At 59.5% G+C, this 56790-nt stretch carries 52 protein-coding genes, 1 tRNA gene and 1 pseudogene (2 of these 54 cut by a window edge); 33 read left to right on the top strand and 21 right to left on the bottom strand.

Translation table 11 applies throughout. The features are described 5' to 3' along the window. The 3 genes in view from NNA36_RS15455 to NNA36_RS15445 are tightly spaced (each overlapping or abutting the next) and all read right to left on the bottom strand, a layout consistent with a single transcriptional unit that may run on beyond the window. Positions 1-399: the 5' portion of an L-serine ammonia-lyase gene (locus NNA36_RS15455; protein WP_255108637.1), read on the bottom strand. Its footprint begins 975 nt before the window's first position; only the first 399 of its 1374 coding nucleotides appear in the window; it begins with the start codon at positions 397-399; its stop codon lies beyond the left edge, outside the window. Beyond that, positions 399-1223, bottom strand: coding sequence for a glutathione S-transferase family protein (locus NNA36_RS15450; RefSeq protein ID WP_369681675.1), 825 nt, complete (start codon positions 1221-1223; stop codon positions 399-401). The genes NNA36_RS15455 and NNA36_RS15450 overlap by 1 nt, the downstream gene beginning before the upstream one ends. After that, a complete protein-coding gene (locus tag NNA36_RS15445) occupies positions 1220-1663 on the bottom strand; it encodes a hypothetical protein (protein WP_255108635.1) in 444 nt (147 codons plus the stop codon). Before NNA36_RS15445 ends, NNA36_RS15450 begins: the two co-directional genes overlap by 4 nt. 75 nt (positions 1664-1738) lie before the next feature. Here NNA36_RS15445 and NNA36_RS15440 point away from each other — a divergent pair, with 75 nt between their 5' ends. The 7 genes from NNA36_RS15440 (at position 1739) to NNA36_RS15410 (ending at position 8315) form a co-directional block, all read left to right on the top strand. Continuing rightward, on the top strand, positions 1739-2170 hold the full coding sequence (locus tag NNA36_RS15440) for a MarR family winged helix-turn-helix transcriptional regulator (RefSeq protein WP_255108633.1): 432 nt from the start codon (positions 1739-1741) through the stop codon (positions 2168-2170). Between the two features lie 84 nt (positions 2171-2254). Further along, positions 2255-3043: a ribose-5-phosphate isomerase RpiA gene (gene rpiA / locus NNA36_RS15435; RefSeq protein WP_255108631.1), complete on the top strand. Its 789-nt coding sequence runs from the start codon at positions 2255-2257 to the stop codon at positions 3041-3043. A 9-nt stretch (positions 3044-3052) separates the two neighbouring features. Continuing rightward, positions 3053-4408, top strand: coding sequence for a glutathione-disulfide reductase (gene gor / locus NNA36_RS15430; protein WP_255108629.1), 1356 nt, complete (start codon positions 3053-3055; stop codon positions 4406-4408). A 66-nt stretch (positions 4409-4474) separates the two neighbouring features. Further along, on the top strand, positions 4475-5611 hold the full coding sequence (hflK, locus tag NNA36_RS15425; protein WP_255108619.1) for an FtsH protease activity modulator HflK: 1137 nt from the start codon (positions 4475-4477) through the stop codon (positions 5609-5611). Beyond that, entirely contained in the window at positions 5611-6492 is an 882-nt protein-coding gene (gene hflC, locus NNA36_RS15420; protein ID WP_255108617.1) for a protease modulator HflC, read from the top strand. The genes hflK and hflC overlap by 1 nt, the downstream gene beginning before the upstream one ends. Then, positions 6489-6686: a DUF2065 domain-containing protein gene (locus tag NNA36_RS15415; protein ID WP_255108615.1), complete on the top strand. Its 198-nt coding sequence runs from the start codon at positions 6489-6491 to the stop codon at positions 6684-6686. The genes hflC and NNA36_RS15415 overlap by 4 nt, the downstream gene beginning before the upstream one ends. 210 nt (positions 6687-6896) lie before the next feature. After that, the gene (locus NNA36_RS15410) at positions 6897-8315 is read left to right on the top strand and encodes a Do family serine endopeptidase (protein ID WP_255108650.1); all 1419 of its coding nucleotides are present in this window, start codon (positions 6897-6899) and stop codon (positions 8313-8315) included. A gap of 61 nt (positions 8316-8376) precedes the next feature. On the opposite strand, the gene NNA36_RS15405 is transcribed toward NNA36_RS15410, so the two are convergent. Together NNA36_RS15405 and NNA36_RS15400 are read right to left on the bottom strand one after the other, a co-directional pair. Then, positions 8377-8916: a peptidoglycan-binding protein gene (locus tag NNA36_RS15405; RefSeq protein ID WP_255108614.1), complete on the bottom strand. Its 540-nt coding sequence runs from the start codon at positions 8914-8916 to the stop codon at positions 8377-8379. A gap of 53 nt (positions 8917-8969) precedes the next feature. Further along, the gene (locus tag NNA36_RS15400) at positions 8970-9341 is read right to left on the bottom strand and encodes an OB-fold nucleic acid binding domain-containing protein (protein WP_255108613.1); all 372 of its coding nucleotides are present in this window, start codon (positions 9339-9341) and stop codon (positions 8970-8972) included. Positions 9342-9466: 125 nt separating this feature from the next. On the opposite strand from NNA36_RS15400, the gene NNA36_RS15395 reads away from it, so the two are divergent. Both NNA36_RS15395 and NNA36_RS15390 read left to right on the top strand, forming a co-directional pair. Next, a complete protein-coding gene (locus NNA36_RS15395) occupies positions 9467-9790 on the top strand; it encodes a 2Fe-2S iron-sulfur cluster-binding protein (protein ID WP_255108612.1) in 324 nt (107 codons plus the stop codon). After that, on the top strand, positions 9790-10539 hold the full coding sequence (locus NNA36_RS15390; RefSeq protein WP_369681674.1) for an FG-GAP repeat domain-containing protein: 750 nt from the start codon (positions 9790-9792) through the stop codon (positions 10537-10539). Before NNA36_RS15395 ends, NNA36_RS15390 begins: the two co-directional genes overlap by 1 nt. 60 nt (positions 10540-10599) lie before the next feature. Here the strand turns inward: NNA36_RS15390 and purD are convergent, their stop codons facing one another. Continuing rightward, positions 10600-11862 (bottom strand): phosphoribosylamine--glycine ligase, encoded by a 1263-nt coding sequence (gene purD / locus NNA36_RS15385; protein WP_255108611.1) that lies wholly within the window; start codon positions 11860-11862, stop codon positions 10600-10602. A gap of 73 nt (positions 11863-11935) precedes the next feature. On the opposite strand from purD, the gene xseA reads away from it, so the two are divergent. After that, positions 11936-13420, top strand: a complete 1485-nt coding sequence (gene xseA / locus NNA36_RS15380; RefSeq protein ID WP_255108610.1) for an exodeoxyribonuclease VII large subunit — start codon at positions 11936-11938, stop codon at positions 13418-13420. 120 nt (positions 13421-13540) lie between these two features. Here xseA and NNA36_RS15375 read toward each other — a convergent pair whose 3' ends face one another. The 9 genes from NNA36_RS15375 to NNA36_RS15335 all read right to left on the bottom strand — a co-directional run bounded on the left by NNA36_RS15375 (position 13541) and on the right by NNA36_RS15335 (position 21079). Beyond that, a complete protein-coding gene (locus NNA36_RS15375; protein WP_255108609.1) occupies positions 13541-13927 on the bottom strand; it encodes a hypothetical protein in 387 nt (128 codons plus the stop codon). Between the two features lie 78 nt (positions 13928-14005). Continuing rightward, the gene (locus tag NNA36_RS15370; protein ID WP_255108608.1) at positions 14006-14659 is read right to left on the bottom strand and encodes a DsbA family oxidoreductase; all 654 of its coding nucleotides are present in this window, start codon (positions 14657-14659) and stop codon (positions 14006-14008) included. A gap of 72 nt (positions 14660-14731) precedes the next feature. Beyond that, positions 14732-15661, bottom strand: coding sequence for an AEC family transporter (locus tag NNA36_RS15365; RefSeq protein WP_255108606.1), 930 nt, complete (start codon positions 15659-15661; stop codon positions 14732-14734). A 4-nt stretch (positions 15662-15665) separates the two neighbouring features. Continuing rightward, positions 15666-16466 (bottom strand): MBL fold metallo-hydrolase, encoded by an 801-nt coding sequence (locus NNA36_RS15360; protein ID WP_255108604.1) that lies wholly within the window; start codon positions 16464-16466, stop codon positions 15666-15668. Further along, on the bottom strand, positions 16463-17269 hold the full coding sequence (locus NNA36_RS15355) for a TatD family hydrolase (protein ID WP_255108602.1): 807 nt from the start codon (positions 17267-17269) through the stop codon (positions 16463-16465). Before NNA36_RS15355 ends, NNA36_RS15360 begins: the two co-directional genes overlap by 4 nt. Before the next feature lie 3 nt (positions 17270-17272). Further along, positions 17273-18394: a DNA polymerase III subunit delta' gene (locus tag NNA36_RS15350; RefSeq protein ID WP_255108601.1), complete on the bottom strand. Its 1122-nt coding sequence runs from the start codon at positions 18392-18394 to the stop codon at positions 17273-17275. Continuing rightward, positions 18391-19017 carry a dTMP kinase gene (gene tmk, locus NNA36_RS15345; protein WP_255108600.1) on the bottom strand — a complete coding sequence of 209 codons (627 nt, stop codon included), beginning with the start codon at positions 19015-19017 and terminating at the stop codon, positions 18391-18393. Before tmk ends, NNA36_RS15350 begins: the two co-directional genes overlap by 4 nt. Next, positions 19014-20183, bottom strand: a complete 1170-nt coding sequence (locus tag NNA36_RS15340; RefSeq protein ID WP_255108599.1) for a D-alanyl-D-alanine carboxypeptidase family protein — start codon at positions 20181-20183, stop codon at positions 19014-19016. The genes tmk and NNA36_RS15340 overlap by 4 nt, the downstream gene beginning before the upstream one ends. A gap of 26 nt (positions 20184-20209) precedes the next feature. After that, complete coding sequence (locus tag NNA36_RS15335; RefSeq protein WP_255108598.1) at positions 20210-21079, bottom strand: SPOR domain-containing protein; 870 nt, start codon at positions 21077-21079, stop codon at positions 20210-20212. A gap of 196 nt (positions 21080-21275) precedes the next feature. On the opposite strand from NNA36_RS15335, the gene NNA36_RS15330 reads away from it, so the two are divergent. Both NNA36_RS15330 and NNA36_RS15325 read left to right on the top strand, forming a co-directional pair. Next, a tRNA-Ser gene (locus NNA36_RS15330) sits at positions 21276-21365 on the top strand. Between the two features lie 197 nt (positions 21366-21562). Next, a pseudogene (locus NNA36_RS15325) lies at positions 21563-21685 on the top strand (IS6 family transposase); the annotation flags it as partial. Positions 21686-21710: 25 nt separating this feature from the next. Here NNA36_RS15325 and NNA36_RS15320 read toward each other — a convergent pair. Further along, entirely contained in the window at positions 21711-22136 is a 426-nt protein-coding gene (locus NNA36_RS15320) for a MarR family winged helix-turn-helix transcriptional regulator (protein WP_255108597.1), read from the bottom strand. 150 nt (positions 22137-22286) lie between these two features. Here NNA36_RS15320 and NNA36_RS15315 point away from each other — a divergent pair, with 150 nt between their 5' ends. From NNA36_RS15315 to NNA36_RS15280, 8 genes are all read left to right on the top strand, one after another. Continuing rightward, positions 22287-23390 carry a substrate-binding domain-containing protein gene (locus tag NNA36_RS15315; RefSeq protein ID WP_255108596.1) on the top strand — a complete coding sequence of 368 codons (1104 nt, stop codon included), beginning with the start codon at positions 22287-22289 and terminating at the stop codon, positions 23388-23390. A gap of 121 nt (positions 23391-23511) precedes the next feature. Further along, entirely contained in the window at positions 23512-25116 is a 1605-nt protein-coding gene (locus NNA36_RS15310; protein WP_255108595.1) for a flotillin domain-containing protein, read from the top strand. Positions 25117-25198: 82 nt separating this feature from the next. Then, on the top strand, positions 25199-26413 hold the full coding sequence (locus NNA36_RS15305; RefSeq protein ID WP_255108593.1) for an ABC transporter substrate-binding protein: 1215 nt from the start codon (positions 25199-25201) through the stop codon (positions 26411-26413). Positions 26414-26489: 76 nt separating this feature from the next. Then, on the top strand, positions 26490-27356 hold the full coding sequence (locus NNA36_RS15300; RefSeq protein WP_255108591.1) for a branched-chain amino acid ABC transporter permease: 867 nt from the start codon (positions 26490-26492) through the stop codon (positions 27354-27356). Next, positions 27356-28387: a branched-chain amino acid ABC transporter permease gene (locus NNA36_RS15295; protein ID WP_255108589.1), complete on the top strand. Its 1032-nt coding sequence runs from the start codon at positions 27356-27358 to the stop codon at positions 28385-28387. Before NNA36_RS15300 ends, NNA36_RS15295 begins: the two co-directional genes overlap by 1 nt. After that, a complete protein-coding gene (locus NNA36_RS15290; RefSeq protein WP_255108587.1) occupies positions 28380-29096 on the top strand; it encodes an ABC transporter ATP-binding protein in 717 nt (238 codons plus the stop codon). The genes NNA36_RS15295 and NNA36_RS15290 overlap by 8 nt, the downstream gene beginning before the upstream one ends. A gap of 2 nt (positions 29097-29098) precedes the next feature. Further along, on the top strand, positions 29099-31501 hold the full coding sequence (locus tag NNA36_RS15285) for an amidase (protein ID WP_255108585.1): 2403 nt from the start codon (positions 29099-29101) through the stop codon (positions 31499-31501). Between the two features lie 11 nt (positions 31502-31512). Further along, positions 31513-33273 (top strand): AMP-binding protein, encoded by a 1761-nt coding sequence (locus NNA36_RS15280; RefSeq protein ID WP_255108583.1) that lies wholly within the window; start codon positions 31513-31515, stop codon positions 33271-33273. 283 nt (positions 33274-33556) lie between these two features. On the opposite strand, the gene NNA36_RS15275 is transcribed toward NNA36_RS15280, so the two are convergent. Next, complete coding sequence (locus NNA36_RS15275; protein WP_255108581.1) at positions 33557-34297, bottom strand: SDR family oxidoreductase; 741 nt, start codon at positions 34295-34297, stop codon at positions 33557-33559. Between the two features lie 112 nt (positions 34298-34409). Between NNA36_RS15275 and NNA36_RS15270 the strand changes: the two genes are divergently transcribed. Beyond that, a complete protein-coding gene (locus NNA36_RS15270; RefSeq protein ID WP_255108579.1) occupies positions 34410-35327 on the top strand; it encodes a LysR family transcriptional regulator in 918 nt (305 codons plus the stop codon). 279 nt (positions 35328-35606) lie between these two features. Here NNA36_RS15270 and NNA36_RS15265 read toward each other — a convergent pair whose 3' ends face one another. Together NNA36_RS15265 and NNA36_RS15260 are read right to left on the bottom strand one after the other, a co-directional pair. Continuing rightward, the gene (locus NNA36_RS15265; RefSeq protein ID WP_255108577.1) at positions 35607-37046 is read right to left on the bottom strand and encodes a HAMP domain-containing sensor histidine kinase; all 1440 of its coding nucleotides are present in this window, start codon (positions 37044-37046) and stop codon (positions 35607-35609) included. A gap of 3 nt (positions 37047-37049) precedes the next feature. Then, the gene (locus NNA36_RS15260; RefSeq protein WP_255108646.1) at positions 37050-37781 is read right to left on the bottom strand and encodes a response regulator transcription factor; all 732 of its coding nucleotides are present in this window, start codon (positions 37779-37781) and stop codon (positions 37050-37052) included. Between the two features lie 161 nt (positions 37782-37942). On the opposite strand from NNA36_RS15260, the gene NNA36_RS15255 reads away from it, so the two are divergent. From NNA36_RS15255 to eda, 10 genes are all read left to right on the top strand, one after another. Then, on the top strand, positions 37943-39199 hold the full coding sequence (locus NNA36_RS15255; RefSeq protein WP_255108575.1) for an ABC transporter substrate-binding protein: 1257 nt from the start codon (positions 37943-37945) through the stop codon (positions 39197-39199). An 87-nt stretch (positions 39200-39286) separates the two neighbouring features. After that, entirely contained in the window at positions 39287-40183 is an 897-nt protein-coding gene (locus NNA36_RS15250; protein ID WP_255108573.1) for a carbohydrate ABC transporter permease, read from the top strand. Then, positions 40176-41063 carry a carbohydrate ABC transporter permease gene (locus NNA36_RS15245; RefSeq protein WP_255108571.1) on the top strand — a complete coding sequence of 296 codons (888 nt, stop codon included), beginning with the start codon at positions 40176-40178 and terminating at the stop codon, positions 41061-41063. The genes NNA36_RS15250 and NNA36_RS15245 overlap by 8 nt, the downstream gene beginning before the upstream one ends. A 4-nt stretch (positions 41064-41067) precedes the next feature. Further along, complete coding sequence (locus NNA36_RS15240) at positions 41068-42183, top strand: ABC transporter ATP-binding protein (RefSeq protein ID WP_255108569.1); 1116 nt, start codon at positions 41068-41070, stop codon at positions 42181-42183. 38 nt (positions 42184-42221) lie between these two features. After that, complete coding sequence (locus tag NNA36_RS15235) at positions 42222-43184, top strand: ROK family protein (protein WP_255108567.1); 963 nt, start codon at positions 42222-42224, stop codon at positions 43182-43184. A gap of 11 nt (positions 43185-43195) precedes the next feature. Then, complete coding sequence (locus tag NNA36_RS15230) at positions 43196-44233, top strand: oxidoreductase (RefSeq protein ID WP_255108565.1); 1038 nt, start codon at positions 43196-43198, stop codon at positions 44231-44233. A 99-nt stretch (positions 44234-44332) separates the two neighbouring features. After that, positions 44333-45364 carry a type I glyceraldehyde-3-phosphate dehydrogenase gene (gene gap, locus NNA36_RS15225; protein WP_255108563.1) on the top strand — a complete coding sequence of 344 codons (1032 nt, stop codon included), beginning with the start codon at positions 44333-44335 and terminating at the stop codon, positions 45362-45364. A 5-nt stretch (positions 45365-45369) separates the two neighbouring features. Next, positions 45370-46821: a glucose-6-phosphate dehydrogenase gene (gene zwf / locus NNA36_RS15220; protein WP_255108561.1), complete on the top strand. Its 1452-nt coding sequence runs from the start codon at positions 45370-45372 to the stop codon at positions 46819-46821. Between the two features lie 2 nt (positions 46822-46823). Further along, entirely contained in the window at positions 46824-48635 is a 1812-nt protein-coding gene (edd, locus tag NNA36_RS15215; RefSeq protein WP_255108559.1) for a phosphogluconate dehydratase, read from the top strand. A gap of 3 nt (positions 48636-48638) precedes the next feature. Further along, a complete protein-coding gene (gene eda / locus NNA36_RS15210) occupies positions 48639-49292 on the top strand; it encodes a bifunctional 4-hydroxy-2-oxoglutarate aldolase/2-dehydro-3-deoxy-phosphogluconate aldolase (RefSeq protein WP_255108558.1) in 654 nt (217 codons plus the stop codon). Positions 49293-49469: 177 nt separating this feature from the next. Here the strand turns inward: eda and NNA36_RS15205 are convergent, their stop codons facing one another. Further along, entirely contained in the window at positions 49470-52289 is a 2820-nt protein-coding gene (locus NNA36_RS15205) for a hypothetical protein (RefSeq protein WP_255108557.1), read from the bottom strand. 612 nt (positions 52290-52901) lie between these two features. After that, on the bottom strand, positions 52902-54968 hold the full coding sequence (locus tag NNA36_RS15200) for a CocE/NonD family hydrolase (protein WP_255108553.1): 2067 nt from the start codon (positions 54966-54968) through the stop codon (positions 52902-52904). A gap of 77 nt (positions 54969-55045) precedes the next feature. Between NNA36_RS15200 and NNA36_RS15195 the strand changes: the two genes are divergently transcribed. Beyond that, entirely contained in the window at positions 55046-55735 is a 690-nt protein-coding gene (locus tag NNA36_RS15195; protein ID WP_255108551.1) for a helix-turn-helix domain-containing protein, read from the top strand. Between the two features lie 39 nt (positions 55736-55774). Further along, positions 55775-56790: the 5' portion of an ABC transporter substrate-binding protein gene (locus NNA36_RS15190; RefSeq protein ID WP_255108549.1), read on the top strand. Its footprint extends 541 nt past the window's final position; the window shows 1016 of its 1557 coding nt (coding positions 1-1016); it begins with the start codon at positions 55775-55777; its stop codon lies off the right edge, out of view.

Below are 56790 nucleotides of genomic sequence, written 5' to 3'. Positions count from 1 at the left end.
CGCATCGGTGGCCATCAGGATCATGCCATTGGCGTGGCCGGGCAGGTTGGGGCCGAAATCGAACTTGAGATCTTCGGAAGGGTTGAAGTGCAGGGCGTGCAGCCCTTCGGGGTGCACCATATGCGTGGCCTTGATCTGGGCCAGCGCCTCTTCGGCCTTTTCGGCGTCATAGGTGTCGGGCAGGAAGCCCGCGAGGCCGAGGATGGTGGCGCGGTCGGTGGCGTGGCCAACGCCGGTAAAGGCAAGCGAGCCGTGCAGAGAGGCCTTGAGGCCATGGAAATCGAAGGGCGAGGCGCGCATCAGGTCGAGAAAACGCGCGGCGGCCACCATCGGGCCCATGGTGTGCGACGATGACGGGCCAACGCCCACTTTGAACATGTCGAAGACAGACAGGAACATTACAGGGCCACTCCTTCAGGCGGATTTGGGGATTTTGGGGTCGTGAACGGGTTCGGGGCCATGCCTTCGGCCTTGCACAGGGCAAGGACGGAGGGGCGGCTTTCAAGGCGGGCGGCGAGCGACTGGAGCGTCGGCCAGTTGGGCAGCGAGAACCAATCGGTGTCGCCCTGCGGATACAGCGCCATCCAGCGGAGCATCATGCAGACATAGAGGTCGAGCGCGGAAGGGTTTTGGCCATTGAACCAGGGTTTGTTCTGGAGGGCGAGGTCTTCCAGCAGGTCAAGCGACCGGATCAGGCGCGCGCGTGCGCCCTTACGCAGGGTTGCGTGATCGGTTGTCGATGGGCCGATATACTGATCGGGATAGAAATTCAGGCGCAGGTCGGCGTGGGTGGTGTTCGACAGGTAGAACAGCCAACTGAGGAACTGCGGGCGGTCAGCGTCGTCAGGTGCCGGCCCCAGCTTGCCATAGGTGTCTGCAAGCCAGAGAAGGATGGCCGCGGTTTCGAAAATGGTGCCCTTCGGTGTTTCCAGCGCCGGGATGAGACCGGCGGGATTGATGGCGCGATAGGCGGCGCTTTGCTGTGCCTTCGAGGCACGATCGACCAGAACTGCATCATACGACAGCCCGCGCTCTTCCAGCGCAAGGCGGATGATTCCCGACGCGTTGTCGGGGGCATAATGTAGTCGCAACGTCTCCATGGTGGTGAAAATAGGAAGTGCCGCGAAAATCTGTCCGTCCCAAAGCGACGTTTCCAATCGGAAACGCGCATTTTTGATGTGGGTTTGATCGGGCCTTGAGCCGGTCTGCGAGGAAGCGATCATTTGATAAGCTTGCGCCGCGCACGAAGGGCCATGCCGTCCTTCATGTTGAGACCCAGCAGGGTGATGTTGGTGGCGCCGGCAATCAATTCGAGGCTCTGGACAACGTAGAAGGGGATGTCGAATTGACCTGCTTGCGCGCGAAGAGCAATGAACACGGCGCTGGGCAGCAGGATCAGGATGCCGTTTGCGGCGATGATCTTCATGCGGCGCTGTTTGCTGGCGACTTGGGGCAGCCGCCAGCCTTTGCCTAGGGTTGCACCGGTGATTCCGGTCATGGCCATTGCGGGAATGAGAAGCGCCATTCCCCACAGGATATTGGTTTTCACCAAGGCGATGGCCTGATGAGAGCCAAAGACTTCGGACAGTAGTGTGGAGATCCAGAACGACGCGATTGTCAGGAGTGCGATGGTTCCGGCGATGGCGTGCAGTTTGAGTTTCATGGGGTATTCCTTTTAAATAGCATGCTATGAAAAATGAAGTTGAATAGCGTGCTATGCAATTGCACATTGGCGCACATGGAATTTGCAAAATCGCACTCGGCCGGGTTTCTGGCCAACCACATGGCCCGCCTGTTCGCGAACGGGTTGCAGCGGCGCTTGAAGGTGTTGGGGCTGGCACCTGCGCAATTCATGGTGCTCTTGGAGCTGTGGGAGGAAGATGGTCTCACGCAGGTGGCGCTTGTCGAGCGTCTGGATGTAGAACAGGCGACGATGGCAAATACGTTGACGCGTATGGAGCGGGATGGGTTGATCCAACGAAAGCCCAGCCAATCGGACAAGCGTTCGAAGCTCGTTTTCCTGACGCAGAAGGCGCAGATGTTGCAGCGGGATGCTACTGAAGCGGCTGCGGCGCAGAATGCCGAGGCCCTTGCCGGATTGGGGCAGGACGAGCGGGAGGCGTTGCTGAAGCTGATGCAAAAGGTGATTTCGACCATGAGACGTGGTTAGAACGGGTTAACCTGTTCGTTTTCACCGTGGCCCTAGGCGTGCAACTTTCCTATAAACTTGCCAACACTAACAGGGAGTCGCCGCATGTCCGGAGAATTGTCACCTATCGACAAGGCCAAATTCGTCGCCGCCAAGAAGGCCACCGATTATGTCGAAGACGGCATGCGGGTGGGTCTTGGGACCGGATCGACGGCCGCATGGCTGGTGAAATGCCTTGGCGAAATGGTGCGCGAGGAAGGGTTGCGCATCAAGGGCGTGCCGACATCGACCCGCACGGCGCAGCTGGCGCGTGAGGTGGGCATCGAGGTGGTGAGCCTTGACGAAGCCAAGTGGCTGGATGTGACGATTGACGGCGCGGACGAGTTTGATGGCGACCTGAACCTGATCAAGGGTGGCGGCGGTGCGCTGCTGCAGGAAAAGATCGTGGCAACGGCCTCGGATCAAATGGTTGTGATTGCCGATATCGGTAAAGAGGTCGAAACGCTGGGCGCGTTTCCCCTGCCGGTCGAGGTGATCCCCTTTGGCTGGCAGACCACGCAGGCCCTGATCGAGGAAACCCTTGTCAGCATGGATGTTCTGGGCCGCTCGTCGACCCTGCGGATGAATGGCGACAGCCCTTTTATGACCGATGAGGGCAACCACATCCTTGATCTTCACCTCAAGCGGATCGGGGATGCCCGCCAGTTGGCTCTGGTGATGAACCAGATGCCGGGCGTGGTTGAAAACGGGTTGTTTATCGATATCTGTGACGCGGTCGTTGTCGGCTATGGCGATGGGCGCGTGGAAGTGCGCGACATCAACGCCGGCACGATCGAAGAGAGCATGTTGGACTTTGCCGAGACCGACAATCTCTTCTCGGATCTGGCAGACTAAGGGCGCGATATGGAATTCGATTATGATTTGTTTGTCATCGGCGGTGGCTCCGGTGGCGTAAGGGCAGGGCGTGTTGCGGCCCAGGAAGGTGCCAAGGTGGCACTGGCGGAAGAAGACCGCTATGGCGGCACCTGCGTGATCCGCGGTTGTGTTCCCAAGAAACTGATGGTGTTTGCCAGCGAATTCGCCCATGCGGCCGAAGATGCGCAGGCCTATGGGTGGGATATTCAGCCCGGTGCCTTTGACTGGGACGTGTTCCGCGGCAAGCTTTATGCCGAGTTGGACCGCCTCGAGAACGTCTATCGCAACATTCTGGGCAACAACGGTGTCGAGACCTTTGATCAGCGTGCCAAGGTTGCGGATGCGCATACGGTTGAACTGGCCGACGGGACCCGCAAGACCGCCAAGCACATTCTGCTGGCTGTGGGCGGACGTCCGACCAAGCTGGACGTGCCCGGCGCCGAATTGGCGATCACGTCGAACGATATCTTCCATCTGGACAAGCTGCCCGAAAACGTCCTGATCGTGGGCGGCGGCTATATCGCGAGTGAATTCGCCGGCATCCTGAACGGTCTTGGGGTGAAAACCACGCAGTTCTATCGCGGGGCGCAGATCCTGCGCGGGTTCGATGATGAAACGCGCAACCTCGTGGCGTCGGAAATGATCGAGAAGGGCATCGACCTTCAGGTGAACACCAATGTTGTCTCGCTTGAAAAAGACGGCGACAAGGTCAAGGTGCTGGATACCAACGGCACGACCACGACCTTTGACAAGGTGATGTTTGCCACGGGTCGTGCGCCGAACACCGATGGGCTTGGCCTGACCGAAGTTGGCGTTGAAATCGGCCGCAAGGGCGAAGTCGTGGTCGACGACTATAGCCAGACCGCGGTTCCGTCGATCTATGCGGTGGGCGACGTGACCGACCGTGTGAACCTGACGCCGGTTGCGATCCGCGAAGGCATGGCCTTTGTCGAGACCGTGTTCAAGGGCAACCCGACCAAGCCGGATCACGAGTTGATCCCGACGGCGATCTTTACCCAGCCCGAGATCGGCACCGTGGGTCTTTCGGAAGAAGAGGCCCGCGCGCAGGAGCCGATCGAGGTGTATTCGACATCCTTCAAGCCGATGCAGCAAAGCTTTGCTGGACGCAGCGAGAAAGTGCTGATGAAACTGGTGGTGAGCCAGAAGACCCGCAAGGTTCTGGGTTGTCATATCGTCGCGCCGGGGGCGGGCGAAATGATCCAATTGGCCGGTATCGCGGTAAAGATGGGTGCAACCAAGGAAGATTTCGACAGGACCGTTGCGGTACACCCGACGATGTCCGAAGAGATCGTGACCATGAAGAGCCCGGTACGTACGGGTTGAATTTTGGCGAATGCACCGCAGATTATGTGGTGCGTTCGTAGATGATTGAGAAAGGGATAGACCTTTATGGCAGGCAATAGTGGCGGCCCCTGGGGCGGCGGCGGAAATCAAGGTGGCGGCGGTGGCAACCGTGGCAACAATGGTGGCGGTGGACGCCGCCCGGAAGATGATGGGCCGCAGATCCCGGATATCGACGAGCTGATGAAGAAAGGCCAGGACCAGCTGCGCGTTCTCATGGGCGGTCGCGGTGATTCCGGCGGTGGCCAGGGCGGCGGACGTCGCCCGTCTGGCGGTGGTGGTATCGGTCCGGGTGTGCTTGCCCTTGGGATTGGCGTGGTTGCAGCCCTGGGCTGGATTTCTGCGAGCTTCTATACCGTCAAGCCGGAAGAGCAGTCGGTGGAACTGTTCCTTGGGGAGTATTCCTCGACCGGTAATCCGGGTCTGAACTTTGCCCCGTGGCCGCTTGTCACCAAGGAAGTGATCCCCGTAACCCGCGAACAGACTGAAGATATCGGTGTTGGCGCACGTGGTTCGGATGCGGGCCTGATGCTGACCGGGGACGAGAACATCGTCGACATCGATTTCCAGGTGGTCTGGAACATCAATGATCCGGCGCAGTTCCTGTTCAACCTGCGTGACCCTCGCCCGACGATCCGCGCCGTTTCGGAATCGGCGATGCGCGAGATTATCGCGCAGTCGGACCTTGCGCCGATCCTCAACCGTGACCGTGGTGTGATTGCCTCGAACCTTCAGGACCTGATCCAATCGACGCTGGACAGCTATGATTCAGGCGTGAACATCGTGCGTGTGAACTTTGACAAGGCGGACCCGCCCGAGCAGGTGATCGACGCTTTCCGCGACGTTCAGGCCGCCGAGCAGGAACGTGACCGGACCCAGAAAGAGGCGGATGCCTATGCCAACCAGGTTCTGGCTGGCGCGCGTGGTGAAGCCGCGCAGGTTCTGGAACAGGCCGAAGCCTATCGCGCGCGCGTCGTGAACGAAGCGCAGGGTGAGGCGAGCCGTTTCTCGGCTGTTCTCAACGAATATCAGAAGGCTCCGGATGTGACCCGCAAACGTCTTTACCTCGAGACGATGGAAGAGGTTCTGGGCCGTGTCGACAAAGTCATCATCGACGATCAGGACGGTGGCCAGGGCGTTGTGCCCTACCTGCCGCTGAATGAGCTGACCAAGGGGAAAAAATAATGCGTAAGTCGACTTATCTTCTCCCTATCCTCGTTGTGATCGTGGCGGCGGCGCTGTCGTCGGTCTTTATCGTGGACGAACGTCAGAAGGCGCTGGTTCTGCGCTTTGGAAAGGTGGTTTCGATCAAGGAAGAGCCGGGTCTGGCCTTCAAGATCCCGCTGTTCGAAGAGGTTGTCACCTATGATGACCGTATCCTAAGCCGTGATGTTGACCCGCTTGAAGTCACGCCGCTGGATGATCGTCGTCTTGTGGTTGACGCCTTCGCGCGTTTCCGGATCGCCGACGTGAACCAGTTCCGTCAGGCAACTGGTGCCGGTGGCGATCAGGCAATCGAGGTTGCGGGCCGTCGTCTGGATTCGATCCTGCGTTCGCAGACCCGGGAAATCCTGGGTTCGGTTTCGTCGAACGACATCCTGAGCTCGGATCGTGCGGCGCTGATGCTGCGTATCCGGAACGGTGCGATTGCGGATGCACGCGCGCTGGGCCTTGAGGTGATCGACGTGCGTCTGAAGCGTACCGACCTGCCGCGGGAAAACCTGAGTGCAACCTTTGACCGGATGCGGGCAGAGCGTGTGCGGGAAGCCACCGACGAACGGGCGCGTGGTCAGGAAGCGGCACAGCGTATCCGTGCGCAGGCCGACCGGACCGTGGTCGAGCTTGTGTCGGACGCGAACCGTCAGAACGAAATCATCCGAGGTGAAGCCGACGCCGAGCGGAACGCGATCTTCGCGGATGCCTTTGGCGCGGACCCCGAGTTCTTTGAATTCTACCGTTCGCTCGCGGCTTATCGTGCGGCGCTTCTGGAAGGCAACTCCACGCTGGTCCTGTCGCCGGACAACGATTTCTTCAACTACCTGAAATCGGACAAACCGGCACAATGATCGGGGTCGCACTTCTGGCGATCGGTCTTGTACTGATTATCGAGGGGCTGGTGTACGCACTGGCCCCTTCGCTTGTTGAGCAACTGCTTGAAGCGTTGCGCAGCCTGCCGGAAAATCAACGCCGGAACATGGGGTTGATGGCAATGGCGCTAGGCGTTTGTCTGGTCTGGATGGCCAAGGCGCTGGGTGCCTGACAACCGGATTTTGGCCGGTAACATTCTTCACAATCACTTCACATCCATTTGTGGCTTGGCGATCCAAGTTGAGTTGCTCATGATGGAACCTACATTCATTGTGTCGCCCAAGGCGTGGCCCTCGTGTGCCACCCGGGTACCAAAATAGGAGATTTGCGAGTGAATACAGAGGCAAAAGCAATTGCGCGTCTTGCCAGCCTGAGCGGGCATATGCGCGTCATGTGGATCACGGCACTGGGGATCCTGCTCTTGATCGCTCAGTCCATTTCAGCACAGGCCCGCCCCGATAGCTTTGCGGACCTGGCCGAGAAAATCAGCCCGTCCGTCGTGAACATCACTACCTCGACCGTGGTTGCCGGCCGCACCGGGCCGCAGGGCATCGTGCCGGAAGGCTCGCCGTTCGAAGATTTCTTCCGCGAGTTCCAGGATCGGCAGGGTGACGGGGATCGTCCGCGTCGCACGTCGGCGCTTGGGTCCGGGTTCGTGATCTCGGAAGACGGCTTCGTCGTGACCAACAACCACGTGATTGATGGGGCAGACGAGATCCTTATCGAGTTTTTCTCGGGGGAAGAACTGCCTGCGAAAGTTGTCGGCACCGATCCGAATACAGACATCGCGCTGTTGAAGGTGGAAACTGACAAGCCGCTGGCCTTTGTCAGCTTTGGTGACAGTGACACCGCCCGTGTCGGCGATTGGGTCATGGCCATGGGCAACCCGCTGGGACAGGGCTTTTCCGTGTCGGCAGGGATCGTTTCGGCCCGTAACCGCGCCCTCTCGGGCAGCTATGATGACTACATCCAGACCGATGCAGCGATTAACCGGGGCAACTCGGGTGGTCCGCTGTTCAACATGGATGGCGAGGTCGTCGGCGTGAATACTGCGATCCTGTCCCCCAACGGTGGCTCGATCGGTATCGGTTTTTCGATGGCGTCCAACGTTGTCACCCGCGTGGTGGACCAGTTGCAGGAATACGGCGAGACCCGTCGTGGCTGGCTGGGTGTGCGCATCCAGAACGTCAGCGAGGACATGGTCGAAGCCATTGAGGGGCTTGACGAAGCCGCTGGCGCGATGGTGACCGATGTGCCGGAAGGTCCGGCAGCCGAGGCCGGTATGCAGTCGGGCGACATCATCATGTTGTTTGATGGCAAGGAAGTCGCCGATGTGCGTGGACTGGTTCGCGTGGTGGGCAATACCGAAGTCGGCAAGACCGTCCGCGTGGTGGTGCTGCGCGATGGCAAGCAGGAGACCCTCAAGGTGACCCTGGGACGTCGCGAGACCGCCGAATCCAACAATGGCACCGAAAGCACTCCGGAACCGGCCGAGCCGATTGAGAAAGAGTTGCTTGGCCTGACCGTGACGCCGCTGACCGATGAAATGCGCAGCGAACTGGGTGCGGGTGAAGGGACTGTTGGTCTGGTTGTGACCGGTGTGGATGAAACCTCGAAAGCCTTTGAAAAGGGGCTGCGTGCGGGTGACATCCTGACCGAGGCAAGCCAGCAGAAACTGACCTCGGTTGCCGATCTCGAAGCGCGGGTTCAGGAAGCCCGTGACGCAGGCCGGAAATCGGTTCTCTTGTTGGTGCGTCGCGCCGGAGAGCCGCGCTTTGTGGCGCTGAACATCGAAGAGTGATTGTCTGGAAATAGACGATGAAAGGGCACCTTCGGGTGCCCTTTTTCGTGGGATGGACGCGTTACTCCTCGCGCGCTACGGCGACAAGACCAAGCTGGCGGGCGGCGGCAAGGGAGAGGATCGAACTGTTGAGGCCTTGTGGCTCCTGGTAGCGGCGGATGGCGGCGCGTGTGCGCTTGTCCATCTCGCCCGTGATCGCACCGGTATAGTGGCCACGAACCTTGAGCGCGCGTTGCAGGGTGGCGGTGAACTCTTCGGTCCAGACGTCGTCGCAGGGCGTCTCGAACCACGTTTCGCGCCGTTCGCGGACAATGCGCTGCTGGGTCTCGCTGCGGTAGACACCGGGGCTGATCACGGTGCCGTCGGCCAGAACCTCTGCGGGTTGCACGAGAATCTGTTCGGTGACGGTTTCGATCACGGCGGGGGTCACGGAACGCCCCCAGCAGGTGCCGGGCTTGGCCCCCGGTGGCGCGATGGCCGAGGTCGTGCGCACGACGTCCGGTTCGTTCAGCGCGGCGAGGTCGGGCGTCATCATGCCGTCTTCGCAGGCGGCCAGTGTCAGGCCGGCCAAAGCCGCAAGAAAGGGAAATCGGAGTGTCATGCTCGTTGCCTCTGGCGAAAACGCACGGGGTGTTTTGTTCTTCTTACCCTGTTTTAGCCCGTTTCGGAACCCCGCGGCGGAGTGAGCAGGGTGTCGAGCATCGGAGAAATGTCCTCGATCCGTTCGGCCAGAACATGGGTCACGTTGTTTTCGCGCTGGATGCGGCCGGTGATGCGCAGGAGCCTTCCCGAGATCACCGCGCGGCGAAAATGTTCATACAGCTTGCGCCAGACCACGATGTTCACGATGCCGGTTTCGTCTTCGAGCGTGAGGAAGATCACCCCCTTGGCGGTGCCCGGTCTCTGGCGCAGGATCACCAGCCCGGCAACCGTCACACGCGCCCCGTTGGGCGGCTCGACCAGACGGATTGCAGGCAGGGCCGACGGGGGGCGTGGCCAGGGGGGGAGGCGAGGCTGAACTGTCATAGGAACAAATATAGAACATTTGAATTTTGTCGCAAGGAAACAAGACCTGAGTCGCAAAAGGGACTGGCGAGAGTGAAAACCGTTGATTAGGTAAGTAAAAACTCACGCAAGGAAAGTTCTAAGACATGGCCAAAATCACTTATGTCGAGCACAACGGTACCGAGCACGTGGTCGAAGTTGCCAACGGTCTGACCGTTATGGAAGGTGCCCGCGACAACAACATTCCGGGTATCGAAGCCGATTGCGGCGGTGCTTGCGCCTGTTCGACCTGTCACGTGTACGTCGCCCCCGAGTGGGTCGAGAAAGTACCGGCAAAGGACGACATGGAAGAAGACATGCTGGATTTTGCCTATGAGCCCGATCCGGAGCGCTCGCGCCTGACCTGCCAGATCAAGGTGACCGATGCGCTGGACGGTCTGGTTGTCCAGATGCCGGAAAAACAGATCTGATGCCTGAAGAGGCGCGGGATACAGTTTTTCGCACCCGATATGGGAAATTGGGGGCCGCGCTGCTGATGGGCTGCGCGGCCTTTCTCATGGCGGGAAAGGCCAAGGCCGAGATCGTGACAGCCAGCTATGGCGCGCCTACCACGCGCTATGCCCATGGGGTGCTTGGGGACGCGATCGAATATGGCACGTTGGAGATGCAGATGTCGGATGGGCGGAGGCTTCGCCTGACCCTTCCGGAAGATCGCGTGTTCGAAGACCTGTCGCCGCGGCTTGTGGATCTGGACGGGGATGGTGACGGCGAGTTGATCACCATCGAGAGCAGCATCCATGAGGGCGCGCGGCTGGCGGTTTATGACGAGACCGGGCTGGTGGCGGCGACGCCGTTTATCGGGCGCTCGAACCGCTGGCTTGCGCCGCTGGGCGCGGCGGATCTGGATGGGGACGGCAAGGTCGAGTTGGCCTATATCGACCGTCCGCATCTGGCCAAGACCCTGCGGATCTGGCGGTTTGACGATGGGCGGCTGGTGCATGTGGCCGACAAGACCGGGCTGACCAATCACCGCATTGGCGAGGATTTCATTTCGGGTGGTATCCGCGATTGCGGGCAGGGGCCGGAGATTGTCACCGTCAACAGCGACTGGGGGCGGGTCATGCTCTCGACCCTGTCGGGGCGGAAAGTGACCAGCCGGGATGCCGGGCCGTTCCGGGGGCGGCAGAGCCTTGCGGATGTTGTGGCCTGTAAAGGCTAGGTCCCGGACCCAAGAGACAAAAAAGGCGCCAGGGTGTCCTGACGCCTTTCTTTATTCCGATCAGAGGGCGCGCCAGCCGATGTCGCGGCGGTAGAAGCCACCGGGCCAGTCGATCTGGTCAATCATGGCATAGGCGCGGTCACGGGCTTCCTGCAGCGAGGCACCGCGTGCGGTCACGTTCAGAACGCGGCCGCCTGTGGCGGTGAACTTGCCGTCAACGGCGGTCGTGCCCGCGTGGAAGACCATGTTCTTGCTGTCTTCCGGCAACGCGTCGAGGCCGTTGATGACACTGCCCTTTTCATAGGAGCCGGGATAGCCGTTGGCCGCCATGACAACGGTGATGGCGTGGTCGTCGGCCCAGTTCACGCGGGCTTCGGCCAGGCGTTCCTCGGCGGCGGCGTGCATCAGGTCAAAGGCCTGCGCGCCAAGGCGCATCATCAGAACCTGACACTCGGGATCGCCAAAGCGGACGTTGTATTCCACGAGGCGCGGCTGGCCGTCCTTGATCATCAGGCCGGCGTAGAGAACGCCTTGATAGGGCACGCCACGGCGGGCCATTTCGTCGATGGTGGGCTGAATGATCTCATCCAGCGCCTTCTGGGCGATCTCGTCCGACAGGACCGGAGCCGGAGAATAGGCGCCCATGCCGCCGGTGTTGAGGCCGGTGTCGCCTTCGCCCACGCGCTTGTGGTCTTGTGCAGTGCCGATGGGCAGAGCGGACTTGCCATCGCAGAGGATGAAGAAAGAGGCTTCTTCACCTTCCATGAACTCTTCGATCACCACCTCGGCACCTGCGCCACCAAAGGCACCGCCGAACATGTCGTCGATGGCCTCCAGCGCGGTTTGCTCGTCCATTGCGACGATCACGCCTTTGCCGGCTGCGAGACCGTCCGCCTTGACGACAATCGGAGCCCCTTGTGCGCGAATATAAGCCTTGGCCGCTTCAGCATCGGTAAAATGACCGTACGCTGCGGTTGGCGCCTTGGCGGCGTCGCAGATTTCCTTGGTAAAGCTTTTCGAGGCTTCCAGCTTGGCCGCGCCTTCAGAGGGGCCGAAAACGAGGATGCCTGCTTCGCGCAGGCGATCGGCGACACCGTTTGCCAGCGGGGCTTCGGGGCCGACGATCACGAAGTCGATGGCGTTCTCTTCGGCAAAGTTGACCACCACGCCACCGTCGTCGATGTCGATCTTGGCGCAATCGGCGATCTTGGCGATGCCCGCGTTGCCGGGCGCGACGATCAGCTTGTCACACTTGGGGTTCTGCATCACGGCCCATGCCAGGGCATGCTCGCGTCCGCCGCTTCCGAGAATGAGAATGTTCATGGTGTGCCCTTCTGCTTGGCCTTGCTTTGCGGGCGTTCTAAGCTGTGGTGAGCAGTCTTACAAGCGAGGCCAAATGTCCGACCTCATCGATTCCCCGATTGAAGGGGAAAATGCCCCGGAATTTAGCGTATCGGAAATTTCCGGCGCGGTGAAAAAGACCATCGAGAGCGCCTTTGGGCGCATCCGCGTGCGTGGCGAGGTGGGGCGCGTGTTCCGGGCGCGGTCTGGGCACCTGTATTACGACATCAAGGATGAGGGCAACGTGCTGGCCTGCACGACCTGGAAGGGGCAGGCGGCGCGGCTGACCGTGCAGCCGGAAGAGGGCATGGAGGTGATCGTCACCGGCAAGCTCACGGCGTTCGGGGCGCAGTCGAAGTACAACATGAACGTCGATGACGTGAGTGTGGCGGGCGAAGGCGCGCTGATGGCTATGCTGGAGAAGCGCAAGAAGCAGCTGGCGGCCGAAGGGTTGTTTGCGCCGGAGCGCAAGAAACCCTTGCCCTATCTGCCCGAGATCATCGGGGTTGTGACCTCGCCTTCTGGCGCGGTGATCCGGGACATTCTGCACCGTCTGAGAGAACGGTTTCCGCGCAAGGTTCTGATCTGGCCGGTGGCGGTTCAGGGGGCGGCCTGTGCGGGCGAGGTGGCGCGGGCCATCGAGGGGTTCAACCGCCTGACACCCGGCGGTGCCATGCCGCGTCCTGACCTGCTGATCGTTGCGCGGGGCGGCGGAAGTATTGAGGATTTATGGGGGTTTAACGAAGAAATCGTCGCGCGTGCAGCGGCGGCGAGTGATATCCCCCTGATCTCGGCAGTGGGGCATGAAACGGATACCACGCTGATTGACTTCGTCTCGGACAGACGCGCGCCAACCCCCACGGCGGCGGCCGAAATCGCGGTGCCTGTGCGCCTTGATTTGTTGGGCTGGACCGACGAGCAGGGGGGGCGGTTGACGCGGGCGTTGACGGATGGGATTGCGCGGCGGGGGCAGCGGCTCAGGGATGTGGCGCGGGCCTTGCCGAATGCGGATGCGATCTTGCAGACGCCCCGGCAGCGGCTGGACCGGGCGGGAGAGAACCTGCCGCGTGCCCTGCGCGACGGGGTGCAGCGGCGGCGGGTGGAGCTGACGCAACGCACGGGCAGCCTGCGAGCGAGCACCCTGCGACAGCTGATCGACGGCAAGCGGCAGGCCTTGGGACGGCGGGCAGACCGGTTGTCGCCGGTGGCGATTACGCGGGAGGTTTCGCGGAAACGCGAGAAAATACAAGAGCTTGCCGCGCGTATGGACCTTGCGGAAGAGCGCGTTTTGAAAGGCCTCAAAGACCGTTTGGCGCAGGCTGAAAGGATGCGCGAGACGCTTGGATACCAGGCCACGCTTGAGCGTGGATATGCGGTTGTCTGGGGTGATGGCAAGCTGGTGACGGACACGAAATCGGCCAAGAAAGCGAGTGAGATCGAGGTCGAATTTGCGGATGGAAAAGTGGCGTTGAGCGGCAAGGCCGCGCCGAAAAAAACGGCCAAGAAAGACCCGCCGCCCACCCAAGGAAGCCTGTTCTGAGGGCGGGTTAACGGCGAAAACCGGCGTCGGTGCTACGTCGGTATTACGTCGGTATTGCGGAGGTGCGAGGGCCGATAATTCCGGTCGTTACAGCACCGCACGGATTAAGAGAGTGTGAATTCAGACGCCGACTTCGGGACCGAGGCAGAGCATTTCATCGGTCTGCTGGGTTTCATAGAGTTCGGTGGGAGTGTCGCCGCTGGCGAAGACAGCGCCAAGGCGGCCGTTTTCGTTGAAGAACAGCCAGCACTGTGGTTCGAAATCATCTTCGTAGATAAAGCAGATGTGCTGGCCTTCCTGATACCAGACCCCTTCCTTGCATTTGCCGTCAAGAAAGGACCAGCGGACACGCCGGTTCGGCAGATATTCCTCGACCCCGTAATTCTGGCCGTCGGCCCCGTAGGTGAGAATCTTGCCCTGGGTATGGGCTTCAAATTCCGCCGCTGACATGGGCGTATCGGCAAGCGCCGGGAAGGCGAAGAAACAAATGGGTACTAGAAATCGCATGGGCGCAGAGTGGCATGAGTGCGCGGCGCAATCTAGGGATTTGTGTCGTTTGGCGGGGTCAGTCGGGGAAATTCAGCTTTAACTTGCCGCTTCGCGGGCCTGGGAAAGTTGGGTGAGGATGTTGGCAAAGGTTTCTACGCCCTGTGCGCCGGAGGTGGCGTGGCGCTGGTCGAAAACCATGGTGGGCACGCCGGAGACGCCGCGGGAGGTCCAGAACTGTTCCTTTTCGCGGACGATGTCGGCAAAACGGCCATCTTTGAGAACCTCGGCTGCCTCGTCGCGGTCGAGACCGACAGAGGCGACAGCGTCTAGCAGAACGTCAGAGTTGGAGACGTCCTTGCCCTGTTCGAAGTAGGTGTTGAAGAGGGCGAGTTTCAGATCGTGGGACTTTTCGAAGTCCTGTGCCCAGTGCAGCAGTTGGTGCGCCTGGAACGTGTTGTAGATGCGGGCGTCGTCGGAGAAGGCAAAGTTGATGCCGAGCGGGGCACCGATGGTTTGCAGGTTTTCGCGCGCCTTGGCGGATTGCTCGGCGGTGCTGCCGTATTTGCGCATGATGTGATCGCGCAGGTTTTCGCCTTCCGGCACCATGTCTGGGTTCAGCTCAAACGGATGCCAGTAGACCACGGCTTCGATGCCGGATTGGGCAACGGCCTGTTCAAGCTGGCGAAAGCCGACGATGCACCAGGGGCAAACCACGTCTGAAACGATGTCGATGCGGATGGGGGTGGTCATTGGCGCGCTCCTTGAGGGGGTGGTTCCTTGGAACATGTGCGCGCCGTCCTGTCCAATCAAGGGTGAGTGATCCTAGGGAAGGGCGCCAAGCCAGAGCCAGATGGTGAGGATCGAGATCGCGGTGCCGACGAGGACGGTGGAGGCGGCTGTGCGTTGCCCGCGTCCGTAGAGGTTGGCAAAGAGATAGGCGTTGATGCCCGGGGCCATCGATGCGGTGAGCACGGCAGAGCGGAGGCCGTCGACGCTGAGCCCATTGAAGGTGCCGAGGGTGTAGACGATGGCCGGATGCAGGACGAGGCTGACGATGCAGCAATAGGCGATGGTGCGCAGGTCGCCTTCGGGACGATAGCGGAACAGGACGCCGCCCATGCCGAAGAGCGCGGCGGGGAGGGCGGCTGTGGCCATCAGGTTGACCGAGACCCAGACCGGTTCGGGCAGGGTGAGGCCGCTCAGGTTGACTGCGAAGCCCAGCGAGATGCCGACAATCAGGGCGTTGCGGAACATCGCCTTGAGCACCTTGGGAACGATGGTGATCGGCGAGGAACCGCGAGCGCGGACAATTTCCATCGTGGTGATGCCAAGGCCGTAGCAGAAGGGCGAGTGCAGGGCGACGATGGCATAGTTCCCGGCCAGCGCATCGGGGCCAAAGGCGCGTTCGGTGATCGGCAGGCCCAGCAGAAGTGAGTTTGAGAACAGGCAGATAAAGCCGATGGCGACGGAATCTTCCCAATCGCGTTTGAACAGGTAATGCGCCCCGAAGAGGCCCGCACAGAAGCTTAAGAAAGCGCCTGTGTAGAAGCTACCTAGGAGGGCGAGGTCGAATTCGGCGGTGAGGTCCAGCTTGGCGATGGCGCGGAACAACAGGACCGGCACCGCGAAGTTGGTGGCAAAGCGCATCAGGCCGTCGACATTGTCCTGTGTGAACAGGTTGCGCCAGGCGGCGAGATAGCCAAAGCCGATCACCAGGAACACCGGAAGGATGACGGTGATCAGCGTTTGCATGGGATCAGACGGTATAGACGATCTGCATCCCGTCATAGGCCGCGCGGATGTGATCGGGCGTTTCGGCCTCGACTTCGGCGTGGTCCATGTCGATGTGCAGGTTGGTCAGGATTGCGCTTTTGGGAGCCGCCTGTTCGATCCAGCCGAGGGATTTCTCCATATGGGCGTGGGTCGGGTGTGGCGTGCGGCGCAGGGTGTCGAGAATCCAGCAGTCGAGGCCCTGAAGCTGGAGCCAGGCATCGTCGTAGATCTCGGCCACGTCGGGCATGTAGCAAAGGTCGTTCACGCGGAAGGCGAGGGCGTCGATGCTGCCGTGGTTCACCTTGATCGGGGTGAGGGTGACGGTGCCGCCGTCGCCGGTAATCTCGACGTCATCCTTGATGGTGTGCATGTCGAGGATCGGCGGATAAGGCGAGCCTTCGGGCTGTACAAAGGCATAGCCGAAGCGGGAATAGAGCGCGTCCTGGGTGGCACCGTCGGCCCAGACGGGCAGGCGTTTGCGCATGTTGAAGACGATCATGCGCAGATCGTCGATGCCGTGCACGTGGTCGGCATGGGAATGGGTATAGACCACCGCGTCGAGTTCGCCGACGCCTGCATCCAGCAGTTGCGAACGCATGTCCGGCGAGGTGTCGATCAGGACGCTGGTCTTGCCGGCCTCGGTTTCGCGTTCGATCAGCAGGGAACAGCGGCGGCGGCGGTTCTTGGGGTTGGTCGGATCGCAATCGCCCCAGTGGCCGCCAAGACGCGGCACGCCACCGGACGAGCCGCAGCCGAGGATCGTGAAGGTCAGCGTGGCGCTCATGCGGCCTCCGCGAAGGATGCGACCTTGGTGAAGAGGCGGTCGAAGTTGGCTTCGGTCTGGGCGGCGAAATCGGCGTAGGACATGCCGAAGACATCTGCGCCGACCTGCGCGGTGAGGGCGGTATAGGCCGGTTCGTTGCGTCGGCCGCGATGCGGGGGCGGGGCAAGGTAGGGCGCGTCGGTTTCCACGAGGATGCGCTCAACCGGTGCGGCGGCAAAGATGTCGCGGACGTCCTGGCTGCGCGGGAAGGTGGCGATGCCGGACATCGAGAGGTAGAAGCCGAGGTCTACAGCGGTTTTGGCCAGGGCGGCACCGGAGCTGTAGCAGTGCATGACGCAGGAATAGGCGCCCTTGGCGTGTTCCTCGCTCAGGATTGCGGCCATGTCCTCGTCTGCATCGCGCGAGTGGATGATCAGCGGCAGGCCGGTTTCGCGGGCTGCTGTGATGTGGATGCGCAGGCTTTCTTTCTGCACGTCCTTGCTTTCGGCGGTGTAGTGATAATCGAGGCCGGTTTCGCCGATGCCGACGAATTTCGGGTGCTGCGCGAGGGCAACGAGCTGGTCGACGGTGGCCATCGGCTCGTCTGCGGCGCTCATCGGGTGGGTTCCGGCGGCATAGAAGACGGGGGCGTGGGCCTCGGCGATGGCACGTACGGTGGGTTCGTTGCGCAGGCGGGTGCAGATGGTGACCATGCGGGCCACGCCGGCGTCTGCGGCACGGGCGACGATCTCGTCGAGCTGTCCTTCGAAGTCGGGGAAGTCGAGGTGACAGTGGCTGTCGGTAATCCGGGGGATGTCAGTCATGGTCTAGCGCAATGCGGTTTCTGTTATCTTGAAAACCGTATCTAGAACTAGTGCGGCAGGGTCAAGGTTGACCGCCTGCCCGTGGCGGGTGCGTGATGAAATCTCTTGCGCGATTTCTGCCCATTGGCGGGCCTTGTGCGGATTGGGGGCAAGGCGTTGCAGAACCTCGGCTTCGCCCTTGGCGGCCTCGGGCAGCGGCGGGACACCGGTTGCACCGGTGCGGGACAGCCGCGCGAGGAAGGTGTCGAACATGGTGAGCAAAAGCTCGAAGCGGTTCTCGGCCCCGCGCGCGGCGGCGGCCTCGGCCAGCTTGAGAGCGCGCGGTCGGTCGGGGTTGGGCATCGTGGCGAAGATGCCGACGATTTCCTGATACATCTCGAGACCGCCAAGCCGCGTCAGGCGCATGGCCTCGCCGACCGATCCCGAAGACAGGGCGGCCAGTGCGGGATCGTCGTTGTCTTCGGCCCCGGCCTGGGCGAGGGCGGCGGTCATGTCGTCGGCCTCAAGCGGGGTCAGGCGCAATTCGCGGCAACGCGAGCGGATGGTGGGCAGGAGACGCGATGGCTGGTGAGAGACCAGCAGCATGGTGGTGAGGGCCGGGGGCTCTTCGAGCATTTTCAAAAGCGCGTTGGCGGCGTTCACGTTCATTTCGTCGGCGGCATCGACGATCACGACGCGGCGTCCGCCCTCGGCGGCGGACATGGTGAGAAAGTGGGTCAGGCCGCGGATGTCATCGACGGTGATCATGTCACGCAGCTTACCGGTCTTTTCGTTCACGCTTCTGGTGATGGCGAACATGCCGGGTTCCGAGCGCGCCAGAAGGCGGTGGGCGACAGGGTGATCGGGCGAAATGTCGAGGGTGTCAAAGGTGGGCGGGGCATCGCCAAACAGGCCGCCGCCCTCGTAGATGGGCGTTGCCAGAAGAAAGCGGGCGATCCGCCAGGCCAGCGTGGCCTTGCCGACGCCGCGCGGGCCGGTCATCAGCCAGGCGTGGTGCAGGCGGTCGGCGTTATAGGCTTCGAGAAAGCCTGCCTCGGCCTGAGACTGGCCGAAGAGCCGCTCGGTTTCGCGCGGGTGCGGTGCCCCTTCGACGCGATCTGCTTCTGGGAGTGTGTCGTCGCTCATGAAAGATGCGTTAGCACGGTGTCGGCGATGTCGGAAGCCACGGCGTCGATGGATTGTTCTCCGTCGATGATGCGGAAGCGGTCGGAGAATTCGTTTGCGAGGCCGAGAAAGCCCTTGCGCATCTGTTCCTGAAGGGCCTGTCCGAAGTCTTCAAAGCGTTCCTCGGTGGTGGCGCGGGACTTGGCGCGGCTGAGGCCGGTGGCCGGGTCCATGTCGATCAGGATGGTGAGGTCGGGTTCGCGGCCGATCATCAGGCGGTGCAGGTGGTCGACGGTTTCGCGCAGGTCGCCGCGGGACAGGCCCTGATACATGCGGGTGGAATCGGCGAAACGGTCGCAGAGCACGATCTTGCCCGCAGCCAGCGCCGGCAGGATGGTGCGTTCGAGGTGGTCGCGGCGGGCCGCGGTGAACAGCAGGATTTCGGTTTCGGCCGACCAGCGGTCGGGGTCGCCTTCAAGCACGAGAGAGCGGATTTCCTCGGCCCCGTCAGAGCCGCCGGGTTCGCGGGTCAGGACGACGTCATACCCCTTGCCGCGCAGGGTTTCGGCCAGCACCCGGATCTGGGTGGATTTTCCCGATCCGTCGATGCCTTCGAAGGTGATGAACAGTCCGCCGTCGGTCACGACGCGTCTCCGGCCCCGATGCCGAGGCTGTCAAACAGCACGCTGGTGGCGGTGCGCAGGCGGACGGTAAAGCCGCCGGCGGGAACGTCTTTGGCCGCGACCAGAGGCACGCGGATCGCGGGCAGATCATCGGGACGCACGACCAGTTCGGCCAGTTCCTGGCCTTGGGTGACAGGGGCCTGAACCGGGCCGTGATAGACCACTTCGGCGTCGACCTTGTCCATCGACAGAACCGGCAGGAGCACATCGATATCCTCGGCCGGAACCAGCGCGACCTTGTTTTCGCGGCCCATCCAGACCTCGGCATCGGCTATGCGCTCGCCCTCGCGGGCGATCTTGCTTTCCGAGAACTGGCGGAAGGACCAGTTGACGATCTGTTCCGAGACTTCGGCGCGGGCTTTGGAGCTGTCGAGGCCGGAAATCACGAAGATCACACGGCGGCTTCCCTGGCGGGCAGATCCGACGAGGCCATAGCCTGCTTCCTGGGTGTGGCCGGTCTTGAGACCATCCGCGCCGATGTCGAGGCTCAGGAGCGGGTTGCGGTTGCGGGTGTTGCCGGGGGCGCGGCCATCGAACTTGAACTCGCGTTCGGCAAACATCGGGTAGAACTCGGGGAAGTCCTCGATCAGGTGGTTGGCCAGCAGCGCTAGGTCGCGCATCGACATGCGGTGTCCGGGGGCGGGCCAGCCGTTGGAGTTGGCGAAGGTCGAGTTGGTCATGCCCATCTGGCGGGCGCGGCGGGTCATCAGGCGGGCAAAGCCGGCCTCGGTGCCATCCGGCGACAGGGCCTCGGCGATCACGGCGCAGGCATCGTTGCCCGACAGCACGATGATACCGCGAATGAGGTCGGAGACCTTCACCTTGTCGGTGGTATCAAGGAACATGGTCGAGCCGCCATAGTTCATCGCGTGTTGCGAGACAGGCAGCTTTTCCTCCATCGACAGGCGGCCGTCGCGGACCGCCTCGAAGGCCATGTAAAGCGTCATCAGCTTGGACATGGAGGCGGGCGGCAGGGGCTCGTCGGCGTTCTTGGCCAGCAGGATGGTGCCGGTGCCCTGATCCATCACATAGGCCGCGCTGGCCCGGGTTTCGAAGGCCGAGACCTGGGTCACGGTCAGGGCCAGCGCCACGGCGGCGCTCAGGAGGCGGGGCAGGGCCAGTTTCATGCGGCGATCTCCGGTTTTCGCGCGGGTCAGTTGCTGACGGCGTAGGCGTCGGTGAACCCGGTGGCGTGGATGTTCTTCAAAAGCGTCTTGCGTTCGGCGGCATTCGAGGCCGGGCCGACGATGACGCGCCAGAAGGTCTTGTTCTTGCTGGTCAGTTTGCGGATCAGCGGCACCATGCCCGCGTTGCGCATCTGCTGGGCGGCGTTCTTTGCGTTGCTTTCAACGCTGAAGATGCCGATCTGCACATAGGGTTTGGACAGGGTGGTGGATTGCGGCGCGGGCGCGGTTTCGGCCTTCACCTCCTGCGCGGGCGGCTTGGTGGCGGCTTCGGCCCCGGCAATCGCGGCGCTGGCGGCGGCGATCGGGTCAAGCGCCTCTTCCTCGACAGCGGCGGTCTCGGTGGTGGCCACCGGAGCGGGGGCCTCTTCCGGCACTTCCTCGCGGCGCAGGGCGGTCACGTTCAGCTCAACCGGCTGACCGGCCAGCATGCCAAGGGCGGCAGCGGCATCGGCAGAGATCTGGACACGGGGTCCGGGGATTTCCCGTTCGCGACGGAACAGGGCACCGATCACGAACTTGCCGTTCGACTGGTTGCGGATGATCACGCGCTCGGGATCGGCCACATCGGGGTGAGCGGCCCAGACGCCGCCAAGGCTCGGACGGCCATCCCAGAGGCCGGCCTCGGTGACCGAGAAGACCTCGGGCGCTTCGACGTCACGTTCGACCAGCTTGGTTGTGCGGGTGTCGGTCTCTTCTGCTTCGGCGCCTGGTTTCGGCTTGAAGATCGAGGAAAGATCCTGGCCTTCTTCACAGGCGGCCAGCGCGCCTGCGAGGCCCAGTGCCAGAAGAATGCGGCCCGTGCGGGCAGTGGTGTTGCGGGAAGTGCCTGTGCTCATCGTGCCGTGCCCTTTGCCTGTGCGCGTGCTTTCGCGCGGTTCCGCCGCTTGCCGACGTTGTTTGCTGCCCTCGCGGGCTTGCGCGCAGTCTAGCGACATGGCCGCATCAAGAAAAGGCTGCGTTCGGGCATCGGCGAAATTTCCCCGACAGATTGGCCTTTCAGAATCATTTCTCTCGAATTAGGCAAGGCGTGTCGGAGGAGTGGCAGAGTGGTTGAATGCACCGGTCTTGAAAACCGACGTGGGTTAACGCCCACCGTGGGTTCGAATCCCACCTCCTCCGCCAGTTCTTCAGTTAATAATTTGAAAAGTTATCACAATTGCCGATTTTTTGTTTCGAGCCCCACATTTTCGTAAAGGTGAAACTCCAACATTGACTTGGGCATTGTCAAAAGAAACAGGCTTGAGGTGGGTAAGGTACTGACTTAACGTCGTGCCACGTTAAAACTTTCCCCTTTTCGGTATTTCAAAACCAGCCCGGAAATCATCTGCCTGGCGGGGATGGTGTACGTCCGGTTTCCCCTTTCACTTCGCATCGTATAAGATTTGCTTCACGAGCGTGGCATCGACGTGAGCCACGAAGCGGTTCGTCACTGGCGGGATCGGCCCTAAGGGGCGGCCTTGCCGTGTTTTAGTGGGCCAACTTGGATAACAAGTTTCGCAGGATTGTCCCGTTTTCGCCTTCGAGGGTCTTCGCCAGCGCACGGTCGTGTTCCTGAATGTCGTGGCGGACATCCATCATGCGTTTGCGCCCCAGGTCGGTCAGCAACAGGTTGATCTGGCGGTGGTCCTGCTGTGCCACCTGCCGGTGCACCAGGCCATCTGACACCATTCGGTCGACCAACTTGCTGAGCGTCGGCGGGTTGATCAGCGCCAGCCGGGCCAGTTCGCCCATGGTGGGGCGGGCACCGCCATCCAGAAGTTCCATCACGCGCCAAGCCTCGATCTGGACACCATGGGTTTTCAGGCAGTCGCCCAAGGACTGCGTCACCTTGCGATGTGCGGCCGCGAGGGCGTAGGTGATGTAGCTGTCAAAAGGCGTTGTTTCGGCGCTCATCCCTGTCCCCTGATCCTGTCTCGTTGGTCTCGCATGATGAATTTATTTGACTTGGAAACTAATTTCAATTGAAATGTGGTATCGCCCAACCCAGGGCATCGGGGATCACACTATGTCATGAGGCCACTGCATCCGGACCTCCCATTTCCGATGGAACTTGCCGATTTGCGGGCAGGTCGTCGGCTGAGCGGCAGCGAAACGTTTCGCGTGGCGCTGCTGATCCCCATGTGCGGTTCGGCCGGTATCTGGGCGCCATCCTGTATTTCAAGCGCACAGGTGGCGATTGCCGAGCTGAACGAACGTGGCGGTATCGCCGGGCGCAAGGTTCAGCTGATCATGATCGACGCGGCGGTCGAGGCACCGGAACCGGTCGAAGAGGTGGTCAACGGATTGATCGAGGCCCGCGCCATCGACGCGATCGTCGGCATGCACATCAGCGCCATCCGCCAGCGGCTCAGCAAAGTCGTGCGCCAGCGCATCCCCTATGTCTATACGCCGCTTTACGAAGGGGGAGAGACCACGGCGGGGCTTTTTGCGATTGGCGAAACCCCGGACGAACAGTTGGGGCCGGCGATCAAGCTTTTGCAGGAGCGCTATCGACCCGCCAGCTGGGCGCTGATCGGCAATGACTATGTCTGGCCGCGCAGTTCGCATTCCTATGCCAAGGGGCGGTTGCGAGAATTGGGTGTGCCCGTGGTGATGGAGCGCTATGTGCCGTTCGGGTTGAATTGCATGGGGCGGTTGATCGACGAACTGGCGACGTCGGGTGCCGATGCGGTGCTTTTGTCGCTGGTGGGACAGGATGCGGTGGCCTTCAACCGCGCCTTTGGCCGTGCCGACCTGCATCGCCGCATGATCCGCCTGTCCTGCGCGATGGAGGAAAACGGGCTGTTGGCGTCGGGTGCCGCCAACCTGGAGCGGTTGTTCACCGCGTCGTCTTATTTTGGTGTCTTGCCGACCGAGGCGAACGCGGCCTTCAAGGAACGGTATTATTCGATGCACGGCGACACGGCACCGGTGCTGAACGCGCTTGGCCAGTCGACTTATGAAGGCTTGCAATTCCTTGCCGGGCTGATGGGGGGGCACCACCAAAGCTGGCACATGCAGGGCGGTCAGGACAGCCTGCCTGTCCAGTACCACAGCGGCCGCCAAAGCGGCGTTCAGAGCGCCCTTGATCGCAAGCCGATCTACCTGGCGCGCGCGGATGGTTTGCAATTTCACATAATTAAAGAATTTAAAAACAGTGACTTGTGAGAAATAATTTCCAATTCAAATAAAAAACTTGAAATGGAAAATAAATTCCCTCACCGTTTACGGCAACCAAGACCCGTGCCCTTTTGGTGCGGGAAGAATGCAGATAATCGGGGGAATTACCTTGTTCTGGGCACTTGCTTTTGTCGTCGCCGTCATCGGGATCATTGTCGGCCTGTGGTTCTTGCAGCGTTTCTATGCCAAGGCCACTCTGGAAACCGCGCTTGTGCGCACCGGGCTTGGCGGACGCCGGGTTGTTTTGGATGGCGGCTGTGTTGCCCTGCCGATCCTGCACCGAGTGCAGAATGTCTCAATGCAGGTGGCGGCGGTTTCCGCGGCGCGCAAAGGGGGCGAGGCGGTTCTGACCCGCGATCAGCTGCGGGCGGATGTCGAAATGGAATTCGAACTGTGCGTCGCGCCGGACGCCGAAAGCATCGCGATGGCGGCGCAAACCATGGGAACGCGGATCGCGCGCAGTGGCGAGGCGATTGCAGATGTTCTGGCGGGACCGTTGGCGGATGCGATCCAGGCGGCTGCGGCTGAACGCAGCCTGGAGGAAATCCACCTGAACCGCACCGAGTTTGCCCGCGATGTGGCGGCCTCGGTTCAGGCGCGCGGCAATCGGCTTGGTTTGTCACTGGTATCCGCCTCGCTGGTGGCGGTCGACCAATCGAACCTTGCGCAGATGGATGAAAGCAACGCTTTCAATGCACGTGGTATGCGCCGTCTGGCGGAACTGATCGCCGAAGAGCGCAAGGCGCGTGTGGCGGTGGAAACCGGGGCCGAAGTGGCGGTGCGCGAACACCGTTTGACCCAGCACCAGCGCCAGTTGGACCTGCAACGCGCCGAACGCGAGGCCGAGATTGCCCAGTCCGAGCACCTTTCCAAGCTTGAGGCCGAGGCGGACGCGCGCGCCGAACAGGCCCGCGCCGAAGCCAAACGCGCTGCCGAGAGTACCCGTATCGAGCAAGAACGCCAGGTCAAGGCTGCACAGGTGGCCAACGACGAGGCCCTGCGGCTCGCCGAGATGGAAGCGCTGTTGGCATTGGAACAATCGCGCATCGATCACGATATCGCGCTGGCCGAGAAGCGCGCCGAGGAAAGCGCTGCCAAGGCGGCCGAAGAACAGGCCCGCGCCCAGGTGATACTGGCTGCCGAACAGGTGCAGGCGCAAAAGGATCGTGCCGTGGCCGAACGCGACGCCGAAATTGCCGCGTTGAAGCAGGCCCGGGCTCTGGAGCGTGAAACCGCGCAGATCAATAGCGATGTCGACACATTGCTGACCCGGGCCCAGGCCGAGGCCAGCGCCCGCGCCGCAGCAGCCGAAGCCGAGAAAGCGGCGATGGAGGCCGAGGCCGCAGGGCGTGTCGCCTTGAATGCTGCCGAAAACACCCTGAGCAGCGCGGTGATCGCCATGCGTCTTGAACAGCACAAGCTGGACCGCATGCCCGAGATCATGACCCAGATGATGAAACCGGTGGAAAAGATCGATTCAATCAAGATCAACCACATTGGCGGCGTTGGCGCAGGCAGCATGCAGGCCGCCGGCGAGGGGACCGACGGCGCCTTTGGCACGGCCATGGACCAGATCCTCTCCATGGCCGTGCGCCTGCCGGCGATGAAGCAGATGGGCGAGGAAATCGGGCTGGATTTCGACCCGAACATCGCCGGGCGAACGGCAGATTACGCCAACCGGATCAAGCCGAAAGATACAAAACCCAAAGAGTGACGGGCCACGTCACCACCCCAATCGCGGGCCGCCACTAGGCCCGAGAACCTTCCAACAGAACCTAACCAACGGAGGACATGACATGTCTCTGAACAGGAGAGAATTGCTTGGCGGTGCCGCCGCCCTGACCGCAGCCAGCCTGCTGCCCCGCGTGGCGATGGCCGGCGACGTGATCAAGCTGGGGTCCATTCTGGACACATCAGGGCCGTTTGACGCCTATGGCAAGCCGATGGACCAGGCGATGCGCCTTGCGGTTCAGGAGATCAACGCTGCCGGTGGATTGCTGGGTAAACAGGTCGAAGTGACCGCCTATGACACCCAGTCGGACATGGCGCTTTATTCGCAGTACGGCCAACAGTTGACCCGCCAGGACAAGGTGGACGTGGTGCATGGTGGCATCCTGTCGGCCAGCCGCGAGGCGATCCGACAGACCATGCGCAAGACCAAGACGCTGTATTTTTACAACGTGCTTTACGAAGGCGGCGTCTGTGATCGCAACATCTTTATCAATGGCGTGACCCCGGCCCAGCAGGTTGAGGCTCTGGTGCCCTATGCGATGAAGAAGTCCGGTCCCAAGGTTTATATCCTGGCCGCTGACTACAACTATGGTCAGATCACCTCGCGCTGGATCCAGAAGTTCGTCGCGGAAAACGGCGGGGAAGTGGTCGGCAATGATTTCTTCCCTCTGGATGTGAGCGATTTCGGTTCGACAATCGCCAAGATCCAAGGGGTTGGCCCCGATTTGGTGATTGCGCCCCTGGTGGGCGGTGCGCATCTGTCGTTCTTCCGCCAGTGGGCTGCTTCAGGCATGAAAGACAAGATTGCGCTTGCGTCGACCACGCTGGGTGTTGGTAACGAACAAAAGGTGCTGACGCCGGAAGAAGGCGACGGGATCATGGTTGCCTACAACTACTCTCAGCAACTGGACACGCCCGAAAACAAGGCGTTCAAAACCGCTTGGGCGGCGGCTTATGGCAGTTCGGACAACATTCATGAAACCGCGGTGTCGACCTATCAGGGCGTGAAAACCTGGGCCAAGGCGGTGGAAATGGCCGGTTCCATGGACCGCGATGCGATCATTGCGGCACTGGAAAGTGGTATTTCCATTGATGGACCCGGCGGCAAGATCACGGTCGATCCGAAAACTCACCACGCGGTGCTGGACGTGCATCTGATGGAGTTCGAGAACCAGGAGATGAAGGTGATCGAAACCCTGCCGCAGCGCCAGCCGATCGACACCCAGGCGGTGTGCGACCTTGCGTCCAATCCGAACGACAACACGCAATACGAGCTCTGACGCGCGTCGCGGTTGCCAATGGCGCGGCGGTCACTCCCCCGCCGCGCCGAATCTCCTAATTTACAAGAGGCCAAAGATGGATCTGAGTTTCGTCTTTCTTGTCGAAGTGCTCTACGCGGTGGCGACGCTGGTCGTGATAAGCGCCGGTCTGGCCGTGGTGTTCGGGATGATGAAGGTCATCAACCTGGCACATGGCGAGTTCATGATGATGGGCGGCTATGCCACCATCACCGCCGTCAACCTTGGTGTGAATGTCTTTGTTGCGATGCTGGTGATTGCGCCCCTTGTGGTGGGGCTGATCGGGCTGGTGGTGGAGCGGCTGGTGATCCGGCATCTCTATGGCCGACTGGTGGACACCATGCTGGCGACCTGGGGTCTGAGCCTGTTTTTCGTCGGCATGGCGACGATGATTTTTGGCAATACCACCACGGGTATTTCGACGCCGATCCCCGGATTTGCCGTGGGGGACTACCAGATCAACGGCTATAACTTTTTCATCATCGTGGTGGCGGTTGCGCTGTTGGTATTGCTGTTTGCGGTGCTGCGCGGGACCCGCGCCGGGCTGATTGCACGTGGGGCGATGCAGCGCTCCGACATGGCGGCGGCGCTGGGCTACAGCCCTGACCGTATCTACATGGCGACATTTTTCTGCGGCTCGGCTTTGTCTGGACTGGCAGGAGCCATCGTTGCGCCTCTGGTCGGGCTCGTGCCCACATCCGGCATCAACTATATCGCCAAGTCGTTCATTACCGTGGTGGCAGGCGGACCTTCCCTGATCGCGGGGCTGGTCAGTTCGGCCACGTCGTTCGGTGTGGTCAACCAGGTCTTTGCCTTTGCGGTTTCGCCGATCATGGGCGACGTCGCTCTGTTGGTTACGGCCGTTATCCTGCTGCGCCTGATGCCGCAGGGCATTACGAGCCGCTTTTTCAAGGGGAAGCTGTGATGCAGACCCCTGTTAGCAAAGATATCCTGACCACGCTTGTCGTGTCCGCCATCCTGATCTGGCTCGCGCCTTACGTGATCGGCACCTACACACTCACGGTACTTATCATCTACGGGATGCTGGGTCTCAGCCTCGGCCTGATCTGGGGGTTTGGCGGTATCCTGTGTTTCGGTCAGGGCGCGTTCTTTGGCCTTGGTGCTTATACCTACGCGATTGCCGCGATCAATTTTGGCGAAAGCACTTTGCCGATGGTCCTGGCGGTGCTTGTCCCCGCCACCTTTGCCCTGTTGTTAGGGGCAATGATGTTCTACGGCCGTTTGACCGATGTCTATCTCGGCGTCATCACGCTGGTTGTAACGCTGATCCTGTTCAAGTTCATCAATTCCACCGCCGGGCCGCAGTACGTGATCGGCAAGGCTCGACTGGGCGGTTACAACGGCATTCCCGGTTTCCAGACCTTGAACGTGCCGGGCAATCCGGACGCCTATATCTGGGGCGACGCCTACTACTACTTCTGCGCGGTGGCGCTGGTAATTGTCTTCCTTCTGGTGACGTTTCTCTTGCGGTCTTCCTTTGGGCGTATTGCCGTTGGTATCCGCGAAAACGAAGTGCGGATTGCGCTGATGGGCTATGACGTGGCGGCGCGTAAGACCGTGCTGTTTGGTATCGGCGCGGCCATTGCCGGACTGGCTGGCGCGCTTTTCGCAAATTGGGGGGAGATCGTTACCCCGACCTTGTTCAACATGCCGCAATCTGCCGAGATCATCATCTGGTGCATCGTCGGGGGGCTGGGCACGCGTCTGGGGCCGATCCTGGGAGCCGCCGGTCTTGCCTATATGAAGTTCCTGCTGGGTCAGCAGTCGACCATCGATAACACGCTGATCACCGGGCTGATCCTTGTTCTTTTTGTTCTGTTCCTGCCCAAGGGCGTCGTGCCGGCCTTCAGCGGCCTGTGGAAGATCAGCTTTGGTCGGCGCGGTTTCGGCAAGATGCACGACACGCGCCGCAAACGGAGGGCACGACATGGTTGAGATCGTACTTGAGAGCAGCGGATTGACCATGCGGTTCGGCGGCGTGGTGGCCAATGACAACGTCAATCTGAAACTACAGGCGCGCGAGTTGCGCTGTCTGATCGGGCCAAACGGGGCGGGAAAATCGACGTTCTTCAAATGTGTCGCCGGGCTTTTGACGCCAAGTGAAGGGCAGATCTTCATGCGTGGGCAGGAGGTCACCGGCTGGCGCCCCCACCAGATTGCTTCGCTTGGCGTGGGGATCAAGACCCAGACACCGAACGTGATGGACGGGCTGAGCGTGCGCGAAAACATCTGGATGGCGGCGCGGCGCTTCCACAGCGCAGTAGAGGCACGGGAGCGTGGCGACGCGATGATCGACCGGCTGGCGCTGGGCGCGATTGCGAAAACCGATCTCGGGCAATTGGCCCATGGGGAAAGGCAATTGGTCGAACTGGGCCTTGTGGCGGTCGGCGACCCCTGGCTGGTGCTTCTGGACGAACCTGCGGCGGGGATGAGCGCCGAGGACGTCGCCCGCATGACAGAAATCATTCACGAACTTACCCGCACCGCAGCGGTGGTGGTGGTCGAACACGACATGCAGTTCATCCGCTCGATCGCGGAAACCGTCACCGTGTTTCACCAGGGCGCGGTGCTCATGGAAGACCACGTCGACCGCGTCATGGCGGATCAGACCGTGCGGAATGTCTATCTTGGAAAGAAGGCCTGAGAATGAGCGACGAAGTAAATACGCTCTTGGAAATCAAGAGCCTGTCGGGCGGCTATGGCCGCGTACCGATCCTGCATGGGATTGAATTCGAAGTGGCCGAAAACGAGGTGGTCGGCATCCTGGGGCACAATGGCATGGGCAAGACCACGCTGTTGAAAACGCTTATGGGCTTTCTGCCAGCCACTTCGGGGCAGGTGCGGTATCACCAGAGCGAGATCACCCGGGCGCCGCCTTTTGAACGCGCCGGGATGGGGCTTGGGTATGTGCCGCAGGGGCGGGGGATTTTCCCGCAACTCTCGGTGCGGGACAATCTGAGGTTCGCCTGGCACGATTACTCCGGTGCCTCCGAGGCAGAAGTCGTGGAAAGCGTGTTGTCGGATTTCCCTCGCCTCAAACGCCTTCTGGATCGCGAGGGCGGGGCCCTGTCGGGCGGGGAACAGCAACTTCTGGCGCTGGCGCGGTGCCTGATGGGGGATCCGGACTTCCTGTTGCTGGATGAACCGACCGAGGGCATCCAACCTTCGATCATTGAGGAAATGGCCGAAACGCTTTTGGCTTTGAGGGAGAAACGCGGGCTGTCGATCCTGCTGGTCGAGCAGAACTTTGATTTTATCTCGGACCTCAGCGACCGGGTTCTCGTTCTTGAGCGCGGCCGGATCACCGGCGAGCTCAGCCGTGCGGATCTGGCCGATCAGGCCAAGGTCGATCATTTCCTTGGCTTTGGCGCCGCGCGTGCCACGCGCAGCAGCACCGGATCGCCTGTCGCACCTGCCAAGGCGCCTGCGGTGCAGGCAGTGCCGACCCCGGCAAGTTTCCCGACCGAAAACACCCTTGCAAAAACATCCGCAGGCCACGCGCCTGCGCCCCAAACACAGATCAACACGGTGACCGCGATGACCATCAAACGCCCCACATTGGAACAGATGCGCCGGATGGCGGCGCGCTTCGGCATGAGCCTGTCGGACGAAGAGCTGGCAGAGTATTCGCAAATCATCGAGCCCTATATGCAGGCCTATGACCGGCTGGATGCGATGCCCGATCACCTGCCCGAGGTGCGCTATCCGCGTAGTCCGGGGCATTTCCCGCCAGTATCGGAAAACCCGCTTAATGCCTGGTACGTCAAGACGGACATCAAGGGCGCGCCGGACGGGCCGTTGCGTGGCAAGCGTATTGCGCTGAAAGACACGATCTGCCTGGCGGGTGTGCCGATGATGAACGGCTCGTCCATCATGGAGGGTTATACCCCCGAGATCGACGCCACCATCGTCACTCGCATGTTGGACGCCGGTGCGGTCATCGCGGGCAAGGCCCATTGTGAGAACTTCTGTCTTTCGGGCGGTTCGCATACCAACGCCAAGGGGCCAATCCACAATCCGTGGAAGCGGGGGTACATGGCGGGCGGATCCTCGGGCGGGTCTGCGGCGCTGGTTGCCGCGGGCGAGGTCGACATGGCCATCGCCGGGGATCAGGGGGGATCGATCCGCATCCCGTCTTCGAACTGCGGCGTCTATGGCATGAAGCCGACACATGGTCTGGTGCCCTATACCGGCGCGATGCCAATCGAACAGACCATCGATCATTTGGGGCCGGTGACAAACACGGTGGCCGACAACGCGCTACTACTCGAGGTGTTGGCAGGCGAAGACGGGCTGGACCCGCGCCAGTACAAACCCAAAGTCTATCGCTATACCGAGGCTCTGGGGCGCGGTGCGCAAGGGTTGCGGATCGGCATCCTGAAAGAAGGCTTTGCCCACCCCACGAGCGAAGCTGATGTGGACGGGCTGGTGATGCAGGCCGCCGAGCGGTTCCGCGAAATGGGGGCGCGCGTCGAAGAGGTCTCGATCCCCGAACACCACACGGCCGTCGATGCCTGGACTGCGATCACGCTGGAGGGGCTGCAGGATGGCATGATGTGGGGCAATTCCGCGGGCAGCAATTATCGCGGGTTGTTCCTGCCCTCCATGACCGATCACATGGCTCAGTGGCGATCCCGTGCGGATGAACTGAGCCACAGTCTCAAGGCATGCATGTTTGTTGGCGAGCATTTCCAGACGCAATATCGCGGACGGTTCTATGGCAAGGGCCAGAACATCATGCGGATGGTGAACGAACGCTACCTGGCGGCGCTGACGCAATACGACCTGTTGCTGATGCCGACCCTGCCGATCAAACCGCAGGAAATCCCGCCAGCCGATTGTTCGATCAGCCTTTATGTACAACGCGCCTTTGAAATGGTCGCCAATACCGCGCCTTTCAACGGCGGTTTGCCGGCGATGAACGTGCCCTGCGGGCTTTTGGAAGGGTTGCCTATCGGCATGATGCTGGTCGGCCCGCACTACGGCGAGATGAAGATTTACCAAGCCGCGCATGCGTTTGAGCAAAGTGGCGACTGGCGGACATTTTAAGGGAGGCGGCGATGACGATATTGAATGAAAGCCTTGCAGGACGCATTCGGGGGGTCGGGCAGGGGCAGACCGGGGAAAGCCGCGCTTTGCTGGCACCGCAAGACGGGCGCGCCTATGTGCGCGGGCCGGAAACGCCCGCGCTGCGATACGTCACCATCCCGCAGATGTTGCGCGAAACCGTGTCCAAGTTCGGGCCGCGTGATGCGGCAGTCTTCACCGAAACCGGCGTCCGTTTGAGTTACTATGATCTTGACCGGGAAGTCGACAAGCTGGCCTCGGGGTTGTTGGCATTGGGGTTGGACAAGGGGGACCGGTTGGGCATCTGGTCGCCCAATCGGCTCGAATGGCTTCTGACGCAGTTTGCCACGGCGCGGATCGGAGTGGTGCTGGTCACGATCAACCCGGCCTATCGCCTGGCGGAGTTGGAGTATGCGTTGAACAAAGTGGGCTGCAAGGCGCTGGTGCTGGCGGAACGCTTCAAGTCCTCGGAATACGCGCAGATGGTGCGCACGCTCGCACCCGAACTGGAGACTTGTGAAAAAGGTCGGTTGCAGTCGGTGAAGTTGCCGCATCTGCGCCATGTTGTGGTGATGTCGGACGCTCCCGGCCCTGGCGCATGGAGTTTTGCGGAGCTGCAGGATCTGGGTGGTCCGGCTCAGCAGCTCAGATTGGATGGCATCACCGCCAGCCTGAACCCTGATGATGCGATCAACGTGCAGTTCACATCCGGCACAACGGGGGCGCCCAAGGGGGCGACGTTGAGCCATTACAACATTGTAAACAATGCTTTTTTCACGGTTGATCGCATGCAGTTTACAGAGGCGGACCGGTTGTGCATCCCGGTGCCGCTGTACCATTGTTTCGGCATGGTTTTGGGCACGCTCGGCTGTGTTACCAAGGGGGCCGCGATGGTGATGCCGGGCGAGGCCTTTGATCCGGAAACCGCGCTTGACGCCTGTGCCGCGGAACGGTGCACGGCACTCTATGGCGTACCAACCATGTTTGTCGCTATGCTCGAGGCGCTCAGTGCGAAGCCTCGCGATTTGGCGCGCCTGCGTACCGGTGTGATGGCAGGTGCCCCCTGTCCGATCGAGGTGATGCGCGCGGTGATGGAGCAGCTGAACATGACCGAGGTTACGATCGGTTATGGCATGACTGAAACTTCGCCGATTTCCTGGCAAAGCTTTACAGACGATCCCCTGGAGAAACGCGTCACCACCGTCGGACGTGTTCACCCGCACGCTGAAGTCAAGGTGATGGGCCCCGACGGGGAAACACTGAAGCCCGGCGAACAGGGGGAATTGTGCACGCGCGGCTATCTCGTGATGAAAGGGTACTGGAACGATCCAGAGAAAACCGCCGAAAGCATTGTGGATGGGTGGATGTTGACCGGCGACCTGGGGGTGATTGACGAGGACGGGTATTGCGAGATTACCGGCCGGGTGAAAGACATGATCATCCGGGGCGGTGAAAACATCTATCCGCGCGAAATCGAGGATTACCTGTTCCGCCATCCCAAGGTCAGTGAGGTGCAGGTTTTTGGCATTCCGGACGAGAAATTCGGTGAGGAGGTATGCGCCTGGGCGGTGCCCAAACCGGGTGAAACACTGTCGCCGGACGAGTTGCGCGCCTTCTGCCAGGGTCAGATCGCGCATTTCAAGATTCCGCGCCATTTCAGGGTGGTCGAGGCTCTTCCGATGACCATCACCGGCAAACCGCAGAAATTCGTCATGCGTGACATGATGGTCGAAGAGCTTGCGGCGGATGACTAGAGCGACGCCGGTTGTCGCGGGCAATGCCTTCGTGTGATCCTCTTTGGGTTTTTGCCAAAATCCGGGTCGGGCTGCTTCGTTTCAGTAGGATTAGTTGTCCCGCCGACGTCGGTTCCGTCAGAGGATGCCGACTTGGGGCGGGGCGGCAGCCGTCGCCGATGTCGCGGTTGAACGACAGGGCGTGACAGGTTTGGCAAGCTCGATGGCTTCAAAATAGGCAGGCGCGCTCATTTTTCACTCTGATGAAAGTGGGGGGAGGGGCCTTTTCCGGCCCCGCCCGGATTCAGGCTTTGACGAGGTGCCCGCCGTCGATGTCCAGCACGGTGCCGGTCATAAAGCTGTTGGCCAATATCATTACCACAGCCATTGCGATTTCGTCGGCTTGGCCCACACGTCCTACCGGCAGGCTGCCTCCGACCTGAGCGTACATTCCTTCGCGCGCCTCTTCTGGCATGCCGGAGTAGGCTTCGGTTGCAACCATCCCGGGGCTGATGCAGTTGACCCGCGCCTTGCCACCCAGTTCTTGCGCGAGCCCTTTGGCCAGCGCTTCGACGGCGGCGTTGACCGCGCCCAAGCCAGTGGCGCCCGCTGAGGGGCGGCGGCTCAGAACGCCCGAGAACAATGTGATCGAGCCGCCTTCGTTCAGGTAGGGCAGGACTTCGCGGGCGGTGACATAGGGCCCGATGAACTTGGCTTCGAGCATGGCGCGCAGATCATCTGTCGGCAGGTCACCAAAAGCGCCATGTGCCGCGCTCGAGGCCGAGATCACCAAGTGGTCCACAGGGCCCAGCTCCGCGGCCCATGCCTTGACGCGCGCCTCGTCGGTGGTGTCGACGGCAGCGACGGACACGTCGCCCTCAATTGTCGCGGCGACGGTGGTCAGCTTTTCCGCGTTGCGGCTGGCGATGGTTACCTTCGCACCCAGGCTGGCCGCCAGTTCTGCGGTGGCTTTGCCCATGCCGCTCCCGCCGCCGACGATGACGATGTGTTTTCCGCGCAGTACGCTTTCGAATGCGGTGTTCATGATGCGAGTCCTTTCTTCCCAATCAGGGGCGTTCAATTGGCTGTTGAGCCTCAAGATAGGAAAGGTGGATAAATAGTTGAAATGGATTTATGGAATGTATTAAATTCATCACATGAATTTAAATTCACTTGACCTGAACTTGTTGAAAGCTTTTGACGCGCTTTACCGCGAACGCCATGTCGGGCGTGCCGGCGCGGCCATCGGTCTGGCCCAGCCGTCGATGAGCAATGCGCTGAACCGGCTGCGGGCCCAGTTCGAAGATCCGTTGTTTCAAAGGGGGGCAGAGGGTATGACGCCTACGGCCCGCGCAGAAGAGCTGGCCCCTAAGGTCAAGGAAAGTCTGGCGATCATCGCCCAGATGTTGCGGCAGTCCGATTTTGATCCGATGACAGCTGACGGGCAGGTTTTGATTTCGGCCTCCGACCTTGCAATTCTGCGGCTCTCGCCTGCAATTTTACGGTATTTTGAACAGCATGCGCCAAACCTGACAGTGCATTTCGTGCCAATGCAAAAGAAGGATCTGGTTGCCAAGCTGGACAACGACGAGGTGACGGTCGCCATCGGAACCTTTGGGAATTTGCCCGCGCGCTTTCACCGCAAGGTTATCATGCCGGACAGTTTTGTCTGTATCGCCCGCAAGAACCATCCTTTGACGCGCGACGGGATGACGCTCGAAGCATTCCTCAAGGCCCGCCATTTCCTGATGACCTTGAACAACGACAAGATTGGCGTGGTGGATCGGGCCTTGAAACAACAGGGTAAGAAGAGACGGGTGGTCATGACCTGTGCACAGTTTGCCCTGTTGCCTGATATCGTGGCCCAATCCGACGGCATGGCAACTGTCCCGGCATCGCTGCTCCCGATTGCAGAGCGCGCGGGCTGCGACGTCTTTGACCTGCCACTGACACTGCCGAAGTGGGACAGTGAAATGGTGTGGACCCAGAAAACTGCACATGATCCGCTAGGAAGATTTGTAATCAGTTCCTTGGCTGAGGCTTCAAAGTCGATTTTCCATGACTATGGCCAATAGAATTTGTTGAGAAGTCGCGGTGCCTGCAAAACGCATGGGCTTAATGCCTGCGCGCGAGTCATTCCGTTGACTATTTTGAAAACCAGACCGGTCTGATCGCGCTCTGTATCAGTGAGGCAGGAGGGCTAAAATGTCGTGAGAGGTCCAGTGATGCCTCGCTTGCTTCCACTTCAGTTTGAGGAATGGGCGCGGATCGTCCGATTTTGTACAGGCTCACAATAGTGCGGGTTCCGTGCCAACTCAGGGCAGTCTTTCTCTCCAACCAGTGACGATTTCGCGTCAGTCGGTCTGCGCTCCTCGAAGAACGATTGCCGTGACAAGCAGACCCGGGTCCATATTAACGAAATCCAGCTTGCCGCCGTGCAGTTCGATGAGTTCAGCGGCAATGGAAAGGCCAAGTCCTACACCGCGCTGGGATTGGCTGTTGTGGCCACGCACAAATGGCTGTTGCACCCGTGCAATCTGGTCGGGTTCGATTCCGGGACCAAAGTCCCGGATGCCGACGGAAATCATTTCGTTTGAAAACGGCTTGACCTCGACCACCGCCCGACCGCCATACTTCAAGGCGTTGTCGATAAGGTTCGAAAAGGCGCGTCGCAGCTTGTCAGGCTGGCCAAACATCATACAGGTGTTTTCTGTGCGAACCGTGACATCGCCGGGAGATGTGAAAATCGAAGTTGCGGACTGCATCTCAACTTGTTCGGGTGGCGTGAATTCGACGTTCTTTCCAGTGTCGCTGTAGTCGCTGCACAAGCTTTCCAGCAAAGACGCCAGTGAGAACTGAAAGCTCTCTTCGGTTCGGGATCTGAGGCTGAGCAGGTCCAGTGCGCCATCGATCATGTTGGAAAGTTCGTCGAGATCCGCCTCGAAGCGTTCCCGGACGGCATCTTCTTTCAGAAGCTCAGTGCGCAGCCTCAGGCGGGTGACAGGCGTATTGAGATCGTGAGAAATGGCTGCCAGATTGCGTTCCTTCCGCTCTTGCTCCACCTGAAATCGCTCGGCCAGACGGTTGATTTTATCCTCGATCAGGTAGGCCTCGCTTGAGGCCAGTGGGTCCGGGACTCCCTTTATCGGTCCCTTCCTTGCAAGGCGCGCGAATGGGGCCGATAAGTTGATTGCTGGCGGCAGCAGCAGAGATAGGCTCACGACCGCGGCAACAAGCCCGATAATTGCCACCCAAGTCTGGCTCTTTCGTGCATGCCACATATCCGGCGCGGAGATCGTGAGAACGACGTCGTCAGGGAAGAAGACGTGAAGCTGGGCGCTTTGGTCTTGTCTGGCAATGCCGCGGGAAAGCTCTGCCAATCGTTCGTTGGTGGACAAGGTGACCCCACCCGTACCCAATGCGCCTAGTAACTTGGGAGGGGAGGCGAAAGACACGGCAGCCCGTGTGCGCTTGCCTTCGATTTCCAGGATCAGCGGCACCGAATGGACGGGCAGCGGCGCAGGCAGGCCTTTCGTTCGAAGCAGCTGAAACGGAGCGGCGGAGGTTCGGCCTCCTTCGGGAAGGTCCTTCCAGCTTTGCTTTTGCAGCAAGGACTGGAGCACATCTCCGGAGGATTCAGCCTGCGTCAGTGCCAGGCTGCGCTCGTACAGGTTTTGCAGCAACCAGCCGGACACGAAGGCGCCCAGCACGAAGGCCGCGATGACCAGTAAAGGCAGGCGCTGACGGAGGGAGCGGGGGAGAAACCTGAGCGCAGCAATGAGTTGATCACGCATCACTTAGTCCAAGTCTTTCAGGTCTGCACAAAATTGATAGCCTTGATTTCGTACCGTGCGAACGAAATCGGCCTCGGGCTGAATTGACGACATCTTCTTGCGCAAGCGGCTGACCAAAATATCTATTCGTCGGTCCTCCGGCCCGATTTCCACGTCTAGAATCTCGCGGCCGATGTCCTCGCGGCTCACGGGGGCGGGCAGGGCAGCAACCAGGGTCGAGATCAGTTTGTATTCTGTCGCGCTGAGAGGGACGTGAATGGATCCGGGGCCATGAAGCTTTTGGTTGGACCGATCCAGAACCCAGCCCGAAAACCCGACCCGTCCCATGGCACGGACCCGATTGCCGCCCTGGCTGCGGCGTAGCAGGGCTTTCATGCGCGCCAGAAGTTCGCGCGGATTGAATGGTTTTTCCAGATAGTCATCTGCCCCCAACTCGATGCCGTTGATACGGTTGGCATCCCCTTTCTCCGCCGAGAGTATGACAATCGGAACGTCAGATCTGTCTCGCACCCACTGACAGAACGTCAGCCCATCTGCCCCCGAAAGCATGATGTCCACGACGAAGATGTCAAAGCTGTTGGGGGGGTGTTCTTGCCCGGATTCCGCGGATGGCGACACCTGACATTCAAACCCATTGCTCTCGAGGTAGGTCGACAACAGCGATGAAATTTCTGTGTCGTCTTCTATGATGTGTACCCGTGTCAGTTTCCGCCTCCCCTTACACGCCGCAAACATTTCTGTTTCCCCAGAACAGCATAGCACGCTTTTCCCTTTGCCAATGGCTGGAAACATGGCTGTTACAAAACGTAACAAAACACCGGCTTGGCGAATAGCGGTTTGGCCTTACCCTTTTCAGGAGTTGGTTTTGCCAACACTTTGATTCTGGGAGGAACACAATGAAATCGTTTGCCAAGGCGCTCGTTAGCGCCGTTGCACTTTCGTCGGCAATCTCCGCGGCGCCGCTGATGGCCGAACCCAAGGCAGAGGTTCTGCACTACTGGACATCCGGCGGGGAGGCCAAGGCGGTGAAGGCTTTGCAAGAAGCTTTTTCTGCGCGGGGTGGCACCTGGATTGACGCCCCTGTCGCTGGTGGCGGTGGAGACGCACAGGCAGCCGTCCTGCGTGCACGGGTTCTGGCTGGTGACCCACCCGCGGCGGTTCAGATCAAGGGGCCGAATATTCAGGAATGGGCCGAGGCCGGCGCGTTGGCGGATCTGTCGGACGTCGCAGCGGCGCAAAACTGGGACAGCGTTCTGCCCGAAACCATTCAGGCCATCGTCAAATACGAAGGTAACTATGTTGCGGTTCCCGTGAACGTGCACCGCGTTGACTGGATCTGGGCCAACCCCGAAGTGCTTGCCAAGGTGGGCGCGACGGTGCCGACAACCTGGGACGAGTTCAACGAAACCGCCGAGAAACTTCTGGCTGCCGGGATCATCCCGCTGGCACATGGCGGACAGCCTTGGCAGGATGCCACCGTGTTTGAAACGGTCGTGTTGGGCATTGGCGGCGTGGAGTTCTACCGCAAGGCGCTGGTCGAGTTGGACATGGACGCGCTGGGCTCGGACACGATGGTCAAGGTCTTCGACCAGATGCGCAAGATGCGCGGCTATGTTGACCCCGACTTCCCTGGCCGCGACTGGAACCTGGCGACCGCGATGGTCATGCGTGGCGAAGCCGCAATGCAGATCATGGGCGACTGGGCCAAGGGCGAATTTGCGGCCGCCGGCAAGGTGCCTGGCAAAGATTACACCTGTGCGTCGACGCCATCGGACAACGGCTATCTGCTGAATTCGGACAGCTTTGCAATGTTCAACGTAAAGGGCGACGATCTGGTTGAGGGTCAAAACCTTTTGGCTGAACTTATCCTTGGAACCGAGTTCCAGGAGACCTTCAACCTGTTCAAGGGATCGGTGCCCGCCCGTACCGATGTTCCGCGTGGCGAGTTCGACGAATGTGCGATCAAGTCCATGGACGACATGGTCGCCGCGGCAGACGGTGGCACGCTTCTTGGGTCGATGGCGCATGAAATCGCGCAAGCTGGTGCCGTTCGCGGGGCCTTCATCGACATCGCAACGGCGCATTTCAACTCTGATATGTCCTCGCAGGAAGCCGTCGAAAAACTGGTTTCGGCCATCAAACTGGCCCAATAACACCGGTTGAGATCTGTGGCCCGCTCTTGTTTTCTGCGGGCCACGGTATCGCGCCTGATGAGGCGCACGTCCGGAGGAGACTGACTCGTGTCCCGCCCACAACTTAAAATCCTCGACAGGGTTGCCCGCGTTCTTCCACAGATCGTCGTGGCGCCAAGCTTCGCGCTGATCCTGTTTTTCGTCTATGGCTTCATCATCTGGACCGGGTACATCTCGCTTACCAAGTCCAAGATGCTGCCAAACTACAACCTGATTGGTTTCCGCCCCTACGAGCGCCTGTTTCAAATGGATCGTTGGAGCGTTGCCCTTGAGAACCTCTTTATCTTCGGCTTTCTGTTCATTGTGATCGCGATCGTGATCGGATGCCTTCTGGCGATCTTGCTTGACCAGAAGATCCGGGCAGAGGGTGCGATCCGCACCATCTATCTCTATCCGATGGCGATTTCCTTCATCATCACCGGTACGGCCTGGAAGTGGATCATGAACCCCTCGCTCGGTCTGGAAACCGTTGTGCGCGGTTGGGGCTGGGAGAGCTTTAGCTTTGGCTGGACCAACAGCGAAACCATGGCGGTCTATGCGCTGGTGATGGCCGCGGTCTGGCAGGCCTCCGGTTTTGTCATGGCCCTGTTCCTGTCTGCCCTGCGCAGCGTCGATCAGGACATTATCAAAGCAGCCAGTCTGGATGGGGCCTCACCCTGGAAAATCTACATCCGCATCATTCTGCCCTCGATGCGTCCCGTGTTCATGAGCGCGGTTGTGATCCTCGCACACCTCGCCATCAAGAGCTTCGACCTTGTTGTCGCATTGACTGGTGGTGGCCCGGGCTATGCCTCGACGTTACCCGCCAACTTCATGTACGAAATGACCTTCCGCCGGAATGAAATCGCGGTTGGTGCCGCCTCGGCGATGATCATGCTGGCCACAGTTGCCGCGATCATGGTGCCTTATCTTTACTCTGAACTGCGGGGGAAAAAGCATGGCTGATCACTCGACATTCGTTCCCGCGCAAAATCGGTCAAACGTCGGGCTTAGAATCCTCCTTTGGGCCATTCTCATCGCCTTTGCGATCTGGTTCCTCTTGCCGGCATATGTTGTCGTTGGGACGTCTCTCAAGGACCTGGGCGAAATTCGTGGCGGCTCTCTTCTGGCGCTGCCGCACGAGTTAAACTTTACGGCATGGCGCCACGCCTGGAGCGAAGCCTGTATCGGCGTCAAGTGCACCGGTCTTGAACCCTACTTCTGGAACTCGGTCATCATGGCCATTCCTTCAGTCCTTCTTTCGACGTTGTTGGGCGCACTGACAGGATACGCCTTGACCAAGTGGCGGTTCCGGGGCGCCAACGTGGTCTTTGCATTGATCCTGTTTGGCTGTTTTGTGCCGTTTCAGGTGGTGATCCTGCCGATGGCGCAAACGCTGGGCAAGATTGGGATCACCAACACGGTCTACGGCCTGATCCTTGTGCACACCGTCTATGGCCTTGCCTTCACGACGCTGTTCTTCCGGAACTACTATGTCACGATCCCTGACGAGTTGGTGCGGGCCGCGACGATTGATGGTGCAGGCTTTTTCACGATCTTCCGCCGCATCATTCTGCCGCTGTCACCGCCAATCATCGTGGTTTCGGTCATCTGGCAGTTCACCCAGATCTGGAACGACTTCCTGTTTGGCGCAAGCTTTACGACAGGCGGCGCTCAACCGATCACCGTGGCGATGAACAACCTGGTGAACACCACCACGGGCGTGAAGCAATACAATGTCGATATGGCTGCCGCCCTTATCACCGCCGCTCCAACCCTATTCGTCTATATCGTCGCGGGCCGCTACTTTGTGCGCGGGCTCACCGCTGGCTCGGTCAAAGGATAATCTCATGGCTTCTCTGACAATCAAAAATGCAATCAAGCGGTACGGCACTGTCGAAGTCCTCAAAGGTGTCGATATCGATCTTCAAGATGGAGAGTTCCTTGTTTTGCTGGGCGCGTCGGGATGCGGCAAGTCCACCTTGCTGAACATGATCGCCGGTCTGGAAACCGTCACCGAAGGCGAGATTCTGATTGGTGACCGGGTCATCAATGACGTTCACCCCAAGGACCGCGATATCGCGATGGTGTTCCAGTCTTATGCGCTCTATCCGAACATGACGGTTGGCAAGAACATCGCATTCGGTCTTGAAATGCGGGGTGTGCCCAAGGCCGAGCGCGATGCGGCGGTTCTGGAAGTCGCAAAGACGCTTCAGATGGATCACCTGCTGGACCGCAAACCCAGCCAGTTGTCCGGCGGTCAACGCCAGCGCGTCGCAATGGGGCGCGCCCTGGTGCGCCGCCCCGAGGTGTTCCTTTTCGACGAACCGCTGTCTAACCTGGATGCCAAACTGCGGCTGGAAATGCGGACCGAGATCAAGCGGCTTCACAAGCGCCTGAATGCGACCATGGTCTATGTGACACATGACCAGATCGAAGCGCTGACGCTGGCGGATCGGATCGCGATCCTGAAGGATGGCGAAGTGCAACAGCTGGCGAGCCCGGCTGAAATCTATGACCGGCCAAAGAACATGTTTGTAGCCGGGCTTGTCGGGTCGCCGCCGATGAATTTTATTCGGGCCACCGTTGCGCGTACCGAAAAGGGCTATGGCGCGGAAATCTCGGTGCGTGCCGATGGCAGCGACCAGCCCGTGCTGTTGGATCTGACGGACCACCCAACCGATCTTGCACCGCATGTTGGCAGAGAGATTGTCATCGGGCTGCGCCCCGAAGCGATCACTCAGGCCGGTAACGGCAGTCAGGGAACGCAGAGTTTCATGTCCGAGATCGATGTGACCGAAGCCACCGGTGCTGACACGCTTTGTGTACTGACGTGGAATGGCAAGGAAGTCATGGCGCGGGTCAGCTCGGGTTATGCCCAGATCATTGAGGGTACAATGGAGTTCTCGATAGATATGTCGCGGGCCACCTTGTTCGATCCCGAGACGGAAATGCGGCTGGACTGAGTGCTCGTGCAAAGCACGCAAGGAACCAGGGGACACCCATGTGGAATCTCGTAGCTGATGTCGGCGGAACCAACATGCGCCTTGCGGCAATTTCGACCGCGGGAACGATTGTTGATCAACAGTCGTTCCACTCGAAAGGCGACTTGGACTTCCTCGAGGTATGTGACGCGTTTATCGAGGGGCACGCCACCCGGCCGGAAGGCGCAGTGGTCGCTGCGGCCGGTGTCGTTTCGAATGGCAATGTGCGCCTGACGAACTCGGGACAAAGTTTTTCGGAGGCGGAACTTGCCGGCATATGCAGCACGCAAAACGTCAAGATCCTGAACGATTTCGAAGCCGCGGCCTGGTCTCTTGCAACTGTCAGCGAGACAGACGTTAACCGTTTGCAGGGGGGGGCCTCGGAGCCTCAGGCGTCAAGGTTGATCATCGGCCCGGGTACAGGGTTGGGGGTTGGGGCCATGGTTTGGGCGCATGGTCAGCCACACGTTATTCCGGGGGAAGGCGGCCATGTCAGCATAGCGCCGCAATCTGTCGAGGAGATTGCCTATTTTGAAGAACTGATCGCGCTCTGGCCCGAAGTACAGATTGGCGATGGCCTTGCCATGGAGGCTGAAGCGATCCTGTCGGGAACAGGCATTCCTGTTCTGTATCAGGCCATTGCCCGCGCGAGGGGGGAGGATTGCGCGCCCAAGGCTGCCGAAGCCGTATTCGCATCCGCCAAAGGGTTCGAAGATGAAAACGCGCTTATTGCGACGCGCCTGTTCAAACGCTTTCTTGGCCAGTTGGCAGGTGATCTGTCTCTGGTTTTCAATGCCAGAGGGGGCGTGTTCCTTACTGGCGGTGTTGCCCTCTCGAACCCCTGGATCTTCGATCAGGAGTTTCTGGATGCGTTTAACGCAGGTGGTCGCCATAGCCCATGGCGCGCGGCCATGCCGGTCAGTCTCTACCTGAACAAAGACTTCGGCCTTCTTGGGGCCAGAAACTACATTTCAACGCGTTGAGAGTGTCAAACATGTCTGAAATAAGAGTTGGTCTTTTGGGGTATGGCAATGCGGGGCGGATCTTCCACGCCCCCCTGATCATGTCTGAACCAAGGATGACACTTTGCCAGATCGGAAGCCGTCAGTTCGCTGACAAAAAGCTGCCAAAGGGCGTGGGGGGAGCCCCGATTGACGAGGTTCTGGAGAACCCGGATATTGATCTGATTGTGGTTGCCACCCCGAATGACAGCCACGCCGCGCTCGCGAAACAGGCCCTGCTGAATGGCAAACACGTGGTCGTCGACAAGCCCTTTGCATTGGATGCAAATGAAGCGGCAGAGGTCGTGCAGCTTGCAAATCAACATGAAAAACTGCTGAGCGTCTTTCAAAACCGCCGTTGGGATGGAGGTTTCTTAACCGCCCGAAAAACAATGGAAAAAGGTGTTCTCGGGCCGGTGAGTTACGGCGAGTTCCATTTTGACCGCTATAGCCCTGAAATCAAGGATCGTTGGCGCGAGTGGGACACGCCGGGTGCGGGCATCCTTTATGATCTTGGGCCGCATCTCCTCGACCAGATTTTCCATATGTTCGGCATGCCCGATGCTTTGACCGCGAACGTCGCGCGACAACGACCGGGGGCGATTGTGGAGGATTTCTTCCACATAGTTCTCGAGTTCGGCACGTCTCGGATCGTGGCCCATGCCAGTTCTCTCATGCCGGATCACGCGCCTCGTATTGCACTTTATGGTCAGGATGCGAGTTTCTTCCAGTTCGGATTTGATGGGCAAGAAGAGGCCTTGAAGAACGGAAGCCGCCCGGGCAGTCCCGGGTGGGGAGAGACACCGGGGGGATACTCATATCTTCTTGAGGCGAATGGTTCGCGGCGCGATATCCCGCTTTCCTTGGGGCAGTACGAAGCCTTCTATGCAGGGATCGCCGACGCGATAGACAAGGCTACCCGACCGGATGTGACCGGCCTTCAGGCCTTGAAGGTGATGCGCGTTCTGGATGCCGCGGCACAGTCCGCCCGTACTGGCCACAGGGTCACCCTGCAAACAACACCTGGGTGACACATGAAACTCCCGATTTCAGCGCTCGCCAGCCCAGAAATGTTAGCGCTATCATTTTTCGTCCACTTTGTGTAGAGACACCGAAAGGAGACCAATGACATGACAGTACGAATTGCCATCAATGGGTTCGGTCGAATAGGCCGCGGCGTGCTGCGCGCTCTGATCGAACAGGATGCCGGGGATATCAAGGTTGTCGCGATCAACGACTTGGCTCCTGCCGAAACCATTGCGCACCTCCTTAAATTCGACAGCGTGCATGGGCGGCTGGGGACCCGTGTTTTGGTTGATGGGGATCAGATGATCGTCGGCAACCAAAGCATCCGCCTGACGTCGGTCCGCAATCCTGAAGACTTGCCCTGGACCGACGTGGACGTGGCCTATGAATGCACGGGGTTGTTTACAGACCGCGATCAGGCCGCGCGCCACTTGCAGAACGGGTCCAAGCGGGTTCTAATTTCGGCGCCCGGCCAAGATGCTGATCGCACGGTGGTTTACGGCGTCAATCATGCAGACCTGACATCTGATGACGTCATTGTCTCAAACGCATCCTGCACGACAAATTGCCTTGCCCCGTTGGCTATGGTTCTGGACCGGGCTTTCGGTATCAAGACCGGGTATATGACCACGATCCATGCCTTTACCGGCGATCAGCCGAGCCACGACACGAGCCACAAGGATCTGTACCGAGCGCGCGCTGCGTCAATCTCGATGGTGCCGACCTCGACAGGGGCAGCGCGGGCGATCTCGCTGGTCCTGCCCCAACTCGCGGGCAAGCTCGAAGGGTCTGCAGTGCGCGTCCCTACGCCAAATGTGTCCATGGTGGACCTGTCCTTTCTGCCGGAAACCAAAGTTACCCGCGATCAGGTCAATGAGGCCGTTGCCAAGGCCTCGCAGGGTGCGTTGCAAGGCATTCTGGCATACGAAGACGACCCATTGGTCTCGGTTGATTTCAACCACGATCCGCATTCTTCGTGTTTTGCAGCGGCGCAAACCTCGGTCACGCTGGATGGCATGGTTCGCGTCGTGAGCTGGTATGACAATGAATGGGGTTTCTCGAACCGGATGATCGATACAGGGCGCCGCATTGGCGCGCTTTTGCGGTCGGATGAAAACTTCAAGATGGCGGGTTAGAAACGATGGTCTCCCGCGTTATCCCCGTCGATGCCTTCGATCTTGTCCTGTTTGGAGCAACCGGTGATCTTGCCCGCCGCAAAATTCTGCCGGGGCTTTTCCATCGCTTTGTCGTGGGGCAGATGCCGCAGGAGGCGCGCATTATTGGCTCGGCGCGCAGTGCAATGGCGCGCGACGCATTTGTCGCGCTCACACGAGAGAGCCTCCTTGAGTTTTCACCAACAGCCAGGGAACAGGGTGAGGCCCTGGAACGGTTCCTGGAAACGATTAACTATGTCCAAGTGGATGCCTCCGGGGAAGAGGGCTGGCAAACTTTGGCCAAGGCTCTTCGTGCCGGAACCGTGCGCGCCTTTTACTTGTCCGTGTCGCCGTCGTTGTTTGGCCCGATCGCCAGAAATCTGAAGGAACACGGGATCGCAACGGACCAAAGCCGGATCGTGGTCGAGAAACCCTTTGGGCACGATCTTGCTTCGGCGCGCGTTCTGAATGCCGAGTTGCTGCAGAACTTTGACGAGCAGCAGATCTTTCGCATCGACCACTACCTAGGGAAGGAAACCGTTCAGAACCTGATGGCTTTGCGATTTGCCAACTCTTTGTGGGAGCCACTTTGGAACGCCACGCATGTGGATCATGTTCAGATCACCGTTGCCGAAAGCCTGGGTGTCGAAGGGCGGGGCGAGTACTACGATCGTTCAGGAGCGATGCGGGATATGGTGCAAAACCACCTGATGCAGCTTCTATGTCTGATCGCGATGGAGCCACCTTCGAAGTTCACGTCAGATTCTGTTCGTGATGAAAAGGTCAAGGTGATTGAGGCGCTGGAACCTGTTGCCCAATCCGACATCGTCCGGGGGCAATACCGTGCACGTGATGGAAACGGAAGCTATCGCGACCACGCTGGCGACCCGAACAGCACGACGGAAAGCTTCATCGCCATCAAGGTCAACATTGGCAATTGGCGCTGGGCCGGGACGCCGTTCTATCTGCGCACGGGCAAGAAGCTGCGTGCGCGTACATCCGAAATTGCCATCGTGTTCCGTGACCCTCCCCACATGATTTTCCCCAAGATGGAAGGTCGGCGGGGTAACGCAATGATCCTTCGGTTGCAGCCAGACGAAGGCATCACCCTGCGCAACACGATCAAGGAGCCGGGTCCTGGCGGTTTCCGCCTTGCGGAAGTGACGATGGACATGACCTTTGCCGATGCCCTCACACAGGATGCCGCCCCCCAGGATGCCTATGAGCGTTTGATCATGGACGTCATTCGCGGCGACCAGACCCTGTTCATGCGGGGGGATGAGGTTGAGGCTGCCTGGGCCTGGACCGACCCTTTGATTGAAGGCTGGCAGGACGCTGGGCTGAAACCTGCACCCTATGATCCCGGCGGCTCGGGCCCCGAGGATTCCCTTATGCTGCTACACCGCGAAGGACGGCGGTGGCGCGAGATCGAGGAATGACCATGAGCCAACTTAACGATACTCTCCGTCGGGTGACCGACCGCATTATCGCGCGCAGTGAAACAACGCGATCTGCCTATCTTGAACGGGTTGGGGCTGCGGCATCCAAAGGGCCTGCACGCGCCCATCTGTCATGCAGCGGCCAGGCCCATGCCTATGCCGCATGTGGCGAGGACAAAGCCCAACTGGTTGACGGGGTGGCCGGCAATCTTGGCATCGTCACGGCCTACAATGACATGCTGTCGGCGCATCAGCCGTTCGAGAGCTATCCTGCAATGATCAAGCAGGCCGTCCGCGACTTGGGTGGGACCGCGCAGGTCGCTGGCGGGGTTCCGGCCATGTGCGATGGCGTCACTCAGGGGGAAGCTGGTATGGAGCTCAGCTTGTTCTCGCGAGACGTGATCGCGATGGCCGCGTCTGTTGCACTTAGCCACAACACGTTTGATGCGGCTGTCTTCCTTGGAGTCTGCGACAAGATCGTGCCGGGCCTTGTGATCGGTGCTCAGGCCTTTGGCCACCTGCCTGCCGTGTTCCTGCCTGCTGGCCCGATGACAAGCGGGTTGGCCAATGACGAAAAAGCCAAGGTGCGTCAGAAATTTGCCGCTGGCGAAGTTGGTCGGGAAGAGCTTTTGGCCGCAGAGATGGCGGCCTATCATGGGCCGGGCACCTGCACCTTTTATGGCACGGCCAACACAAACCAGATGCTGATGGAGTTCATGGGACTGCATCTTCCGGGCTCGAGCTTTGTGACGCCGGGAACCGCGTTGCGTGAGGCTCTGACGCGAGAAGGGGCCAAACGCGCGCTGTCTCTCAGCGCTCTTGGGGATGATTATACTCCGGTCGCCGAAATCCTCGATGAACGCACGTTTGTGAACGGTATTGTCGGTCTGAATGCCACTGGCGGGTCTACCAACCTGCTGATCCATCTGGTTGCCATGGCCCGGGCTGGTGGCATCCAGCTCGACTGGGAGGATTTCTCGGATCTCTCGGAGGTCACGCCGCTGATGGCTCGGGTTTACCCCAACGGGCTCGCGGATGTGAACCATTTCCACGCTGCGGGGGGACTTGGGTACATGATCGGCCGGTTGCTGGAGGTTGGACTTTTACATCCGGACACCAAGACAGTCGCAGGTCAGGGGCTGGAAAATTATACACGAGAGCCGGTGCTTGTAGATGGCAGGCTTTCCTGGCGTGCGGGGGCCGAGAAGAGCCTGAACGAAGCCATTCTCAAGCCGCCGCACGAGGCTTTTCAGCCCACTGGCGGTCTCAGGCGCCTTACAGGCAACCTTGGGACATCGGTCATGAAGGTCTCGGCGGTCGCCCCCGAGCATCATGTGATCGAGGCTCCGGTGCGTGTCTTTGCTGACCAGAACGAGGTGAAAGAAGCCTTCAGGGCTGGAGAGCTTACAGAGGATGTGATTGTTGTTGTCCGTTTCCAGGGCCCCAAGGCCAACGGCATGCCCGAACTTCACAGCCTGACGCCCATCCTGTCGATCCTTCAGGGGCGCGGGCAAAAGGTGGCTCTTGTGACCGATGGTCGTATGTCCGGAGCCTCTGGAAAGGTACCCGCCGCAATTCATGTCAGCCCCGAGGCCGTGGATGGTGGCCCGATTGCCCGTCTCCGGGACGGGGATCTGCTGCGCGTCGATGCCCTGTCCGGAACGCTTGAGGTCTTGAGCGCCGACGCACTCGAGCGTGCTGCTGCCTCACATGATCTCACGGCAAACCAAACGGGGACGGGGCGCGAATTATTCGCTGCCTTCCGCACCACTGTCGGCGCCGCCACAGAGGGCGCTTCTATTTTCGGAGCCTGACTTATGACACTCTCTCCTAAAGACGCCAGCCGGCTGACCCGCGAAATTTGCGGGCTCGCCCCCATCGTACCTGTGCTCGTCATTGACGATGCCAGAAAAGCTGCGCCTCTCGCAGAAGCCCTGGTGGCGGGTGGGTTGCCCGCCCTTGAAGTTACCCTTCGAACCCCCGCCGCGCTGGACGCGATCCGCGCCATGGCCGAGGTTAGCGGAGGGCACGTCGGCGCAGGCACATTGATCACGCCGGATGACGTTCGCGCCGCCAAGGCGGCCGGGGCCACCTTTGGAGTCTCGCCGGGGGTCACCGGCGAACTTCTTGCGGCCTGCGAGGCTGAAGGCCTGCCACTGCTGCCGGGCGCGGCCACGGCCAGCGAGGCCATGCAGCTTCTGGCGCGGGGGTATGACATGCTCAAGTTCTTCCCTGCCGAAGCCTCGGGCGGCGCGGCCGCGCTCAAGGCGATCGGCGCTCCTCTGCCACAAGTCACCTTTTGCCCAACGGGCGGCATCAGCGCGCAAAACGCCGAAAACTATCTGTCACTCGGCAACGTGCTGTGCGCCGGAGGCAGCTGGGTGGCTCCCAAGCAAATGATTACGGATTCGGATTGGGGCGGCATCGAAGCACTCGCGAGAAATGCAGCAACATTAGGCGATCGGTCTTGAGTGATTTCCAGAGCAAACTTTCGCCGGGCCCAGATGCGATGGCAAAGCACCTTTTCAATTGCCTATAGGGAAACTCGCCTCGAACATGGCCTTTAGAGGACAATGTAAGACGAATTTAGCGGGGCTATGTCCTGCGGAGCGTGGCTCGGCGCCTATGTTTGATCGTTTCAGTAGCGGCTAAAGGATAAGGTCAACCCCTTCCGATATTGAGAAAAGGCCTTCTAAGATGATCTTGGCGTCCTGCTTGCCATCTCCATCGACATCGATGCGAATTTCCGTTGTGTCTTTGAGAGGCCAGATACGATCTTTCTGGACAACCGAAACCTGACCGGTGCCTGAACCACTGAAGCTGTTTGCGCCAATGAATTCGCCCCCATTGGCAAAGTCGACGCGGGTTAGATCAATGACGTCATCTCCGTTTTTGTAGTCGGAAATACGGTCATTGAATATTTGTTTCACAGAGCGGAAGACAAAAAGGTCATCCCCATCCCCACCTTCAAGAAAATCCTTACCCTTGCCACCATCAAGCGTGTCGTCGCCTTTGCCACCATGCAAGCGATCGACGCCCCAGTCTCCAAAGAGAATATCTGCGCCTCGGCCGCCCTTCAATACATCGTTGTTTCCACCTCCAAAGAGGAAGTCCTTACCGCCCCTCCCCTCAAGGGTATTCCACGAATGATCACCCATCATAACGTTGCTTAGGCTGTTGCCGGTGCCGTTTACATGATGTGAGCCATCGTCGGCGGAGATGGTTAGCCGCTCCACATGGTTGGGCAGGGTGAAATGATCGCTGGTCATCACCAGATCAGTGCCTTCTCCGGCGTGTTCAATGATGATGTCGAGAACATCGTCGACCGCGTTTGTCCCATTTACGAAAACAAAATAGATGTCGTCGCCATCTCCTCCTACCAAGGTATCGATACCACGCCCGCCGTCCAGGTAGTCGTTGTCAGAGCCACCAACCAAATGATCTTTGCCCCAGCCCCCGAAGAGGGCGTCTTCGCCTGCGCCGCCAAGGATCACGTCCTTGCCCCCCAAGCCCATCAGTCGGTCATTACCATTTCCGCCCAATACCAGGTCTTTTTCGCTAAGCGTCCAAACAGTTTCCGCGAGTTCACCGAGGAGAAACGTCATGGTATTGACGCCCTTCAGAACTCGCCAAGCGTCAAGTGCAGTTTCCATGGAGAAAAGGTCGCGCACACCCCGGTCCAAATCGAAGCCGTTTTCCAGAAATGGGTCGACTAGAAGATCATGCATGTTCCGTGCTGTGGATAGCGCAGCAATGATTGGATTTGCCTTTCCCGCAGCGAATTCAACGGAGTCCTTCATTAGGCCCAAAGTTGCTTCCCAAGCGCCGGCCAGCACGACGTCATACCTTTCGCCGATTGCGAACCGGAAATCACCTTTGTGTTCGATTGAAAAGGCGATCCGATCAATGGGTGTTCCCGCTGGACCACCAAGGAGACCGGACAGATCCAGATCGACGCTTTGCGTTTGGGCATTCTCGGTTTGAAAGAATTCCGCAATCGCGCGGTAGAGATTCATTGAATGTGCATCGGTACCGTTGAAGAAGCCGTCGACAAGTTCGGTGGCGGCGTTGTTGAACGAGAATTCAGCGCCTTCGATATCGCTTACACCCAACGCAAGACGAATAGCATCGGTACTGTTCCAGAAGTTGGTGATATTGACATGTGTCGGAAGATCCAGGCCACCAAGACTGGTATAGCCCGGTGAAGCAAAAGTAACGCCTTCGATCAAGAATTCGCTGCCATCTGAGGCGGTGTAGGCCGTGTCGTAGAAATGCCGAAAAATGTACTCGTAGGCTGGCATGACCATAGCCCCGCCGAGGCTATGGCCGGTGAGGTAAAGTTTTTTAACCTCCCCAGCACCCGACCCCTGGTTCTCTATGTAGGAAACGGCCGCGTCCAGAAGCGGTTTTAACAAGTCGAAATGGGCTTCGCGATCAAGCCAGTGTGCGTGGTCGAATGACGAGTCGAACCTGTCGTTCGTTCCCCGGAAAGAAATGAATAAGGCATCCTCACTGCGAGCGATCAGCGCGGCGGCGTTCTCATTTGTGAAGAGCCCCTTGGACGCACCCGACCTCAGCCCGTTGTTCCAACCACCTGCGCTCCATGGGGCGAGGTCCGGGAGGTCCGTCTTGGTCAGGAAGGTCAGATTGTCGGCGAGGCTGTCATAGGAGACTTCCGCCGGTGTCAGCATCGACGCGTCTTTTTTGTTGCGCGCGTTTGTCGCCTCTCCTGCCCGATGCGCTGGCTCGTTCGGTGCTTGATGATATGCCGCTTGCGTGAGTTGTGCGAAAAAGCGTAGCTTGCCTTCGGTTGAAAAAATATCTTCCGAGTTTTTCAACGCCAATGCGGAAAGCTGTTCCCAAGTCAGAATTGTGTCAGTGAATTCGAAAGATTCGATATTATCCCCAACAAAGTCATTTCCTTCAGGTGAGACAACAATCAAACCATCAATGGCTCTGTAGACCAAAATATCTGAGGTCGAGGATGAGAACTTAACGAGATCAGAATTCTTCCCACCCCAAATTATGTCGTCTAGCCCTGAGCCAGTGATCACCATAGGGACGGTGTTAACACCACCGTACCCAACGGTAACTGAGGCGACCGATTTTGAAGCGTCGATGTTCAGCGGTTGACTGTTCCATAGAGCAAGAAGAGAGGCGCCGCCGTCCGTTGACATGCTTGCGAGTGCGCTCACGAAGGCCGGAGCGCTCCAGCTCATATTCTCGTAGGAGCCGACTGTTTGGGAGCCTTGCTCGAAGACAATCGAGGTTATGGTGCCCGCCGTGAAAGTTTGGCCGTTGCTTTGAAAGCCCTCTCCACTGAGTGTGGTAACTGCTCCATTTCCAGAATTCTGAAAAACGATCTGGGTCTGGGATGCGGACATGACCTGTAGTCCTACGGATCCTGGCACGTGGAGAAACGCTGTAAACAGAAAGTTAATGTCGGGACCAAAAATCTTGATGTCCATGGTGCGCACCGAATATTGGATAATGGGGCTTCAATTGTAGGATCTTTCAAGTGTTTGAGCTTTACTGAATTCAGTCAAGCCTCATCTCCGGCGTCATATTTCCCTGTGCAATGTTGAAAGCTGGCTTCACTAACAAAGCTAGGGGGCTTTTACTAAGAGCTTTGTTATTGATTACACCGGTTCGATGCTGATGAGTTGCATGACATTGATTGGCCCACCATTGACATTATCGGCGCTGCGCCTGCTCCGTTTCTGACGTTTATGGCCGGTTTGGCGGACGGGCCGAGCCGGACGAGGCCGTTCATATGACCCAGCACGACTGTTCCCCCGCGGGAAAAGGCGGTGGCTGGTTCCGCAGGTGGCGCCTATGCCAAGATGGTGCTTCCACAGGTTTTCGGTTCCGAAGGTTTCGCTTTGTCCGGCGAGGGCTACCCTTGCTTGATCGACGCGTAATGCGTCCAGATGCGACACGTTCGGAGATGGATGGCACCACCTTTGAACGTGATCATGTCGCAAATCCATTTAACTTTGTGCTGCAAGAAGGTTACTGATATTGCGTCTTTTGCCAAAAACTCAAAATGCTTGCGCCGTGTCCGGGTGGCGCACAATGTGTCAGGACGTGAATTCGGTGGACGTGTCCAGAAGACGTTGGTCATTCCATGTTGCGGAGAGAACGGATTTGACTGAGAAACCATCGGGTTTGCCCGAGGCATGAATGCGACTGGCAACCGTGGCGCTGCCATCCGAACGACGAATGTTGAACCTGACTTGGATGACACAATCCGCCGAGGTGGGATCGTTGGCTACGATCCTGTAGTCGGCGTTGGTTTCATAGGAAAAATCGAGATCAATATTTTCGAATTTCATGGTCAAGTTGGGCTGATGCCAGCCTATATGAACCGTCTCTTCCTGCTGATTTGGTGCTATACGCGTCAATGGGCCGTCTGAAATGAAGGCGCTGCGTTTGACGGCGGGCAGATCTTTGGCTGGGGGAAATGGGGTGGGCGACGCTTTAGCATCTTCAGGCATTGCCGGCAGCGAGAGCGTTGCCTTTGCAGGAAGCAACCGCAGTCGCGGAGCGTGGGTCGTCGGCCAGACAAGTGGCCAATACGAACTTGCCAATGCCAGTCGGAGACGGTTCCCGGCTTGGAAGCGATAGGCAGTTGTCGGGAATTCGATGCGGTAACGGCACGGTTCACCGGGCTTGATAGTTCGTGAACCGTCAAGTGTTTCATCCAGTTCAAGTGCCAGCACAGTGCGGGTTACCAGATTGGAACGTCCATCGGGCGAAACTTCGCACAGTCGGCAGGCCAGTTGGGCGGGAAAACTGTCGATCTCCAGATCTAGCGTAAGTGTCGCGTGACCGAAGAGATCAAGGTCTTGATCAAGCTGTTCGGTGTCGAAACACAATGCGCGTTCGTCGTCGGGTGTCTGATCCAGCGGCAATCCACCCGTGCGACCAAAGTATCCGGTGTCGCCAGCACATTCTCCGTGACGCAGATCAAAGGGGATGGCCATGGATTTGGCTTCGACGGTTGGAGAGGGCGACAGCATGCTTTCTCCAAGACACAACTGGGTGTCTTTGGACCCGGTCGCGGTTGATGACATGACCCATGTTCCATTGCGCATCGTCAGGCGATCTTGGGGCACGTCAAACTCGCGTCGCCACACTTGCAGAGATGGCCATGTGGACTCGGCCGGGGCATCTGATTTCAGCCAATGATCCCACCACTTAAGCGCCACGTCTTGGAAGCTTATGCCGGGGCCGGGCTCTCCGTGATCGGGATAGTGGTGCCCCCATGGTCCGACGATTCCCTTGCACAGATCGGGCCGTGACTGGACCAGGCGCATGACCGAGTTCGAATAACGGTCCGCCCAGCCCCCGATGGTCAGCACTGGACACGTCAGGCGATCAGCCTGGAATCTTACGGAGCCATGACGCCAGTAGTCACCGCGTCGATTGTGCTTTGCCCAGTTTTCAAAGGGGAAGGAGATGTCCTTCAAGCGGGCTTGCCACATGGCCATCCATTCATCGCCCACTGTTGCGCTGTCCGGCGGCGAGGCAAGGATAGCCGGCAGAGTTGCCCCCCATTCAAGGCTATCCGTCAATAGGCAGCCGCCCATCCAATGAATGTCGTCTTCGAACCGATCAATTGTGGCGCAGTTTGCCAGCACGGCCTTGAGCGGGCCGGGTGCATTCACGGCGGCTTGTAGGCTGGCAGTTCCCCCCCAGGATGTGCCGAACATTCCAACGCGCCCATTGCACCATGGTTGACTGGCAATCCACTCGATAACGCAGCGCGCATCATCGAGTTCGTTGGCGTCGTACATGTCCGGCATTACGCCTTCGCTGTCACCCGATCCACGCATGTCGACCCGCAGGCTGGCGTAGCCATTCTGGGCAAAGTACGGGTGGTTTCGTTCATCCCGTGCGCGCACCATGTCGCGCTTGCGATAGGGGATATATTCCAGAATCGCGGGCTTTGGTTCGCCTTCGGGAAGCCAGAGCCGCGCAGCAAGACGCGTGCCGTCGGGCATTGGAATCCAGCAATGTTCGATTTCCTGAATCGCAGCGGGGGAGGCGGTTTTCGTCATTTTTTTCCGATGGTTGCGCAGTCTGCGTTTTCGCTTTCCGCAATGGAATGTGTATCTGAGATTATTTTCTAAAAAGAATTTCACAAGAAAATTCTTCTCAAACGAAAATTTTGTGGCAGTATTTCCGGCATGAAAAACACTCTGGTCAAAGAATCACACTGATGGGCGCACCTTCAAAGTTCGATCCCTCGAAGCCGGCCACGACAGACAGTCTGGTGTCTTTCGGCTCGGAAGTACGCCAGTTGCGTAGAGCGCGGCAGATGACCCTCAAGGAGGTCGCCCATGCAAGCGGTGTCTCGCTCAGCCACCTGAGCGCTATCGAGCGTGGCTCATCCAAACCTTCAATCGACGTGGTTGAGCGCATTGCAGAAGCGTTGGGAGTTTCTTCCGACTGGTTTTTTGCGCGGCGGCCCGGAGCAGGTCCGATGGAGCAGGCATATGTTGTTCGCAAGAAGAACCGTCGCAATATGAACGTTCTCTATGGCGAGACGGTCGAGGAAGCGGGTTATTCAGACGCGCTGTTGTCGAGCTCCATTGGTGGCAGCTTTTGCATGGGGATTGCAGACTATGAGCCAAGGTCCTCGAAAATTCCCGATCAGTTTTACAAACACGGCGGCGAACTTCACGGGTATATCCTGCAAGGTGAGCTGGAGCTTCTGATCGGTGAAGAACAGATCACATTGCGGCAAGGAGACAGCTACAGTTTCCCCGCGTCGGTCATTCACGACATGCGAAACATGACGGATTCTATCACCCGTCTAATCTGGGCAAATGGCCCGGTCATCATTCCCAAGGAGGTCATCGCCGATAAGCGAGCTGATGAACCCGGGGACCAAAGGCAACCAAAATAAAAATTAGCCAAAACAAGCTCTAGACAGGGAGACACCCACATGACGAACGACTTCTCACATCTTTCAAGGCGGTCATTCTTGGCCGCGGCAGGGGCCTTTGGGGCTGCATCCATGGCGCTGCCAAGGATGGCTCTGAGTGCAGACGGCAAAATTCTGACGGTGCGGTCTTATTCCGACTTGCAAGTTCTTGACCCCGCTTACCGGTTGTCACTGCCCGAAGATGACATCATCCGCTCGATCTTTGCTCCGCTGGTAATCCCACAGGCGGGCGATACATGGGGTTGGAAAGCCATCGCCGCGGACAGTATCGAACAGCTTGACGATCTGACCGTTGCCTTCAAGCTGAGAGACAACATCGGCTTTACCGATGGCTATGGCCAGATGACCGCCGAGGACGTGAAATTCTCGATCGAACGTATGGCGGATCCTGCCAATGAGAGCCCTTATGCGGGGGACTGGGCAGCCTTGAAAGAGGTTGAAGTCAAGGACAAGCTCTCTGGCCTGATCCACCTCAAGAGCAAGTTCGTGCCGCTTTGGACCACCACGCTGCCGACACCGGCTTCGTGCATTCTGTCCAAGAAGGCGATGGAAGAACTTGGTGACAAGATCACCACCAAGCCGGTCGCACAATCGGGTCAGTACCTGCTGGCCGACTGGCAGCCCAAGCAGAAAACCGTACTCAAGCGCAATCCTGATTGGGCGCATGAACCGGGTGGGTTCGAAGAAATCCACATCATCCCGATCGAAGACCCTGCCACGGCCGAGCGCGGTTTTGAAGCGGGCGATCTGGACTATACTTGGACATCGGTTTCCTCTCTGCCGCGTCTCAAGGAAAACCCACCGGCCAACTCGGTTGTCCTCGAAAAACCGTCGCTTGCCTATGTCTGGCTGGGCATCAACCAGGACAACGAAGCACTGAAAGACGTGCGCATCCGCCGCGCAATCCAGCATGCCATTGATCGGCCGACCGTTGTGGATGCGGCCTATTTCGGAGCCGCAGGTGTCGGCAACGGAATCATTGCGCCGGGCCTGCCTGGGTCGCGTGACGCTGTCAC

Source organism: Shimia sp. CNT1-13L.2 (assembly GCF_024331145.1).
Classification (GTDB): Bacteria; Pseudomonadota; Alphaproteobacteria; order Rhodobacterales; family Rhodobacteraceae; genus Shimia.
This window is presented reverse-complemented; position numbering and strand designations above follow the sequence as displayed.

Bases quoted from the DNA above. Each gene is read 5' to 3' on its own strand.
- NNA36_RS15450 (WP_369681675.1), bottom strand. From the start codon at position 1,223: ATGATCGCTTCCTCGCAGACCGGCTCAAGGCCCGATCAAACCCACATC.
- NNA36_RS15445 (WP_255108635.1), bottom strand. From the start codon at position 1,663: ATGAAACTCAAACTGCACGCCATCGCCGGAACCATCGCACTCCTGACA.
- NNA36_RS15440 (WP_255108633.1), top strand. From the start codon at position 1,739: ATGGAATTTGCAAAATCGCACTCGGCCGGGTTTCTGGCCAACCACATG.
- rpiA (WP_255108631.1), top strand. From the start codon at position 2,255: ATGTCCGGAGAATTGTCACCTATCGACAAGGCCAAATTCGTCGCCGCC.
- gor (WP_255108629.1), top strand. From the start codon at position 3,053: ATGGAATTCGATTATGATTTGTTTGTCATCGGCGGTGGCTCCGGTGGC.
- hflK (WP_255108619.1), top strand. From the start codon at position 4,475: ATGGCAGGCAATAGTGGCGGCCCCTGGGGCGGCGGCGGAAATCAAGGT.
- hflC (WP_255108617.1), top strand. From the start codon at position 5,611: ATGCGTAAGTCGACTTATCTTCTCCCTATCCTCGTTGTGATCGTGGCG.
- NNA36_RS15415 (WP_255108615.1), top strand. From the start codon at position 6,489: ATGATCGGGGTCGCACTTCTGGCGATCGGTCTTGTACTGATTATCGAG.
- NNA36_RS15410 (WP_255108650.1), top strand. From the start codon at position 6,897: ATGCGCGTCATGTGGATCACGGCACTGGGGATCCTGCTCTTGATCGCT.
- NNA36_RS15405 (WP_255108614.1), bottom strand. From the start codon at position 8,916: ATGACACTCCGATTTCCCTTTCTTGCGGCTTTGGCCGGCCTGACACTG.
- NNA36_RS15400 (WP_255108613.1), bottom strand. From the start codon at position 9,341: ATGACAGTTCAGCCTCGCCTCCCCCCCTGGCCACGCCCCCCGTCGGCC.
- NNA36_RS15395 (WP_255108612.1), top strand. From the start codon at position 9,467: ATGGCCAAAATCACTTATGTCGAGCACAACGGTACCGAGCACGTGGTC.
- NNA36_RS15390 (WP_369681674.1), top strand. From the start codon at position 9,790: ATGCCTGAAGAGGCGCGGGATACAGTTTTTCGCACCCGATATGGGAAA.
- purD (WP_255108611.1), bottom strand. From the start codon at position 11,862: ATGAACATTCTCATTCTCGGAAGCGGCGGACGCGAGCATGCCCTGGCA.
- xseA (WP_255108610.1), top strand. From the start codon at position 11,936: ATGTCCGACCTCATCGATTCCCCGATTGAAGGGGAAAATGCCCCGGAA.
- NNA36_RS15375 (WP_255108609.1), bottom strand. From the start codon at position 13,927: ATGCGATTTCTAGTACCCATTTGTTTCTTCGCCTTCCCGGCGCTTGCC.
- NNA36_RS15370 (WP_255108608.1), bottom strand. From the start codon at position 14,659: ATGACCACCCCCATCCGCATCGACATCGTTTCAGACGTGGTTTGCCCC.
- NNA36_RS15365 (WP_255108606.1), bottom strand. From the start codon at position 15,661: ATGCAAACGCTGATCACCGTCATCCTTCCGGTGTTCCTGGTGATCGGC.
- NNA36_RS15360 (WP_255108604.1), bottom strand. From the start codon at position 16,466: ATGAGCGCCACGCTGACCTTCACGATCCTCGGCTGCGGCTCGTCCGGT.
- NNA36_RS15355 (WP_255108602.1), bottom strand. From the start codon at position 17,269: ATGACTGACATCCCCCGGATTACCGACAGCCACTGTCACCTCGACTTC.
- NNA36_RS15350 (WP_255108601.1), bottom strand. From the start codon at position 18,394: ATGAGCGACGACACACTCCCAGAAGCAGATCGCGTCGAAGGGGCACCG.
- NNA36_RS15340 (WP_255108599.1), bottom strand. From the start codon at position 20,183: ATGAAACTGGCCCTGCCCCGCCTCCTGAGCGCCGCCGTGGCGCTGGCC.
- NNA36_RS15335 (WP_255108598.1), bottom strand. From the start codon at position 21,079: ATGAGCACAGGCACTTCCCGCAACACCACTGCCCGCACGGGCCGCATT.
- NNA36_RS15320 (WP_255108597.1), bottom strand. From the start codon at position 22,136: ATGAGCGCCGAAACAACGCCTTTTGACAGCTACATCACCTACGCCCTC.
- NNA36_RS15315 (WP_255108596.1), top strand. From the start codon at position 22,287: ATGGAACTTGCCGATTTGCGGGCAGGTCGTCGGCTGAGCGGCAGCGAA.
- NNA36_RS15305 (WP_255108593.1), top strand. From the start codon at position 25,199: ATGTCTCTGAACAGGAGAGAATTGCTTGGCGGTGCCGCCGCCCTGACC.
- NNA36_RS15300 (WP_255108591.1), top strand. From the start codon at position 26,490: ATGGATCTGAGTTTCGTCTTTCTTGTCGAAGTGCTCTACGCGGTGGCG.
- NNA36_RS15295 (WP_255108589.1), top strand. From the start codon at position 27,356: ATGCAGACCCCTGTTAGCAAAGATATCCTGACCACGCTTGTCGTGTCC.
- NNA36_RS15290 (WP_255108587.1), top strand. From the start codon at position 28,380: ATGGTTGAGATCGTACTTGAGAGCAGCGGATTGACCATGCGGTTCGGC.
- NNA36_RS15285 (WP_255108585.1), top strand. From the start codon at position 29,099: ATGAGCGACGAAGTAAATACGCTCTTGGAAATCAAGAGCCTGTCGGGC.
- NNA36_RS15280 (WP_255108583.1), top strand. From the start codon at position 31,513: ATGACGATATTGAATGAAAGCCTTGCAGGACGCATTCGGGGGGTCGGG.
- NNA36_RS15275 (WP_255108581.1), bottom strand. From the start codon at position 34,297: ATGAACACCGCATTCGAAAGCGTACTGCGCGGAAAACACATCGTCATC.
- NNA36_RS15270 (WP_255108579.1), top strand. From the start codon at position 34,410: ATGAATTTAAATTCACTTGACCTGAACTTGTTGAAAGCTTTTGACGCG.
- NNA36_RS15265 (WP_255108577.1), bottom strand. From the start codon at position 37,046: ATGCGTGATCAACTCATTGCTGCGCTCAGGTTTCTCCCCCGCTCCCTC.
- NNA36_RS15260 (WP_255108646.1), bottom strand. From the start codon at position 37,781: ATGTTTGCGGCGTGTAAGGGGAGGCGGAAACTGACACGGGTACACATC.
- NNA36_RS15255 (WP_255108575.1), top strand. From the start codon at position 37,943: ATGAAATCGTTTGCCAAGGCGCTCGTTAGCGCCGTTGCACTTTCGTCG.
- NNA36_RS15245 (WP_255108571.1), top strand. From the start codon at position 40,176: ATGGCTGATCACTCGACATTCGTTCCCGCGCAAAATCGGTCAAACGTC.
- NNA36_RS15240 (WP_255108569.1), top strand. From the start codon at position 41,068: ATGGCTTCTCTGACAATCAAAAATGCAATCAAGCGGTACGGCACTGTC.
- NNA36_RS15235 (WP_255108567.1), top strand. From the start codon at position 42,222: ATGTGGAATCTCGTAGCTGATGTCGGCGGAACCAACATGCGCCTTGCG.
- NNA36_RS15230 (WP_255108565.1), top strand. From the start codon at position 43,196: ATGTCTGAAATAAGAGTTGGTCTTTTGGGGTATGGCAATGCGGGGCGG.
- gap (WP_255108563.1), top strand. From the start codon at position 44,333: ATGACAGTACGAATTGCCATCAATGGGTTCGGTCGAATAGGCCGCGGC.
- zwf (WP_255108561.1), top strand. From the start codon at position 45,370: ATGGTCTCCCGCGTTATCCCCGTCGATGCCTTCGATCTTGTCCTGTTT.
- edd (WP_255108559.1), top strand. From the start codon at position 46,824: ATGAGCCAACTTAACGATACTCTCCGTCGGGTGACCGACCGCATTATC.
- eda (WP_255108558.1), top strand. From the start codon at position 48,639: ATGACACTCTCTCCTAAAGACGCCAGCCGGCTGACCCGCGAAATTTGC.
- NNA36_RS15205 (WP_255108557.1), bottom strand. From the start codon at position 52,289: ATGGACATCAAGATTTTTGGTCCCGACATTAACTTTCTGTTTACAGCG.
- NNA36_RS15195 (WP_255108551.1), top strand. From the start codon at position 55,046: ATGGGCGCACCTTCAAAGTTCGATCCCTCGAAGCCGGCCACGACAGAC.